The sequence below is a fragment of the Shewanella sp. 10N.286.52.E4 genome (assembly GCF_041468785.1).
Taxonomy (GTDB): domain Bacteria; phylum Pseudomonadota; class Gammaproteobacteria; order Enterobacterales; family Shewanellaceae; genus Shewanella; species Shewanella electrodiphila.
Window position 1 is genome coordinate 1 of the sequence record NZ_JBFRJJ010000027.1, and the last position, 57,671, is coordinate 57,671.

Annotated in this window: 55 protein-coding genes and 1 pseudogene (1 of these 56 running past the window's edge); 29 read left to right on the plus strand and 27 right to left on the minus strand. The window is 41.1% G+C overall.

The features are described from left to right. Window positions 1–439 precede the first annotated feature (439 nt). The 4 genes from AB4153_RS15800 (at window position 440) to AB4153_RS15815 (ending at window position 2,173) form a co-directional block, all read left to right on the plus strand. Window positions 440–1,006 carry a low molecular weight protein tyrosine phosphatase family protein gene (locus AB4153_RS15800; RefSeq protein ID WP_371998110.1) on the plus strand — a complete coding sequence of 189 codons (567 nt, stop codon included), beginning with the start codon at window positions 440–442 and terminating at the stop codon, window positions 1,004–1,006. 30 nt (window positions 1,007–1,036) lie between these two features. Next, window positions 1,037–1,279, plus strand: a complete 243-nt coding sequence (locus AB4153_RS15805; RefSeq protein ID WP_102526435.1) for a hypothetical protein — start codon at window positions 1,037–1,039, stop codon at window positions 1,277–1,279. Window positions 1,280–1,377: 98 nt separating this feature from the next. Then, window positions 1,378–1,770 carry a hypothetical protein gene (locus AB4153_RS15810; RefSeq protein ID WP_229372328.1) on the plus strand — a complete coding sequence of 131 codons (393 nt, stop codon included), beginning with the start codon at window positions 1,378–1,380 and terminating at the stop codon, window positions 1,768–1,770. A 121-nt stretch (window positions 1,771–1,891) separates the two neighbouring features. Next, window positions 1,892–2,173: a hypothetical protein gene (locus AB4153_RS15815; RefSeq protein WP_229372330.1), complete on the plus strand. Its 282-nt coding sequence runs from the start codon at window positions 1,892–1,894 to the stop codon at window positions 2,171–2,173. Between the two features lie 50 nt (window positions 2,174–2,223). On the opposite strand, the gene AB4153_RS15820 is transcribed toward AB4153_RS15815, so the two are convergent. From AB4153_RS15820 to AB4153_RS15835, 4 genes are all read right to left on the minus strand, one after another. After that, window positions 2,224–3,432 carry a glycosyltransferase family 4 protein gene (locus tag AB4153_RS15820; RefSeq protein ID WP_371998111.1) on the minus strand — a complete coding sequence of 403 codons (1,209 nt, stop codon included), beginning with the start codon at window positions 3,430–3,432 and terminating at the stop codon, window positions 2,224–2,226. Window positions 3,433–3,659: 227 nt separating this feature from the next. After that, entirely contained in the window at window positions 3,660–4,598 is a 939-nt protein-coding gene (locus tag AB4153_RS15825; protein ID WP_102526431.1) for an SPFH domain-containing protein, read from the minus strand. A 1-nt stretch (window position 4,599) separates the two neighbouring features. Further along, entirely contained in the window at window positions 4,600–5,535 is a 936-nt protein-coding gene (locus tag AB4153_RS15830) for a slipin family protein (RefSeq protein ID WP_102526430.1), read from the minus strand. Between the two features lie 67 nt (window positions 5,536–5,602). After that, complete coding sequence (locus tag AB4153_RS15835) at window positions 5,603–6,079, minus strand: NfeD family protein (protein ID WP_102526429.1); 477 nt, start codon at window positions 6,077–6,079, stop codon at window positions 5,603–5,605. Between the two features lie 418 nt (window positions 6,080–6,497). On the opposite strand from AB4153_RS15835, the pseudogene AB4153_RS15840 reads away from it, so the two are divergent. Then, window positions 6,498–6,698 (plus strand): annotated as a pseudogene (locus tag AB4153_RS15840) (hypothetical protein). Window positions 6,699–6,709: 11 nt separating this feature from the next. Here AB4153_RS15840 and udp read toward each other — a convergent pair. Then, window positions 6,710–7,468: a uridine phosphorylase gene (gene udp, locus AB4153_RS15845; RefSeq protein ID WP_229372336.1), complete on the minus strand. Its 759-nt coding sequence runs from the start codon at window positions 7,466–7,468 to the stop codon at window positions 6,710–6,712. 305 nt (window positions 7,469–7,773) lie between these two features. Here udp and AB4153_RS15850 point away from each other — a divergent pair, with 305 nt between their 5' ends. Further along, window positions 7,774–7,983, plus strand: coding sequence for a YdcH family protein (locus AB4153_RS15850; RefSeq protein WP_102526427.1), 210 nt, complete (start codon window positions 7,774–7,776; stop codon window positions 7,981–7,983). Between the two features lie 121 nt (window positions 7,984–8,104). On the opposite strand, the gene AB4153_RS15855 is transcribed toward AB4153_RS15850, so the two are convergent. Continuing rightward, entirely contained in the window at window positions 8,105–8,569 is a 465-nt protein-coding gene (locus AB4153_RS15855) for a hypothetical protein (protein ID WP_229372338.1), read from the minus strand. A 283-nt stretch (window positions 8,570–8,852) separates the two neighbouring features. Between AB4153_RS15855 and AB4153_RS15860 the strand changes: the two genes are divergently transcribed. The 3 genes from AB4153_RS15860 to AB4153_RS15870 all read left to right on the plus strand — a co-directional run bounded on the left by AB4153_RS15860 (window position 8,853) and on the right by AB4153_RS15870 (window position 10,589). After that, window positions 8,853–9,692 carry a mechanosensitive ion channel family protein gene (locus tag AB4153_RS15860; RefSeq protein WP_371998112.1) on the plus strand — a complete coding sequence of 280 codons (840 nt, stop codon included), beginning with the start codon at window positions 8,853–8,855 and terminating at the stop codon, window positions 9,690–9,692. A gap of 280 nt (window positions 9,693–9,972) precedes the next feature. Further along, entirely contained in the window at window positions 9,973–10,389 is a 417-nt protein-coding gene (locus AB4153_RS15865; protein ID WP_229372340.1) for a hypothetical protein, read from the plus strand. Then, entirely contained in the window at window positions 10,386–10,589 is a 204-nt protein-coding gene (locus AB4153_RS15870) for a helix-turn-helix transcriptional regulator (RefSeq protein WP_303517031.1), read from the plus strand. The genes AB4153_RS15865 and AB4153_RS15870 overlap by 4 nt, the downstream gene beginning before the upstream one ends. A gap of 34 nt (window positions 10,590–10,623) precedes the next feature. Here AB4153_RS15870 and AB4153_RS15875 read toward each other — a convergent pair whose 3' ends face one another. Continuing rightward, on the minus strand, window positions 10,624–11,079 hold the full coding sequence (locus tag AB4153_RS15875) for a GNAT family N-acetyltransferase (protein WP_371998113.1): 456 nt from the start codon (window positions 11,077–11,079) through the stop codon (window positions 10,624–10,626). Window positions 11,080–11,296: 217 nt separating this feature from the next. Here AB4153_RS15875 and AB4153_RS15880 point away from each other — a divergent pair, with 217 nt between their 5' ends. Then, window positions 11,297–12,010: a DUF3313 family protein gene (locus AB4153_RS15880; protein WP_371998114.1), complete on the plus strand. Its 714-nt coding sequence runs from the start codon at window positions 11,297–11,299 to the stop codon at window positions 12,008–12,010. A 61-nt stretch (window positions 12,011–12,071) separates the two neighbouring features. On the opposite strand, the gene AB4153_RS15885 is transcribed toward AB4153_RS15880, so the two are convergent. Continuing rightward, on the minus strand, window positions 12,072–12,950 hold the full coding sequence (locus AB4153_RS15885) for a radical SAM protein (RefSeq protein ID WP_371998115.1): 879 nt from the start codon (window positions 12,948–12,950) through the stop codon (window positions 12,072–12,074). Between the two features lie 160 nt (window positions 12,951–13,110). On the opposite strand from AB4153_RS15885, the gene AB4153_RS15890 reads away from it, so the two are divergent. After that, the gene (locus tag AB4153_RS15890; RefSeq protein WP_303517035.1) at window positions 13,111–13,371 is read left to right on the plus strand and encodes a hypothetical protein; all 261 of its coding nucleotides are present in this window, start codon (window positions 13,111–13,113) and stop codon (window positions 13,369–13,371) included. 155 nt (window positions 13,372–13,526) lie between these two features. Here the strand turns inward: AB4153_RS15890 and AB4153_RS15895 are convergent, their stop codons facing one another. Beyond that, complete coding sequence (locus tag AB4153_RS15895) at window positions 13,527–13,997, minus strand: GNAT family N-acetyltransferase (protein ID WP_371998116.1); 471 nt, start codon at window positions 13,995–13,997, stop codon at window positions 13,527–13,529. A gap of 140 nt (window positions 13,998–14,137) precedes the next feature. Then, the gene (locus AB4153_RS15900; RefSeq protein ID WP_371998117.1) at window positions 14,138–17,350 is read right to left on the minus strand and encodes a TonB-dependent receptor domain-containing protein; all 3,213 of its coding nucleotides are present in this window, start codon (window positions 17,348–17,350) and stop codon (window positions 14,138–14,140) included. A gap of 329 nt (window positions 17,351–17,679) precedes the next feature. On the opposite strand from AB4153_RS15900, the gene AB4153_RS15905 reads away from it, so the two are divergent. Then, window positions 17,680–18,474 (plus strand): S1/P1 nuclease, encoded by a 795-nt coding sequence (locus AB4153_RS15905; protein WP_102526417.1) that lies wholly within the window; start codon window positions 17,680–17,682, stop codon window positions 18,472–18,474. A 482-nt stretch (window positions 18,475–18,956) separates the two neighbouring features. Here the strand turns inward: AB4153_RS15905 and AB4153_RS15910 are convergent, their stop codons facing one another. The 5 genes from AB4153_RS15910 to zntR form a co-directional block, all read right to left on the minus strand. After that, window positions 18,957–20,939, minus strand: a complete 1,983-nt coding sequence (locus tag AB4153_RS15910; RefSeq protein WP_371998118.1) for a multiheme c-type cytochrome — start codon at window positions 20,937–20,939, stop codon at window positions 18,957–18,959. A 592-nt stretch (window positions 20,940–21,531) separates the two neighbouring features. Further along, window positions 21,532–23,412 carry a multiheme c-type cytochrome gene (locus tag AB4153_RS15915; RefSeq protein WP_371998119.1) on the minus strand — a complete coding sequence of 627 codons (1,881 nt, stop codon included), beginning with the start codon at window positions 23,410–23,412 and terminating at the stop codon, window positions 21,532–21,534. A gap of 565 nt (window positions 23,413–23,977) precedes the next feature. Beyond that, window positions 23,978–25,798: a multiheme c-type cytochrome gene (locus tag AB4153_RS15920; RefSeq protein ID WP_303517041.1), complete on the minus strand. Its 1,821-nt coding sequence runs from the start codon at window positions 25,796–25,798 to the stop codon at window positions 23,978–23,980. A 338-nt stretch (window positions 25,799–26,136) separates the two neighbouring features. Next, window positions 26,137–27,504, minus strand: coding sequence for an SO_0444 family Cu/Zn efflux transporter (locus AB4153_RS15925; protein WP_102526413.1), 1,368 nt, complete (start codon window positions 27,502–27,504; stop codon window positions 26,137–26,139). An 8-nt stretch (window positions 27,505–27,512) separates the two neighbouring features. Further along, complete coding sequence (gene zntR / locus AB4153_RS15930; RefSeq protein ID WP_248957007.1) at window positions 27,513–27,968, minus strand: Zn(2+)-responsive transcriptional regulator; 456 nt, start codon at window positions 27,966–27,968, stop codon at window positions 27,513–27,515. Window positions 27,969–28,296: 328 nt separating this feature from the next. On the opposite strand from zntR, the gene purH reads away from it, so the two are divergent. After that, window positions 28,297–29,886 (plus strand): bifunctional phosphoribosylaminoimidazolecarboxamide formyltransferase/IMP cyclohydrolase, encoded by a 1,590-nt coding sequence (gene purH, locus AB4153_RS15935; protein ID WP_303517042.1) that lies wholly within the window; start codon window positions 28,297–28,299, stop codon window positions 29,884–29,886. Window positions 29,887–30,155: 269 nt separating this feature from the next. Next, a complete protein-coding gene (gene purD, locus AB4153_RS15940; protein WP_371998120.1) occupies window positions 30,156–31,457 on the plus strand; it encodes a phosphoribosylamine--glycine ligase in 1,302 nt (433 codons plus the stop codon). 125 nt (window positions 31,458–31,582) lie between these two features. Here purD and AB4153_RS15945 read toward each other — a convergent pair whose 3' ends face one another. The 4 genes from AB4153_RS15945 to AB4153_RS15960 form a co-directional block, all read right to left on the minus strand. Beyond that, the gene (locus tag AB4153_RS15945) at window positions 31,583–32,347 is read right to left on the minus strand and encodes a DUF2971 domain-containing protein (protein WP_303517044.1); all 765 of its coding nucleotides are present in this window, start codon (window positions 32,345–32,347) and stop codon (window positions 31,583–31,585) included. Window positions 32,348–32,429: 82 nt separating this feature from the next. Beyond that, complete coding sequence (locus AB4153_RS15950) at window positions 32,430–32,582, minus strand: hypothetical protein (RefSeq protein ID WP_371998121.1); 153 nt, start codon at window positions 32,580–32,582, stop codon at window positions 32,430–32,432. Between the two features lie 597 nt (window positions 32,583–33,179). Next, window positions 33,180–33,731 carry a GNAT family N-acetyltransferase gene (locus AB4153_RS15955; protein ID WP_303517046.1) on the minus strand — a complete coding sequence of 184 codons (552 nt, stop codon included), beginning with the start codon at window positions 33,729–33,731 and terminating at the stop codon, window positions 33,180–33,182. 161 nt (window positions 33,732–33,892) lie between these two features. Beyond that, window positions 33,893–34,342 (minus strand): hypothetical protein, encoded by a 450-nt coding sequence (locus AB4153_RS15960; protein WP_102526408.1) that lies wholly within the window; start codon window positions 34,340–34,342, stop codon window positions 33,893–33,895. 458 nt (window positions 34,343–34,800) lie between these two features. On the opposite strand from AB4153_RS15960, the gene nhaC reads away from it, so the two are divergent. After that, a complete protein-coding gene (gene nhaC, locus AB4153_RS15965) occupies window positions 34,801–36,276 on the plus strand; it encodes a Na+/H+ antiporter NhaC (protein WP_371998122.1) in 1,476 nt (491 codons plus the stop codon). A gap of 55 nt (window positions 36,277–36,331) precedes the next feature. On the opposite strand, the gene AB4153_RS15970 is transcribed toward nhaC, so the two are convergent. Further along, on the minus strand, window positions 36,332–37,249 hold the full coding sequence (locus tag AB4153_RS15970; protein WP_198589509.1) for a LysR substrate-binding domain-containing protein: 918 nt from the start codon (window positions 37,247–37,249) through the stop codon (window positions 36,332–36,334). A 141-nt stretch (window positions 37,250–37,390) separates the two neighbouring features. On the opposite strand from AB4153_RS15970, the gene xapA reads away from it, so the two are divergent. From xapA to AB4153_RS15990, 4 genes are all read left to right on the plus strand, one after another. Further along, entirely contained in the window at window positions 37,391–38,221 is an 831-nt protein-coding gene (gene xapA / locus AB4153_RS15975; RefSeq protein WP_371998123.1) for a xanthosine phosphorylase, read from the plus strand. Between the two features lie 8 nt (window positions 38,222–38,229). After that, the gene (locus AB4153_RS15980) at window positions 38,230–39,492 is read left to right on the plus strand and encodes a NupC/NupG family nucleoside CNT transporter (protein WP_371998124.1); all 1,263 of its coding nucleotides are present in this window, start codon (window positions 38,230–38,232) and stop codon (window positions 39,490–39,492) included. Window positions 39,493–39,555: 63 nt separating this feature from the next. Then, entirely contained in the window at window positions 39,556–40,347 is a 792-nt protein-coding gene (deoC, locus tag AB4153_RS15985; RefSeq protein ID WP_371998125.1) for a deoxyribose-phosphate aldolase, read from the plus strand. A gap of 31 nt (window positions 40,348–40,378) precedes the next feature. Further along, complete coding sequence (locus AB4153_RS15990; protein ID WP_371998126.1) at window positions 40,379–41,266, plus strand: DMT family transporter; 888 nt, start codon at window positions 40,379–40,381, stop codon at window positions 41,264–41,266. Window positions 41,267–41,349: 83 nt separating this feature from the next. On the opposite strand, the gene AB4153_RS15995 is transcribed toward AB4153_RS15990, so the two are convergent. Next, the gene (locus AB4153_RS15995) at window positions 41,350–42,702 is read right to left on the minus strand and encodes an NAD(P)/FAD-dependent oxidoreductase (RefSeq protein WP_371998127.1); all 1,353 of its coding nucleotides are present in this window, start codon (window positions 42,700–42,702) and stop codon (window positions 41,350–41,352) included. A gap of 60 nt (window positions 42,703–42,762) precedes the next feature. Further along, window positions 42,763–43,341 carry a GNAT family N-acetyltransferase gene (locus tag AB4153_RS16000; RefSeq protein ID WP_102526401.1) on the minus strand — a complete coding sequence of 193 codons (579 nt, stop codon included), beginning with the start codon at window positions 43,339–43,341 and terminating at the stop codon, window positions 42,763–42,765. A 223-nt stretch (window positions 43,342–43,564) separates the two neighbouring features. Between AB4153_RS16000 and AB4153_RS16005 the strand changes: the two genes are divergently transcribed. The 4 genes from AB4153_RS16005 (at window position 43,565) to AB4153_RS16020 (ending at window position 47,426) form a co-directional block, all read left to right on the plus strand. Further along, on the plus strand, window positions 43,565–44,272 hold the full coding sequence (locus tag AB4153_RS16005) for a spondin domain-containing protein (RefSeq protein WP_102526448.1): 708 nt from the start codon (window positions 43,565–43,567) through the stop codon (window positions 44,270–44,272). 11 nt (window positions 44,273–44,283) lie between these two features. Continuing rightward, a complete protein-coding gene (locus AB4153_RS16010; RefSeq protein WP_102526400.1) occupies window positions 44,284–45,036 on the plus strand; it encodes a spondin domain-containing protein in 753 nt (250 codons plus the stop codon). A 118-nt stretch (window positions 45,037–45,154) separates the two neighbouring features. Then, complete coding sequence (locus AB4153_RS16015) at window positions 45,155–45,889, plus strand: response regulator transcription factor (protein ID WP_102526399.1); 735 nt, start codon at window positions 45,155–45,157, stop codon at window positions 45,887–45,889. 82 nt (window positions 45,890–45,971) lie between these two features. Continuing rightward, window positions 45,972–47,426: a sensor histidine kinase gene (locus tag AB4153_RS16020; RefSeq protein ID WP_371998128.1), complete on the plus strand. Its 1,455-nt coding sequence runs from the start codon at window positions 45,972–45,974 to the stop codon at window positions 47,424–47,426. Window positions 47,427–47,591: 165 nt separating this feature from the next. On the opposite strand, the gene AB4153_RS16025 is transcribed toward AB4153_RS16020, so the two are convergent. Further along, the gene (locus AB4153_RS16025; protein WP_102526397.1) at window positions 47,592–47,810 is read right to left on the minus strand and encodes a hypothetical protein; all 219 of its coding nucleotides are present in this window, start codon (window positions 47,808–47,810) and stop codon (window positions 47,592–47,594) included. A gap of 612 nt (window positions 47,811–48,422) precedes the next feature. Further along, window positions 48,423–49,487: a uroporphyrinogen decarboxylase gene (gene hemE / locus AB4153_RS16030; RefSeq protein WP_371998129.1), complete on the minus strand. Its 1,065-nt coding sequence runs from the start codon at window positions 49,485–49,487 to the stop codon at window positions 48,423–48,425. 469 nt (window positions 49,488–49,956) lie between these two features. Here hemE and rsd point away from each other — a divergent pair, with 469 nt between their 5' ends. Next, window positions 49,957–50,433, plus strand: coding sequence for a sigma D regulator (gene rsd, locus AB4153_RS16035; RefSeq protein WP_102526395.1), 477 nt, complete (start codon window positions 49,957–49,959; stop codon window positions 50,431–50,433). 108 nt (window positions 50,434–50,541) lie between these two features. Here the strand turns inward: rsd and AB4153_RS16040 are convergent, their stop codons facing one another. The 3 genes from AB4153_RS16040 to AB4153_RS16050 all read right to left on the minus strand — a co-directional run bounded on the left by AB4153_RS16040 (window position 50,542) and on the right by AB4153_RS16050 (window position 52,759). Further along, window positions 50,542–51,585, minus strand: coding sequence for an MJ1255/VC2487 family glycosyltransferase (locus tag AB4153_RS16040; protein WP_102526394.1), 1,044 nt, complete (start codon window positions 51,583–51,585; stop codon window positions 50,542–50,544). Window positions 51,586–51,690: 105 nt separating this feature from the next. Beyond that, a complete protein-coding gene (locus AB4153_RS16045; RefSeq protein ID WP_229371562.1) occupies window positions 51,691–52,215 on the minus strand; it encodes a phosphatase PAP2 family protein in 525 nt (174 codons plus the stop codon). Between the two features lie 286 nt (window positions 52,216–52,501). Further along, window positions 52,502–52,759, minus strand: coding sequence for a YgjV family protein (locus AB4153_RS16050; protein ID WP_102526446.1), 258 nt, complete (start codon window positions 52,757–52,759; stop codon window positions 52,502–52,504). A 382-nt stretch (window positions 52,760–53,141) separates the two neighbouring features. Here AB4153_RS16050 and rraA point away from each other — a divergent pair, with 382 nt between their 5' ends. The 5 genes from rraA to ubiB all read left to right on the plus strand — a co-directional run. Next, window positions 53,142–53,627, plus strand: coding sequence for a ribonuclease E activity regulator RraA (rraA, locus tag AB4153_RS16055; protein WP_102526393.1), 486 nt, complete (start codon window positions 53,142–53,144; stop codon window positions 53,625–53,627). Window positions 53,628–53,756: 129 nt separating this feature from the next. Continuing rightward, window positions 53,757–54,794, plus strand: coding sequence for a formimidoylglutamase (locus tag AB4153_RS16060; RefSeq protein WP_371998130.1), 1,038 nt, complete (start codon window positions 53,757–53,759; stop codon window positions 54,792–54,794). A gap of 602 nt (window positions 54,795–55,396) precedes the next feature. Continuing rightward, window positions 55,397–56,152 (plus strand): bifunctional demethylmenaquinone methyltransferase/2-methoxy-6-polyprenyl-1,4-benzoquinol methylase UbiE, encoded by a 756-nt coding sequence (gene ubiE / locus AB4153_RS16065; protein WP_102526391.1) that lies wholly within the window; start codon window positions 55,397–55,399, stop codon window positions 56,150–56,152. After that, complete coding sequence (locus tag AB4153_RS16070) at window positions 56,152–56,772, plus strand: SCP2 domain-containing protein (protein ID WP_371998131.1); 621 nt, start codon at window positions 56,152–56,154, stop codon at window positions 56,770–56,772. Before ubiE ends, AB4153_RS16070 begins: the two co-directional genes overlap by 1 nt. After that, window positions 56,769–57,671, plus strand: the 5' portion of a protein-coding gene (gene ubiB / locus AB4153_RS16075) for a ubiquinone biosynthesis regulatory protein kinase UbiB (protein WP_102526389.1). Its footprint extends 747 nt past the window's final position; 903 of the gene's 1,650 nt are visible here — the first part of the coding sequence; it begins with the start codon at window positions 56,769–56,771; its stop codon lies off the right edge, out of view. Before AB4153_RS16070 ends, ubiB begins: the two co-directional genes overlap by 4 nt.

A 57,671-nucleotide genomic window follows, 5' to 3' on the forward strand; every position in this document is an offset into this window, starting at 1 on the left:
GTAAATTAGCTCTGTAGCATGAGGAAAAACACTTCGCCGGAGCGGCAAGGGATGTCGAGAAGGGAAATGCTGTTGTTTCCCTTTCGTCGGGTGTGGGCGAAGCGCCACGACTTTGAGCTATTCCAAACATCGCTAGACAATGAAACAAGGTAGCTAACTCTAACTCTAACTCTAACTCTAACGCTATGATAATTATCAATTTAAAAAATAATCATTATTTTTCAGCCACCTTTATCAGGAAAGCTCGTTTAATTTTAAGCTGTAAAAAATAAATTAGTATTTATATCAAGCAGATAAAAATGTAGGATGATATTAATCAATAACTTAAGCCGCCGACTTCATAAGGCGAGCCGTTTAATAAGCTGTTAGGGGCTTTAAGCTCCGCACCAAATCTCACCGTATTATTGCGGCTGCTGAACCCGATAAATTGATGAGAATTATGGATAACGACAGAAATAAAGCTTGGAGACAGGCAAAGAAAGAATGTAAAAAACTCAAAGAAGATGGACATATTGAGAAGCAATTTACTCCAGAGAAAAACTGGAAGCTTATGTACATTCGCTCGAAAAAATTAAAACAAGCTAAACAATTAGGGATTGATTACCCTCCAATAACATTGAGACAAAAATTAGATGATGAAATGCCAATTGAGGACAGTAATGTGAAAAAAATCCTCTTTATATGTAGTCGTAATCAATGGCGTAGTCCTACTGGAGAGCAAGTTTGGAAGAACCACCCCGAACTAAACGTTAGATCAGCTGGTACGAGCCCTAAAGCTAAAAGAACAGTAAACGTCAAAGATATTCAATGGGCAGACGTGATTTTTGTTATGGAAGAAAAGCATAAAAACAGGCTTAAAGCTGAATTTACGAGGCTACTAAATTATAAAGAGATTCAAGTATTAGATATTCCTGATGATTATCAATATATGGATAGTGAGTTGGTAGAAATTATGCAACAAACAGTGGGCAGCTACCTAAGTATTAACCCGTTAATTGGGCATTAGCTGCAAAAATATAAATCTAAAGGATTAGTTATGAATTCATTGTCAGAAATTCGTTTTTGGGTATTCTTACTTATTCTGCCCTTTGTCATTATTGGTGCAGTTTATAACATTGGATATTTGGTTGGTTACAACATCATGTCACAAGGGGTCGGTTTGCCATTAAATTATGGCTCAATGGGTCTTATTGCTGCTGGTTTCTGTTCAATTCGACCTTTTATTGAAACCGTTGGCGAACTCAAAATTAAAATTTCTAGCAAATGTTCAGTAAACTAGAAACCAGCTAACAGGATATTAAGCCAGGACTAAAAGAGTTCATTTACTTGCTTACTGTGATACACCTAATTAGCAGACGATATGTGGCAAGGATAGCTATGAATTGGAATCGAATTATAAAATATTGCTTTATTCTTGTTATCGCTCAAACAGGATTAAGTACACTACTATCAGTACTTTGGGGAGTAGATTATTATTCACCTAAATCTTTAAATGAACTACTTATTTATCAAAAACTACCATCTGCGCTATTAAGTATTTTCATTTTAACCATCTATGCTAAACAACAGGTTAACCGAACAATCCTTCACTTAGCGTTATCCTTTTCAGCTTGTTCATTGCTAAGTTTAACGATGAATTTATTACTGCTAGGAGAGTTATTTATTCCTCCTATGTGGAGGATTAATTTCCCTATTGATGTAATCACTGTTTTAGCTGCATTTTATTTAGGTAAGTATTTTCGGGGCATCAATAAAGAAGCCGCACAGTAAAAAATTTAACCAATAGAACAGTTACCTACTCTTCTTTCGCCGCTTAATTTGACCAGCTAGTTATTGCTCTGTAGTGTAAATATTTCCTTTTAATTGAATGGATTCAATAATGAATAAATGGATGATCAATAAACAAATTTTTATGCTTGGCTTTTTACCTGTTTTAGGTTTGCTAGTAGCACTGCTTTTGAACGATATTGCAGGCCCTGCTTATACAGGTTCAGTTAATCAAAGTGCTTTGCAGTTATATTTTATCGGTTCGATTATCTGGTCGTTTTTGGCCTTTTTCATTGGGGTATTTATGTACTCAAAATGTAGTTACATGAATCACATAAAATTTATACTTGGCTTGTTTTCTGTAGGTTTAGGGGCTGCACTACCTTGGTTAATCGGCATATCATAGTAATTAATCGCCTTTAAAATCATTAGGGCGGCTTAACTTCTTTTCTATTACTAACTTTCCTTCTTGTCTTCTAAAAGCTGCTTAAACAGGTTTTTCCATGCTTGTTGTAGCACAAGCCATTGCTGGGTTTTCCACTGTCCAATGTAGTCTGTATTAGGCTCGACTGAGCCAGCTGCTGTGACTTGGCTCTCTGCAACGACTTGGCTTTCATCAATGAGTTGGCATTCTTCAGTAAATTGAGCATCCACCAAGGAAGTTGCTGCTGTTTGAGATAAAAAATGATTAATGGCATCTGCAATCGAATCAGCTGAAATAGGCTCTGCAATAGCTGTGATCGCAGATTGATGGCCATAGTCCATCGAATGAAGTGCTGCATGCTGGTTAATTTGATCGCCTAAGCCATCCACTTGGCTTGAAATAATCGGTTTATTCATTGCTAGTGATTCAATGAATATCAGCCCAAATGGCTCCCATCTTGACGGGATAATGACGGCATCACAGGCTTGTAAAAAACTGGGGACATCATCTATTTTACCGACAATTTCAACATTAGTTACCTTTGCTGCTAACGCATTAAGCTCATTAAGTTGTTCACCTTCACCGGCTAACAATAATCGACACGGTGACTTCACCTGCTGCATGGCTTTAATTAATAAATCAAAGCCTTTTTGAGGGTGAAATCGGCCATAGGCGGCTAATACCGGAGCCTCATTAGCGTTTAACTTATCTTGGCTTTTGCTAGGGGTTTTGCTAGGCCTTTTGTTAGGGTTATTACTGGCGATTTGACTAGCGATAACACTGACGGTAAAACGAGTTAAGTCCCGTCCCTGCCCTAATAAAGCGATTTTTTGCTGAGAAATAAGCTTATGTTCTAGCATCCATTGTTGCTGTGAAGGTGCGATGGCGATGACTTTATCCATCAGCCAATAATTCAATTTCAGCATTAAATAAAAACGCTTGGGAGATCTAATTTGTTCACTGACAAAAGCGGCGCTGTAATGATGCTCTTGCAGCACAAATGTGGTGTTTGGATGACGCCATTTAAACTGAATAATGTTGAGCAGGTTTCGCCAGTTTGATGCCCCATGAAGGCAGATAATGTCGGCATCGCTATTGATATTCACAGGCGTTGAAAAATCGATATATTGAATATCGAATGCAAAGTCATCTTGCAACGTGGAGCCACACAGGCTTTGCAGCGCAAAATTAACGCCGCCCATGTTAGGGTCATCGACACAATGCAAAATCTTAGGTTTCATCAAATTCCATCAGTGATAAGTTAAAACAGAACAAGGCAAGCAGCCAGTTAATTAAACATAACGTTATCTCATTGATTTCGCAAAGGCTTCATTTGATAGTAAAGGTTAATCGTAATACCCGCTTTAACGATCAAAAAAAGAGGCTAGCGTAGTGCTAGCCTCTTTTAGTTTTTTTATCTAGGTTAACTTAATACTCAGCGTTTTGAGTTAACCAAAGCAGCTGAAAGCTACTTCTTCTTTTCGTCTTCAAGACCCATGCTATTTAACCAGTAGTCGAAGTTAATCATACTGCCGGGTAAGACCACACGATTGTCTTTGTCGCTTAAGCCACCCAGTTGTTTAAAGTACTGCTCACCGAGTTGCAGGCGCAGCGCACTTTGACCACCGGGTTTTGAAATCACTACAGCCAACTTTTCAATCGACTCTGCTGTTGCTTTAGCCAGAGTTAAAATCTCTTCAGCTTTACCTTCAGCTTCGTTGACAATACGCTGCATTTCACCTTCTGAGCGGTTAATGGTTTCAGTCATGATACCTTCAGAACGGTTGATTTTACTTTGCTTATCACCTTCACTTCTTGCCAGTAATGCACGGCGCTCACGCTCGGCGTTCACTTGCATTTCCATGGCATTTTTAACGGTTTCTGGTGGAGTAATATTCTTGATTTCATAGCGATGAACTCGAATGCCCCACATAGCGCCCGCTTCATCGAGTACTTCAACCACTTTAGCCGAAATGACGTCACGTTCTTCAAAGGTGCGGTCTAAATCAAGCGTACCAATCACTGAACGTGTGGTGGTTTGTGCTAGCTGAATCGCTGCGTAACGGTAATCAGTAATACCATAGCTCGCTTTAACTGGATCAGTGACTGAAATATAAATCACCCCATCCACTTCAACATTCACTTCATCACTTGAGAAACATTCTTGTGGTGGCACATCAATGGTTTCTTCTTTCAAGTCATGTATATAAGCCACTTTATCGATAAACGGCACCAGTGCGTGAAAGCCTGCATCTAAGGTGCTGTGATACTTACCTAAACGCTCAACAATATAGGCCGATTTAGTCGGTACTAAGCGAATAGATTGAAATAGCTTTAACACGAAAATGAGAAATATCGCGCCCCAAATAATCATCACAACAAAATCGGTATCAATTCCATTTAACATATTAACGTGCTCCTTTTGTTGCTGCCGGTGCTTTAGCTACCGCGTGAGTCACTTGCTCCATGCCCTCAAAGAAGCCTTCAAGCTTGGCCATTTCAGCCGGGACAATCGACACTTGAGATTCAGACAAGATACTGCCGACTTGGCTGATGAACTGCTCTTTAAGCATCATATTCATTGCATCATTACCGCCTTCATTATCAAGGGCGGTACAAATCATATTCATGCCTTCAGATTTAGCTTGAGCAATAATCGTTATCTGCTGACCTGAGCCTACTGCTTCATTAATTCGTTTCTGTTTTTGCCCTTCTGACAAATTAATTGCCTCTTGGCGTTCACCTTGCGAAATATTAATCATTGCGTCTTTTTCAGCATTAGCTAAGGTAATCTCAGCACGTTTACGACGCTCGGCTTCCATTTGCTTTTCAAGCGTATGGATAACGTGAATTGAAGGGGTAATGTTTTTGATCTCGTAACGCAGTACTTTGATCCCCCAAGGATCGGATGCCTTGTCAATCTCACGAACGATAGATTCGTTTAAGCTGTCACGTTCTGAAAAGGTTTGCGACAAGGTCAATTTACCAATCTCTGAACGCATGGTGGTTTGTGCAAGGTTAACGGCAGCGCGGCGGTAATTCTCAATACCATAACTGGCTAACTTTCCGTCCATGACTTTTAAATACACTAAGCCATCAACTTCTAGCTGGGTGTTATCTTTTGAAATACAGCTTTGTGGCGGGACATCTAATACTTCTTCACGGGTATCGTGACGGTAAGCAACGCGATCCACAAATGGCACTAAGAAATGAAATCCAGGTTTTAGTACGGTTCTAAATTTTCCTAAACGTTCGATCACATTGACCTCACGCATAGGCACTATCAACATCAGTTTATAAAGAATAAACATGATAAATAAAAATGCGATGGTTAGTTCAAACATACTTCCCCTTCCTTTTGTAAATATGGTTTTTACTTAAATTCGATTAGTGTTAAAGCGCAATAACACTTTAATTCGGTGTTTCGGGTTCTGATTCAACGTAAGGCTCAACAATCAATCCGATATTCTCACGACATATAATACGCACTTTGCTGCCTGATTTGATCTCGGTGCCATCACCTAAAGCAGGCCATTCAGTGCCAGAGAACGTCACGCGTCCTTCATGTTCACCGGGGCCAATATCCGCTTTTACCGTGACAACTTGATTATATAAATCCATTTCTTCATCGGTATTATCCACATGAGCATCACCACCAATCATTTTTTGAGTGATATGGCGAAAACTCAGTAACAACACGATTGACGTAATAAACCATAAGGTAAAGCTTTGTGTTGCGCCGTCAACAATCCCTGCAAACAATGCAGCAGCGACGATAACACATGCAGCGCCGAGTAAGATTACGATGCCGCCCGGAACGATAATTTCCGCGACCATTAAGATAAGACCAACAATTAACCAAATGCTGGTTGGATTTGAAAACTCCATATACCCCCCTGTAAAAACGTTATCATAAAATCCTTTAAGCTATAAAACCCTGTTCGGCATCCTCTTTAGTTGGGATAGCGTGAATTGTATAGACTTGATAACTGTTGGAATGCCTAAGGCATAGTAGTAAAAATATTAATGAAAATAGTAGCAACAATGACGACAGATAATCGTTATCGATAATGCCTGCTAAATGCGACATATTATGTCAACAATACAGTAAAACGATGAAATTGCAATCACATTCCCTCGTTGAAGGGTTAGGTTTACATTAAAATTACTTCATCATTCGTAAAAAAAAGGCAACAAAAAAGGTGCCGAAGCACCTTTAATTACAATAAGTTAACTAGGGCCTGTTGAACTTTGCCGGTTAAGTTTTGTTCGAAATAAAAGCGTTTTAATTGAGGCGGATGGATTGATGCCTAGTCATCTAAGCAAGATTCATCCAACAAAGAGTAAAACGCTTTTAGTCGAACCCTTTGGGCAGCGTTTGTTGGCGATTTTTACTGCGTTATCGACTTTTTATGTAGAATAACTACACCACAAAGTCTCTGCCTTGTATAAATGGCCAACAATTCGCTGCAAAAACAACCTTGAAAGATCAACAGGCCCTAATTAGACTTAATAATATTAAGCCAATAACTTACGAGCAGCATCAACCACGATGGTAATTGCGCTGACTTCGGTTTTCTTCATCATCGCTTCATCAGGGATCTCTTGCTGAGTACGATTTACGATAACACCCGCTACACACGCTGCGCGCCAGCCTTGAGAAGCACACATAGTGAATAAGGTTGCTGATTCCATTTCATAGTTAAGCACGCCCATTGACTGCCACTCTTTCATAGAACCCACAAAGCGGCTTGTCACACGACCAGAAACGGTATCGTAACGCTCTTGACCTGGGTAGAAAGTATCTGAAGAAGCCGTAATACCAACATGAGGCTCTAAACCATAATCGCGACATGCTGCAACCATAGCTGTCGTACAGTTAAAATCAGCTGCTGCTGGGAATTCAAGCGGCGCAAAGTGCAAGCTTGCACCGTCTAAACGCACTGATGCTTGAGTCACAATCACATCACCCACATTGACTTCAGGTTGAATCGCACCCGTTGTACCCACTCGCAAGAAAGTCGTCACACCTAATTGTGCTAACTCTTCTACTGCAATTGAAGTCGATGGACCACCAATACCCGTTGAGCAAACCACAACAGCTTTGCCATCAATGTAAGCAAGATACGTTGTATATTCACGGTGACTTGCTAAGAAAGTCGCGTTGTCCATTAATTCAGCAATTCGCTTAACTCTTTCTGGATCGCCAGGCACAATTGCCAAAGTTGCGCCATCAAGCATTTGCTTGGTTAAACCTAAGTGAAATACGTCGGCCATGTTGAAAACCCCTTTCATTATTGAATATAAAATCCTAATTGTGTCGACTTTAACCCACTATCCACTCAGTTAAGGTTAACTCGATCACATAAATCTTGATATTTATAAAACGATTGCCGTGGCAAATTTACAAGCGCAAACATCGTTAGCTAATTTAGCGCACCATAAACCACCTAAAAAATAATAGCTAATTTTAGTTCATTTAGGGCAATTTTACCCAATCAAGCAATAGTTGATCTTAGTCACGTTACCTAGGCAAAAGAGGGAGTAATTTTAAGTTAACAGTAACGAAAAGGAGTTGTTCTATGTTTCCAGAGTACCGTGATTTAATCAGTAAATTAAAAACATCAAATGCACATTTTTCTAGGATTTTTGATGAGCACAATCAGTTAGATGAAAAAATTAAGCATCATGAAAAGCACTATAATAGTGACACCACACCTGAACTTAAAATCCTTAAGTCGAAGAAGCTACATTTAAAAGAAGAAATTTATACCATGCTTAAAAAACAGTAAGCGGTAATTTCGCTTATTTACTGTAAGCATTTACGAGTTAACCTTGTAACGCAAGCAACAAAAAAGGACGCATAGGCGTCCTTTAGTTTTAGGCTAGATTAAGTCGCCTTTTTGAGTTGAATTACTGCTTACTGATTGCTTCAACAATAGCGTCACTTGAGTCAAAGTTCTCAATGCTGACTACGGTAAATTTATCTAATACAATAACTGTTGCCATATCTTTTTCCGCAGGCCAAGAAGCTGTCACTTCACCTTCACGATCAAGCCCCATTGAAAAAGGTAAATCTTTCATTTTTGGGATTGCAACAAAACGAGCAATTAGTGAAGGCATGCCGCTGATATCAGCAATATAAGCCAAGTTTTCAGGCTTTTTCTCTGCTGGAATTGCCTCTAAGGCTTCTTGGATGAATTCGCCACCTTTCATACCACGGCTAAATAGTACAACTTGGGTTTGCTCGTTAATCACTAGCGGTTGTTCAAATTGATCTTCTAACGTCACAGGTTCAATTTTATCGTTCACAGCAAACACATTCGCTTGTGCCGTCGTCATAAAAAATAAACTTACTACAAATAAAATTGCTTTCATCTTGTTATTCCTGAAGTAGGGTTTAAAGCCTTAATCATAGAAAAAGTCTTCAAATAGAGGGTGCAATGCACTATACCTTAATGAGATTCCCTACCTATTAACTAGCCTGAAAAACTTGAGGTATCTCACGTATTAACGACATTAAAATTAATGAAATAGGATTAATGAATATTTTGTGAGTCTAATTATGTAAAAACGTTAAAAAACAACCCAAGACAACACTTAATTACAACACTATAATCAGTGATTATCTGTTTATTCATCTAATAAAAAGACCATCATTATGAATGAGACCCCAGCAGGCTTAGATCAAGAATTAGCTCAACTGCAAAATGTTTATGAGTTGCTGACAGAGTTTATTGTCCAATATAGCTTCCAAATCATTGGCGCTATTATCATTTTGCTCATTGGTATCTGGATAGCTAACAAGATGTCTGATGTGGTGACCAATCAATTTGAAAAACATAATATTGATGTCACTTTAGGTAACTTTGTTTCAAACCTTGTCAGAATTACCATCATCGTCATGGTATCGATTATTTGTTTAGGCAAACTCGGGATCAGTGTAACGCCAATGGTCGCCGCTATTGGTGCTGCCTCATTGGGCGCTGGTTTAGCGCTACAAGGCATGCTTGCCAATTACGCTGCAGGCGTGACGATTATTGTCACTAGACCTTTTGTTATTGGTAACACTATCGAGATCCAAGGCGTGTCAGGCGTCGTACAAAAAATTCAACTAGGACTCACGATTCTGACTAACGAAGAAGGCGAGTTAATTCATATTCCTAATAAGCACATTGTTGGTGAAATCTTACATAACTCTCAAGAATACAAATTGGTCGAAACCAAGTTCAACATTGATTATGAAACCGATCCCAAAATTGTGACTTCGTTAATTACTGATGCATTATTGTCTCAAGAGAAAGTGAATCAGTCTCGTCCGCCACAGGTTGGTATTAATGACTTTAATAGCATAGGAATGGAAATTGGTGTGCGCTATTGGGTACCAACTAAAAGTTATTATGAAGATAAATATCAAAGTAATTTAGCCATTTTTAGCGCATTAAAAACCGCTAGCATTACCATTCCTTGTCCGGTGAGAGAGATCCATCTACAACATTAATCTACCGTTAGTCGATCACTCCCTTACGCTTACTCAGCGAGTTATACTTATAACTCGCTGAGTGATTTATAGCTTATAGATTAGCAACTTAATAACTCCCCACCCTTTCAAAAAATGCCAAATAGTTCCCTCTAGCGCCTATAACTATGTCGTGCCAACTTGACAAAATGTCGCTAAAACTTGACATTTAGATTTTTGAAGCACATATTTAAGTCAAGTTTACTTTACATAAAGACAAGTTAAGTTTAATTTTAAATCAAAATGGATAACAGGGTGTTCTATGAATGATTCAATGGATAATGATTGGAAAAAGTGCAACAGCATCAACACAATACGATTAGCTAAATGGACTGCAGCATGGGTGATAACGCTCGCAATAACGACTTTTGGGCCTATCTTTTTGTGGCCTGAAAATGACATCATCACGGTGGCTACAATTGGAGGAAACTTCTTGGTGGGTATCGGTATGATCTGGGCCAATAAACAACACCTCGCTTCTCTCGATGAGCTACAACAAAAAATTCAGTTAAATGCCATGGGCTTGAGCCTTGGAGTCGGATTAATTGTGGGTATTAGTTACTCAACCCTAGCTACAACAGGGATAATCAACGCTCATGCAGAAATTTCTCATCTTGTCATCGTCATGAGTTTAACCTACATGGTCGGCATTATATTGGGTAATAGGAAATATCGATGAATAACAGATTAAAAGTGCTACGGGCAGAGCACAATTTAACTCAGGCGCAACTGGCTGACTTATTGAATGTATCCAGACAGACTGTTAATGCGATTGAAAAAGGTAAATTCGATCCGAGTCTGCCTTTAGCCTTTAAAGCAGCAAGATTATTTAAGCTCACAATTGAAGATATCTTCCAAGATGAAGAGGTCGTATCTTGAATAATAAAAGCAGCTAATAGTGCGTTTATTTCGCTTATAAACTCAGGGTCATAAACACACTATTAGCGTCTGCTTTATAATCTGCAAAGGGGCCGCATTCAATAAAACCATGGCGAGCATATAACGTTCTTGCAGGGATAAAGAAATCCATGGAACCCGTTTCTAAGTTAACTGTTTTAGCCCCGCTAGCTTTAGCCTCATTGAGCATAAAGGTCAATAAAGTAGCTGCAACACCACGGCGGCGAAATGCATTCGATACCCGCATAGATTTTATTTCGACATCGTCTACTGAATATCGATTAATCGCACCACAACCTGCTAGTTGGTTGTTTTCCCAAATAGTCCAAAAGTCGATATGAGGTTGGCGCAGCTTGGATAAATCTAATGCATGCACACTGTCGGCAGGTGAAGTCGCATACATATCTTGTAAATGCTCACTCAATAACTTTGCCACATCATCGCCTGTGAGGTCGTCAAGTCTAATATCCATATTTATCATTCCTTTTGCTACTCATTCTCTTTTTACCAAGCTTATTTGGCTATTACAACTACCACTTTAATGACGCTATGACCTTGTATCTCAACGATAAAATAGTTAACCATAATATCTTAGCTTAACAGAGACTAATGCATTGATTGACGCTGTGATTGACTCTTTTGATTAAGCTGCCATATTTACTAACAGTATTATTTAAGGGATTAATCATATGCGCAATCGTCAGTTTTACCCAGCTATTCTAGTGACCAGTATATTGTTCAGCCTTATTGGCTGCGCCTCTGGACCCGCGACACTGCAACAAGGCCCTGATGCTGAAACCACTAAAGATGGTTTAGTTAAAGTCGATAATTCAAAGCTCGCACTTTCATATGCAAGACCCAATGTTAATTGGCAGCAATACAGTAAACTGTATTTTAAACCGACGAAGGTCACCAACGATCACCCTGATGATTATCGCGCGCCGAAAATTGATAGGCAAAGTGACGGTTTAAACGCAACCTACGACCTACCTCAAGCGTCATTAGATAAAATGGCGCTACAATTTTCAAAGACCGTTGCCGATGTGTTTAATAACGAGCAGCCTTTTGAATTAGTCACGCAAGCTGGGCCAAATACATTAATCATTGAAACTGCAGTCACCGATATTCGCTTAACTGCTCCGATTGAAAAGTCTCGCAGAAGCTTTAACTCATCAGGTAAAACATACACCCAAAGTTCAGGCTCGATGGTGTTATTAGCCGTGCTTAAAGATGCTGAAAGTGGCGAAGTGTTAGCGAAAGCTGCCGATCGTGCGATGGGATTTGATCAATGGCGTCAAAACACTCAAGTATTTAATTGGGGAGATGTCAAAACGGTTTATCGTCGCTGGGCAAACGACTTCAAAAATGCCTTAATTGAAGCCAATGCTCAAACTGGAAACTAACATTTTACATTCATTAGTTTGAATCAAGCGCCTTAGGTAAATAGCTTAAGGCGCTTGTTGCTTATAAGCCTCGCTGCCATTCTTGGCGAAGTGGAATAGTCCCTGTAATTGCATCAGAAACTTGATTCAATAATTGTTGTTTATCCTTGCCAAGTACGCCTTTGAGCACTAAATAATTAGAAGCGTGATCGGATCTAAAAATGGTCTTGGTGAGCGTAAGTTCTGATAATAATGTCTGCATCTCATTCAACAGCCCAAGTTGATCAGGTAACTCAAATTTACCATCAAACACGCTATCCATTTTCTCAGTACCCAAGGGTAAGGTAACCACTAAAGTCGAAAGGTAATCAGGCTGGGTAGCATTCATTAATTTCGCTGAAGCTTTAGCATGTTGTTGCGATAATTGTTTACCGCCAAGTCCCATTAAAATCATCACCGACGACTTCATGCCCGCTTGCTTGATTTTTTCAAGCGCCAATAAGGAACTTGCGTAATCCTCACCTTTTTTAATCCTAGTGAGCACTTCGTCATCGCCACTTTCACAGCCTACATAAAGCAATGACAGCCCCATATCACGTAGTTCTGACAACTGTTCGACCGTTTTATTGGTCAAATTTCGTGGTAAGCAATAACTACTGATACGCGACACGGAAGGTAAGTGAGTATTAATTAATTGGCATATTTCTTTTAATCGCTTAAAAGGCAACGTCATCGCATCACCATCTGCCAAGAACACCCTAGAAATGGGATGACCAGACGCGGCAGCAGCTAATATATCCTGCTCAATCTGCTCAATTTTAGTTGCTCTAAACTTTTTTTGCTCTTGGGTGTACATGTCGCAAAAACTGCAGTGATTCCAGCTACAACCATTGGTTACTTGAAGGATCAGCGACTTCCATTCTGATGGAGGTCGAAACACGGGTTCAATATAATTAATCACACTTTTCCCTTTTTAGTGCTCTGTTTTAAATACGCCCTGTACGAATTACGAGCATAGCGATTGTTTTTTATTCTATTTTTTGATCCAAAACGTTTGAATTGCTCGTATTGGTTGTTTATAGTCGTTTTGTTAACTAAATAATTATTCAGGCTAATTGATTATGAATCAAGTCGCATATGCACTCAGTGAACGTAGAGGCGAAGCCCTCGATCAAGAGCACCATTGGGAACTCATGACAGCAGATCAAAAAATGGCGCTGTATGATCTCAACCGATTTGGTTACCGATTGCTTTTTGTGAGAATGATGCCAGAAGGCCCTCTGGCAGTCATTGCTCAACAAAAAGAGTTGGCGACAATTGATTTTGAAGGCGAACTTAACCTACGCCCAGAGATCAAGTTACGTGATGAGTCTCAATCATAGTCTCAATCATAGTCTCAATAATAGTCACAAAGACTGTCTTAGTCTCAATGACAGCATTAGTCACAATCATCCTCATGGTTAGTTAAGTACTTTATTGCCCGATAAAAAGAGTGCCTTGGCACTCTTTTTTTATGGTTTACTTTCTAATCAAATTGCTACAAGTTAAGCAGCATATCAATGTGCGGGATCCCATCTTCTAAATACATTTCAGAGTTAACAGTAAACCCCTGCTGCTGATAAAAGTCACTGAGATGCTGTTGCGCACCTATTTGGATACTGGTTTGTGGCCACTGAGTTTTGACCACATCGATTGATCGCTGCATTAATGCATGAGCAATCCCTTTGCCGCGACCTTGTTCAGCAATAATCACTCGACCAATACTGGCTTCAGGGTAACTCACTCCAGCGGGTAATATTCTTGTATAAGCAATAAGTTCACCCTGTGAATTGAGCCCTAAAAGATGTTTAACATCGGCTAACCTATCTTTGTTATCAAGCTCTGGATAAGGACAATTTTGCTCGACAACAAACACATCTACCCGCAGCTTTAATACCTCGTAAAGCTCATCAAGACTAAGCTGGTTAAAGTGCACAAGTTTCCATTGCATTGAATCTATAAAGGGCATATTGGTCCATTATCATTGGAGTGTATTTTGGCAGTCTATCATGAAAAAAATACCTGATTAACACGCTTATTTGTGCATTTATTTCAGCCAAAAAAATACCGAGCCAAAGCTCGGTATTTTATCGGTTAAATTAGCTCAATTTAGAACTTGTATTTAACGCCAACTTTTAACTGCCAAGTAGACTTGTTTACGTCATAGCTATTGTAATTGTCAGTCTCTAACCCATCTTGCCCGTAAGGCACTGAGTAAGAGTAAACACCCGTTTCTGGGTTATAATTATGGTCTACCAACTTCTTACTACCATAGCTTTGTGTTTCTACACGGCCCCAATCATCATTCATCAGGTTAAGTACGTTTTTCACGTCAAAGTATAAAATACCTTTATGCCCATCCATAAATCCTGGTAGTTCCTGAGTGAAACGGAAATCTAATTGATGTACCCATGGTTGGTTACTAGTACCCTTACCTGCAATACCACCTGCGTACTTACTCAGACCGATTTCATCAATCGCCTTCTTGAACTCTTCGTACGTTAAACCGTTATATTCTACTAACGGATCATCCGCGTCCGTTGGTATATAAGGTAGATAGTATGAAGAACCATAAAACGCACTTTGATCCCCGAAACCACCGTCTTTATAAGAGCCAAGCACCCAAGTTAACGGGTTACCTTCACGGGCTTCGTAGAACATATTGAAGCTAGATGCATAACCAGCAACAAACTCAGTTTCATAACCTAGGCTAACAGTGAAACGGTGTGGCGTTTCATAGTAACCAGGACCCATAGAGGTACCATTGCGATCAGATTGAACAGGTGTGTATTGGTAGTTAGAAGTGGCTGTTGAAGATGAGCCTTGGTTACCTTCATCTACTGAGTTATATGCATAACTAGCACGCATATTCAGGCCCATATCCCAACTCTTAGCTAAGGTAAAAGATAACGTTTTACTGGTGCCATCTTCTTCGGCATTGGTCAGCATCAAGTCATAACGGTCAGTGTTTCCACCAACACCATTGTTAGCTAATGGGTCCCATGTTTCATAAATGACACGACCACTATCATCTGTTTTCACTTCACGACGAGCAAGGTCAACCCAAGCTACATCATTTTCTTTTTGGATATATAAGAATTCACCACCGAAGAACCAGTCTTGACCTAGAGCACCGAAGTCCCAGGTGCTATCAAAGCCAATGCTTGCACGCCAATCAGAAGGTAAATCGAAATCAGGATCTAATGAGTTAGTGTTACCATCGCCGCCCACTAAACCATCTTGTGCGTCACTTGGTACATCACCAAAGTCCGGCGTGCCCCATGCGTTATCCCAGCCACCATCATATGTTAGTAAGCTATTACCATCATTTGAGAAACTGTTAGACATCCATACCGTTGGTGAACCACCGCTATAACGACCCACCCCACCGCGCAACTTCACGTCATCTGATAGGATATAAGTTAAACCGATACGTGGTAGCCAGATATCCTTGCCATCAAAAGTAGCATTGTTGGCAAAACCATAGCGTTCAACAAAGTTATCATTCAATGCAGGTGAGTCTGACATGCTGATAGTTTCGTAGCGTAAGCCAAAGGTCATTTCTAAGTCGTCATTAATATTCCAAGTATCCTCAGCAAACAACGCTAAAGTACTCATATTAAATTCTGCAGCTACGTCTGTTGGATTGCCTGACTTTGCATTTGAATAAAAGAAGTCATCAACAATGGCCTGCTCAAAGTCTTCAATTGATTTGAAACTCCAATTACCCGATACGTTTTGTGCGAACAAATTGAATACTTCAATTTTATTGTATTGCACACCAAAGCCTATTTCATGATCACCTAAGTAGTAATCACCAACAAAACGCATTTCTAAATTTTGGTTATTTAGCTCATTAGCTTGGCGTGATTTATCAGTACCAAAGGTAACTTTGTCGCCTGAACCAAAGCTTTTCCATGGTTCCTCAGCATTTGGGAACCAGTAAGTTTGTACTTCAACTTGGCCAATACCTAGGTCATCAATGGTGTTTGAGTTTGAAGTGGTATCTTTGTATGCCACTTTAATTTCAGTACTGAAATCTTCAGTCCAGTCGCTGTATAAATTAGCAGCGTACGTCTCTAAGATTTCTTCTTTGTTATACCAAGTGCTTGATAACTTAATGCTGCTTGAGTTGCTTGCTAAGTTGTTAGTTAAGTTACCTTTGGTATTTTGATAAGTAAAACTGGCACGGTGATCGTCGTTAATATTCCAGTCAATTTTAGCCAGAATTTTCTTATCTTCTTCTTGAGGGGTTTTATCGTAAGCACCAATATTTTCTAGACCGTAAATGCTTGCTGCAGCATCTCTCACACGCTGCAATTCGGCTTCTGTAATGTCAGAGTTGTTGCCAAAACCAGCTCCTTCAGGTCCCCATTCAGCAGATTTTGGCGCATCAAAGCTTTCATAAGAACCAAAGAAAAACAGTTTATCTTTGATGATTGGGAAGCCAATGGTGCCTCCAAAGGTTTTTTCTTCGAATTTTTGTTCTACCTTTTCACGAACACCATCTTCATCTGCGCGAGTAAGACCTTCACCAGCCATGCTGTCATTGGTCATTTCGTAAAAAACGGTACCAGAAACTTCGTTAGTACCAGACTTAGTTACCGCATTAATCTGCGCGCCAGTAAAGCCACCTAATCGTGCAGTATAAGGAGAAACATTTAACGCAACACTTTCTACTGCATCAATTGAGATAGGTGAACGCTGAGTTGGATAACCATTTGAGTTAAGGCCGAAATCATCATTTTGAGAAATACCATCGACAACGAAGGTGTTAAAGCGAGGGTTCATACCCGCTACGCTCATGGAAATACCATCGGTACCCACTACAGCCATTGGGTTTTGACGCAATACATCTTTAAGATCACGACTAATTCCTGGTGCGTTAGCAATTTCTTTTGCACCAAACTCGCTGTTAGCCCCAGCACTGCGGTAGTAACTAGCATTACCGACAACACCGATACGTTCCATATCAGCTGCAGATTGCAGAGTACGGTTAAAACGTAATGTTTCACCTACGTTTAGATATAAATCTTGCTCTATATCATCAGCAAATTTACCTGAATCAACTTTGATGATATATGGACCACCAACACGAAGACCACGAGCAAGGAATTGACCCTCAGCGCCTACTGACACTTCTGTTACAGTCCCTGTTGGTTCATGGATGATAGTAATTGTTGCATCTGTAACAGCATTTCCTTGAGGGCCAACAATCTGGCCTCGGATGTTTGATGCAGTATCGGCTGCCATGGCTGGTAGAGAAACACCCATAGCAAAGCAAGTCGCTAGTGCTAAGCGACTGATTTTATTGTTTAACATTTTCAGACCCCTGAAATATTTTTATATTTTAATTTGTTTGCTAGTTAATCTAGCTTTTAATATGAAGCTGTAGAGTAAAAACTTCAGGGCGGATTTTATAACCAATTTGTTTCAAAATCATGTCATTCTTGAACTATTTCTCAACAAAACCTAAACTATTCGCGCTCAATTTACTTTACAAATGCAACCAAAGCCATACAGACCAAGGTTTCTCGGCTTTTTCGTCACAAAAAATTAATAAATAAAAGATAATATACAAACCTTCTAAACCATCGATTTGGTCACATTACTAGGGTCAAAGTGGCTGAATCGCTAAAGGAATAATAATAATGAAACCTGCAGTACTTCTATTAAGCGCAACAATTACGTTAGCTAGCGCAATCAGCCAGCCCGTTCATGCTTTTGGTCAAATAGGTCATAGAATTATTGGCGAGCTCGCTCAAAATAATCTATCACCAACAGCACAAAGTAATATCAATGCATTAACAAAAGGTGAATCACTGGCACAAATGTCGACTTGGCCTGATGAAATCCGTTCAGATAAAAATTGGTACCACTCCTCACCTTGGCACTATGTGTCTATTGAAGATGATGAAACGTGGGAGACAGTAACAAGAAATCCTAAAGGCGACATTATTGAAAGCCTTGAGCGATATGAAAAAATCTTAATCGATCCAAAAACAACAAAAAAAGATAAATGGGAAGCACTGGCTTTTTATGTCCATTTTGTCGGCGACATTCATCAGCCATTGCATGTTGGCCATAGCCACGACCACGGCGGTAATAAAGTAAAACTGAAATGGTTTGGAGACGATACAAATCTGCACTCTGTGTGGGACAGTAAAATTATTGAGCATCAAAAATTAAGCTACACCGAATACACAGGGTTTATTGAACGTATCTCAGATAAAGACATCAAAAACTGGCAAGGAAAAAGCTATTATGACTGGGCAGATGAATCTAAAGCATTACGTGCAGGAACATACGAGCTAGAAAAGAATCGTGATGATCAACCCGATCTTCGATTCCAGTACATATTCAACCATACCCCAACAGTTGAATTAAGACTGCAACAAGCTGGCATTCGTTTAGCTGAAAAGCTTAACGTCATATTTGGTCAGTAAATTAAAGCGAAAAATCTGCATGATTATCAAAACTTTATGAATCATGAACATAAGCCCACTTGTTTAATGATAGGTGGGTTTAATTTTTAGGAAACAATTCGTTAATCAATACGCCGTATATTCGTCATTTTTTCATCATTTATTTCGCATAAAACTATCTTAAATACGTAGCAATAGAGACTTATTAGTTCTTTATTACATTAATAATCACGAATGAGATCACTAGTGCGAATTACAGTCAACTTTATTAAGCCGTCTCGACAGATGATCGTTATAAAGTAAGAATGAGCAAGGTGAAACTTGAGCAGGAATAACGAGAAGTGAGCCTAACCAGCAGAAAATAAGAGCCTGTAAATAATGTTGCCTTATTAGATATCAAATAAAAAAAGCCACTATTGTTACCAATAGTGGCTTCCTGTTATTACAGCGCTAACAAGGTGGAGCTGTAATACACTTTTAACGTCTAGATTAACCTAATGTGATTAACGTTCGAAGTTATGGTAAACATCAATACCAAACGACTTACCAGTGTCATGACACGTTGCACATGACTCAGCAGTTCCTTCAGTAAACCATTTATCGGTAGTTGGAACGTTAAATTCGCCACCATTTTGCTCCATATGGCTCAATGCTGAATCTGAATCATGACATGCAAAACAGTTTGCTGTAATTGGGCTAGTCATTACGCCATCAGTACCTTCGTTAAACGCTTTTGAAAGCATATATTGATTAGGCACATCAGCTAGGCTTACACCGTCAGCATGACAAGACACACAGTTGTCAGCATTCAAGCTTGCTGCAGAGTTAACTACATTCTCACCAGTCTCTTCATCAGTCTTAGCACCTGAAAGTGCATTACCGATACCCCAGTGCATGCTATGAACCATAGGTCCGAAACCAGGAGCTGATAAAGCGCCTTTACGATCTTGGCCGTTGTTATGACACGCAACACAATCTAAGCCGCCATCACGGTATCCACCATTTTTATGATAGTTAGTATCGTTGTTGTGACAAGTCGTACAGCTATCTTCAGTTACTGCATGGCGACGTCCCCAATCTTGCACTTTTTCAAAGTTAATTGGGTCAACGACTTCACTGTAACCAGTGAAAGATACACCGAACTCACCATCACTATCTTCCCAGTTAGTATCTGCGATAGTGATACGTGAACTTGCTGACAAGTTAGCATCTTCAAAGCCATCTGTTAGCTCGCCGTAACACACTGAACGAGAACCATCTTCGTTTTCAATATAACCTTCTGCGCCATGAGAAATCACACGAGCCACAATAGAATCATTATGGTAGTTGTTGATGTAAGCACCGCCATAAGTCACTTCATGGGCTTCATACATTTCACCAATATTTAATTGCACAGGTGTTTCACCTGAGTTATCAAATAATGCGATATCAACACAGTAACCTGAAGTCCATGCTACGTCTTTGTGGTCAATCCACTCATCCATAGTTGGATTAAAGTATGGGTTACTTGTTGTGGTGTAATGGTTAGCACGAATTTCTTCACGCTCAACTAAACCAATAGAAGATGATTCAGCATGGAAAGCACGCGCATCGAATCCGTCAGCAGGTACAATAACGCCTGACTCGCCATTACCATGACAGTCACTACAACCATTGCCAGCAATACTAGTATTAACTACAGGTTCTGCGTGACAGGTATAACAGTTAGTTGGGGTGAAATCTTTTTCAAATTTCTGATGGTTAATATGACCCAATTTCTGCATGCTATTTTTAGCATAACCACCAGTGTCTAAAGAGTTTCCTTCAGCGTCGATATCACGAGGTACGTTGTTATGACACACCATACAGCCGCCAACAAAATCAACTTCTCCTTCTGTATTTAAGGCAACATACTTACTGTGCTTAATATCTGATGTTGCATAATCTACGTGGCACGAGTAACAAGTTTCAGTTGTGCTGGTATGAGTATTTTCAGGCTTGTTGACAATAATGTAAGGTGAAGATGCAATGTTATCCCCGCCACCCACTTGTAAACGAATCAAGCCTTCTGTATCCGCTTGAACAGCTGCCATCGGCGCAACAAATTCGTAGCGACCATCATCTAACATGGTTAACGTTGCACCTTCTGTGGCACTATCACCACCCGCGCTAGCACTGCCACCAACAGAGCCATCACGTGCACGCTGAATTCCATGGTCAGTTTTTGCAGCTAAATATACAGCGGCATTTTCAAGACCATTAATTAACGTGCCATCTTCATCTGTAATTTCAAACTCAAGGGTAACTTGACCTTCTCCTACAAGATGTGAAATATATTCGACATTAGTCACTGTTGAAACTTCTGTCACTGGGGTACTTGGTTCTCCAGGTGCGCCTGGTTCGCCTGGCGCACCATCTTCTCCATCACTTCCGTCACTTCCACAGCCTGCTATCCCCATAGCGGCTGCAATAACGAACGCTAATTTACGTTTGGTTAAATGCTTCATCATCACTCCTAATTATTTTTGTTACTACTTTATAGGTATAAAGTTAATTTAATATAACCTTATGCAGATCAAAGAAGAGTGATGACTGTCACAACCGTCTGTATCATATGTTTTAAAACGAGGTGTTTATGTTAAAAAGTTGAGCCAGATCAATATCACTAGCCACTAATGCAACAACAAAGCTTTAACAGTATTATCTTTACATTACTTTACAATGACTTAAACAACAGCATTGAGAAAAAAATAATACTAACAGCTAAAAGATGAAGAAAAGTTTAAAAATCTTATCGTTGAATTATGACGTATATCTTGAGGTTATAAGAGAGCTTTTAGATTTTTCATACCACTTTAAGCCTGAGAGGATTAAAAGTGTAGATCAACTCATACCGTAAACACTAAGATATTGAAAAATAAAAATATACTCGAAAAAACTTGCTCAATTTATAGCCTGGAATGTTTTTTAGCCATAAAAAAACCACTATGGTAAATAGTGGTTTTTTTTCAATACTTATATAGATTTAGCAAAAACTAGTTAACAATCTTGCCGTCTATATCATCTCGCGACACTAATGCTTTGCATTAGCTAACGACATTAACGCTCGAAGTTATGGAACTTGTCGATACCGAATGACTTACCAGTATCATGACATGTTGCACAAGATTCAGCAGTACCGTGAGTGTACCAATCATCACCAGCAGGAACATTTAGCTCACCGCCATTTTGCTCCATGTGGCTTAACGCTGATGCACTGTCATGACAAGCATAACAGTTAGCTGTTACTGGACTAGTCATCACACCAGAAGTTCCGCCATTAAATGCTTTAGAAAGCATGTACTGGTTAGGAATTTCAGCTAGTGAGATACCTTCAGCGTGACAAGATACACAGTTATCAGCGTTTAAGCTGTCTGCTGAATTTGGTACGTTGTTACCATCTTCATCTTGCTTAGCACCAGAAAGTTCATTACCGATACCCCAGTGCATGCTGTGAACCATAGGTCCGAAGCCTGGTGCAGAGTTCTTAGCACTACGGTCTTGGCCATTGTTATGACAAGCAACACAATCTAAACCACCTTCAACGTAGCTACCATTTTTGTGGTAGTTAGTTTCGTTGTTATGACAAGTGGTACAGCTATCTGTTGTCACAGCGTGACGACGATCGTAATCACTCACTACATTTAAGTCTGCTAATTCAGCAACTGGAGAGTAGCTAGTGAAAGAAACGCCATCATAAGATGCATCTTCACCATGATTAAATGTAACACGTGAACTCGCCATGATTTGCGGCGTTTGTAGATCTAATGTTGAATGACAGAAAGTTTTAGAACCATCGCTGTTATAAGACTCTTCGTAGCTACGAGACTCACGTCCAACAATAGATTCATTGTGGTAACCATGTAAGTAAGTACTTGCATAAGTTAGCGTACCGTCAGCATATAGTGTTTCGATGCTTAGTTGCTCTTCACCTTTGAATAAACTTAGGTCAGTACAGTAAGCACCAGTGTCATTCATGTATACAGCAGAAAGTGTAGTTGAATGCTCAGCACGGATCACTTGACGCTCATCGATACCAATTTTTTCTGATTTAACATGGAATTCACGTGCATCAAAATCACTGTTTGCCATAATGAATTGTGCAGAAGCAGAATCCGTTGTGTGACAATCACTACAACCGTTACCCGCAATGCTAGTATTTATTACAGGCTCTGCGTGACAGGTATAACAGTTAGTCGGTGTGAAGTCTTTTTCAAACTTCTGGTGATTGATATGGCCAATCTTTTGCAAAGTGTTAGTAGCGTAACCACCGTCTTCTTCAGCACGAGACACGTTGTTATGACAAACCATACAACCAGCAACAAGATCTGCTTCACCATCTATATTAATAGCGGCATAGCTAGGATGTTTTAAGCTTGAATCGCCATAATCAACATGACAACTGTTACATGTTTCAGACGTTGTTGTGTGGATCATTTCAGGCTTATCAACCACAAGCGGTTGTGAACGAGCGATTTGAGTTGAGTCATCACCGCCAACACGTAACCAAACAATGCCCTCTGATGCAGCTGTTACTGCTGGCATTGCTGCTACTAACTCATAGCGACCTTCACCTAATCCAGTAAGCACGGTACCTTCTTTAGTGGTATCAGTGTAACCACCAATTGCGCCATCGCGATTTAATACCACGCCACGTTCAGTTTTTTCAGCAAATTTAGCTTCAGCTTTAACTAGGCCTTCAACTAACTCATCTTCTTCGTTAGTTACTTCAAATTCGTAACGAATTTGACCTTCTTCAATTGCATGAGAAATCATAGTGATATGAGTCACTTCAGACATCTCTGTAACAGGTGGAGTCGGTCCTGGACCTGGTTCACCTGGTGCGCCATCTTCGCCGTCTTTACCATCGCTACCACAGCCTGCAATCCCCATTGCTGCTGCAACAACGAAAGCTAATCTGCATTTCGTTAAGTTTTTCATCATCACTCCGAATGTATTTGATACTACTTTGTAGGTATAACCCGTTTTTAATATTAGACTTTTCTGTATTGTTAAATAGTGACTAGAATCACATGCGCCATGACAAGACGTATATTTTATCGCCTTTATGGTAGAACTTTGAACCAGATCTTAATCAACACATTCTTATATAATCAAAGACGAATTTAACAAATGCTTAAGCTGTTGTTTTTAAATGACTTTTAAAACCTTAAAAATGATTAATATTTTAAAAACCTTTATTTTCAAGCCTTTATATTAAAATTTAAGGTTCGCATTACGGTTAAACATACGAAGTATAGACAGGATTAATAATGAGTTAAGTTTATTTTAAGGTTGGAACACTAAAAACCATCAATTAATAGTGTAACCATATGTATCAAATGGTTTTTAATTATATTTGAATGCAATATATAATCTTGTGTCAATCATCCCAAATTCAGAATATAAAAAAGCCACTATGACTAGTGGCTTTTTTTATTCAAACATCAAACCTAAGAGTTAGTCTTGATTTAAGCTAACTCTACCAGCTTATATTAATAACTATTTAACGCTCAAAAACATGGAATTTTTCGATACCAAAAGATTTACCTTCAGCATGACAAGTGGCACAAGATTCTGATGTAGGTTGAGTATGCCAATCAGCAGTTACTGGTACGTTTAGCTCACCACCATTTTGTTCCATGTGGCTTTGTGCTTTCTCATCATTATGACAAGCAAAACAGTTTGCCATAACAGGAGAAGTCATCACACCAGCTTCACCACCATTGAATGCTTTAGACTTAATGTACGCATTTGGCACTTCGTATAAATCGATACCATCAGCATGACAAGCAACACAGTTTTCAGCATTTAGCTTAGTTGCTGAGTTCGGCTCACCAGTCACTGCATCGCTACCTTCACCCCAGTGCATGCTGTGAACCATTGGTCCAAAGCCTGGTGCTGAGCTTTTAGCATTACGATCTTGGCCATTGTTATGACATGCTATACAACCAATACCACCTTCATCAAAAGTGCCACCTTTATGGTAATCACCTTCAGAGTTATGACATGAAGTACAACTGTCAGCAGTAACGCTATGACGACGATCAAACTCATGAATGAACGCACCTTCAGCACTGACGATATCTGAATGAGCAGTCATGCTCACTAAGCCATCAAACGTAATACGTGCTGAAGCAAATAACTCAGAACCCACGAAGCTTTCATCTAAAGTGCCACATAAAGCCATGCTCTCACCAGATGTAGAAACGCTCATAGACGCAGCGCGACCAGTGATTGACGCTTCGTAGTACCCATGTAAGTAGCTAGATACAGAAACAGTACCAGCATCCACTAGTTCACCTAAGTTAAGTTGATTTTCTTCAACATCGTGAAGAGAAATATCGCTACACCACTCTCCTGACTCTTCGCCTTGAACAAAGTAAGGAGCTGATGCTGAAACAACATGCTCTTCCTTCAATTCTTTACGTTCAGTCATTACAGTGTGGAATTGACGCCAGTCATCACCAGTTTGGTTAAAGCTATTAAATGTTGCTTCAACTTCAGTGTTTGCAACACCTGCTGCATCATGACAATCAATACAAGTCTGTTGGTTATAAACAGTCGTGATTGGATCTACGTGACAAGTTGTACAGTTAGATACTTCAAAACCAGTTTCAAAACCTTGGTGATTGATATGACCAATTTTTTGCATATGGGTGTTTGAGCCATTGTCGTCACGAGTAACGTGACCGTGACAAGTCATACAACCAGCAACAAAATCAGTTTCACCTTCTAAATCAACCGCTACACGCGATGGATGTCTGAAACTTGAAGTTGAGTAATCAACGTGACAGGTATAACAAGCTTCTGTTGACGTTGTCATCGCTGCTTCTGGCTTATCAATTACGATGTAGTCAGATGTTGCGATGTCACCGCCGCCCACTTGAAAGCGAATAATACCTTCAGTGCCAGCAGTTACTGCTGCCATTGGTGCAATAAACTCATAATTGCCATTTTCAAGCTCAGTTAACGAAGCACCTTCGTCACTCGCTTTTGCTGCGCCGCCGACAGGATTTTCATCACTGCTGTTACTACGCTTAATACCATGCTCAGTTAACGCGGCAAGATATAACTCGGCATCTTCTAAGCCAATAATGCGAATATCATCTTCATTGGTAATGCCAAACTCAACCGTTACTTGTCCATCTTCAACCGCATGATGGATAACATCTACATTTGTAATTTCTGATGTTTCTGTTGTTGGTGGGGTTGGTCCTGGACCTGGTTCCCCTGGGTTGCCATCTTTACCATCACTACCACAACCTGCAATCCCCACTGCCGCTGCGATAACAAATGCTAATTTGCATTTCGTTAAATGTTTCATCATCACTCCGTTATTTTTAATACCAACTAAATAGGCACTTGCGCGCATATTAGGTATTCCATTTAGTGAAATGAGTGACGCTGATCACATGAGATCTGAAATTTAACAAATATGATATTGTTTAAATTAAAAACTTGAGCTGTGTCTTGTTTAGGTAAAGCTGATATTAACAAGTATGACCTGAATGCTAACTTGAGGGTTATAAATCAATAAACTAGGTGACAAAATGTATCATTAACTAAAAGATTTAACCCATGGCTTTTAAACACAAAAAAGACCCTTTCGGGCCTTTATTGGTGGGCATATTTTCAGTAATTAAAGTTCAACCTATACAAGCATTAAGAACAGCAATCTCTTCGCATACTCTTTTTAGGTAACTTATCGTAAATCACTTTTGCCATTAATAGTGCCAACACAATACCCGAGCCCATGGTGACATACGAAGGAAGCAGTTCATGCTCGTGACCAATTTGCGGCATCACCACAAAACCAAACTCTGCCACAAGATAGTTAACCAATACACCAAACGCTAATGCGACACCCAGTACGCCGCCTAGATAGCCAAACAAGGCGCGCTTACCTAACTCTTTAGTGACAACGCCTAAAGTCGCGATATTAGTAGCAGGACCTGCCATCATGAACACCAATACCGCACCAGGTGAAACACCAGCCAATAACAAACCAGCCGCAATCGGCGTGGATGCTGTAGCGCAGATGTACATAGGCACAGAAATCAATACCATCACTAACATAGCCAGTATGCCATCCCCCCACTTGGCAAGAAAATCACCAGGCACAAACGTCTGTACTAATGCTGCAAAGAATAACCCCACCAACAACCATAACGTGGTATCTCTGACTAAATCAGTGGCGGCATAAACCAACCCTGATTTCACTCTTGATAATATTGACTCATTTTTAAGCTCTGTCGCCATGTCTTTAGTGGATTCACAGCAGCTTTCAGACGATTCAGCAGCGAGATCCGGCTTACTTGAACAACAACTGGTCTCCTCTGCCATAAGGTTAGCTTTATCCGCTTTGCTTGCACAACAGCTAGCTTTGTCTGACTTAACCTCAGCTTTATCCACTTTACTAGAACAACAGCTGGTTTTTTCAGGCTGTACCGCCTTACTTGAGCAACAGCTTTTAGTCTCAGTTGTACTAGCCATCATAGGCGCTGTATCAGGTGTAAATTTAGGCGCTGCGCTGGCTTTATTTTTACTGCAGCAAGAAGAAGTCACTTCACCTTTATCGCCAAGCTCGCGGGCTAATTTTTCACCCTTATCTAACTTAGTTTCAACGATTTCAGGCTTATCATCTCGTCCGACTAATAGCCCAGCCACAACAGCACTGGTGATAGCAGCAATAGGGCGAATGATGGCCATAAATGGCCCTAATAAAACATAAGACACCGTTACTGAATCGACACCCGTTTCAGGCGTCGACACTAAAAATGATGTCGTTGCAGCTTTTGAAGCACCCGAGCGACGAAGTCCCACTGCCGCCGGAATAACCCCGCATGAACACAGCGGCAAAGGTGCGCCAATAACAGCAGCCTTAACAACAGTTTTTAAACCGTGACCACCCAGCTGTTTTTGCATCCACGCCATCGGCACAAACACTTTTAACAAGCCAGCCAACACTAGGCCTAATAACAGCCACGGCGCTGACTCTAAAAATAACTCAATAAAATTACTTAATAACATAATATGTCCTACCCCTGCTTTTCTGCATGAAGGTGATGTTCAACTTTTGGGCTTAACTCTTTATCGGTTGATTCTAGCGCCTCTAAAATAGAGCAGTGCTCAGCACTATCAGGTCCGCCGCAACACGCCTGTGATAATTTATTTAATGAACTGGCAAAAAATTCAAGCTCTGCGATCTTCGCCTGTACTTGTTCTAACTTGGTATCCACCAAGCCTTTCACATCGGCGCAGGCCCAATTAGCTTTGTCCAACTCAATCGATAACAGCTCTGCAATATCATTTAAACTAAAGCCGACCGCTTTCGCACGAATAATAAAACGTAATTTTTGCGCATCATCTTGGCTATATAGTCGATACCCTGCCTCTGAACGAGTTGAAGATGTCAATAAACCGTGCTTTTCATAAAATCGCAGCGTATCTGTTTTAACATCAAATAAAGTCGCGAGTTCGCCAATTCGATACATATATTTACCTGCCCAGTGAAAACTTAAATTCAAACCTTTACCAGCTTAATAAGCCAATTATAAACCTTGGAGTTAAATCCAAGGTCAAGGGTTTTATAGAACAAAGTTCACCCCCTTACTTTGTTCTTATTTCAATATTGTGAAATCGCGCATAAATTTCCCGAAATAACACTGATTACGTTAAAATACGCGCGTTTCATTACGGCCCACCTAAAAACAATAAGATGAAGGGCGTAGGAACTTTGGCAAAACAGATTTCACGCAACTGTGTTCGAGTAATTCTGTTTTGCCAAACTTCCTTAAAATAAATAGTGGACACTGTACCTACATGAATACTGTCAGACCTATTCGTCGCGCGCTGTTAAGCGTATCTGATAAAACTGGAATGCTTGAGTTTGCTAAAGCATTACATGAGCAAGGCGTAGAATTACTTTCTACTGGTGGCACCGCTAAATTACTTGCTGATAATAATATTCCAGTGACCGAAGTCTCTGACTACACGGGTCATCCTGAGATCATGGATGGTCGTGTTAAAACTCTGCATCCAAAAGTACACGGTGGCATTCTAGCCCGTCGTGGTATTGATGAAATCGTGATGGAACAAAACGCCATCAAACCAATCGATTTAGTTGCCGTTAACCTATACCCATTTGCTTCTACTGTAGCAAAAGAAGGTTGTACCCTTGCCGATGCTGTTGAAAACATCGATATCGGTGGCCCAACAATGGTGCGTTCTACCGCTAAAAACCATAAAGACACCACGATTGTTGTTAATGCTAGCGACTACGGCCGCGTCATTGCAGAAATGCAAGCAAACGAAGGTAGCACCACACTTGAAACCCGTTTTGATCTAGCGATTGCAGCGTTCGAGCACACTGCAGCTTATGACGGCATGATTGCTAACTACTTTGGCACTATGGTTCCTGCCCACAGTAAAGATGAGTGTCACGAAGATTCAAGCTTCCCACGTACATTCAACACTCAGCTAATCAAAAAACAAGATTTACGCTACGGTGAAAACAGCCATCAAAAAGCGGCTTTCTATGTTGATAGCAACATTGATGAAGCCTCAGTTGCAAGTGCAACACAATTGCAAGGTAAAGCGCTGTCATACAACAACATCGCCGATACTGATTCAGCACTAGAATGTGTTAAAGAATTTGACGGCCCAGCTTGTGTCATCGTAAAACATGCTAACCCTTGTGGTGTGGCATTAGGCAACACGATTCTTGAAGCTTACGATCGCGCATTCAAAACTGACCCAACGTCAGCATTTGGTGGCATCATCGCCTTTAACCAAGAGTTAGATGCTGATACCGCAAAAGCCATTGTTGACCGTCAATTTGTTGAAGTGATTATTGCGCCAACAATAAGCCAAGCAGCACGTGATATCGTGGCAGCAAAAGCTAACGTACGTTTATTAGAGTGCGGCCAGTGGAATACTAAAACCACGACTCAAGACTTCAAACGTGTTAACGGCGGCTTATTAGTTCAAGACCGCGACCAAGGCATGGTTGATGTGGCTGACGTTAAAGTGGTATCAAAAATACAACCAACAGCCGAGCAGCTAACTGACTTAATGTTCTGCTGGAAAGTGGCTAAATTCGTTAAATCTAACGCGATTGTTTACGCAAAAGATGGCATGACTATCGGTGTCGGCGCAGGCCAAATGAGCCGTGTTTACTCAGCTAAAGTGGCTGGCATTAAAGCGGCTGACGAAGGTTTAGTGGTTGAAGGTTCAGTGATGGCATCAGATGCATTCTTCCCATTCCGTGACGGTATCGATGCAGCAGCGGCTGCAGGTATTAGCTGTATCATCCAACCTGGTGGCTCAATCCGTGATGAAGAAATCATCGCAGCGGCAGACGAGCACGGCATTGCCATGGTATTTACTGGCATGCGTCACTTCCGTCACTAAATACGATTTAACATCGCTTGTTAATGCTAATAAGCGATGTACTAAGTTCAGCTTTAAGCATATTAGAGCAAGCCATTGTTTCAAGCTCAATGAAGACACGCGGAGTTTATAACTATAAATGAAGCAGAAATTGAGACCATGGAATTTTTAAGCATATTAGAGCAAGCCATTGTTTCAAGTTCAATGAAAACACGCGGAGCTTATAAGCATAAGTGAGCATGTTTGAAGCAGAAATTGAGACTATGGCGCAGCTATAAGAGGATTAAAAGATGCAAGTATTAGTTATTGGCGGCGGCGGACGCGAACATGCGTTAGCTTGGAAAGCAGCACAATCACCACAAGTTGACACTGTATTTGTCGCGCCAGGCAATGCGGGCACGTCTTTAGAGCCAAAACTAGAAAACGTCGACATTAACGTTGAAGCGATTTCAGAGTTAGTTAAGTTTGCTCAAGACAACAAAATTGAATTGACGATTGTGGGTCCAGAAGTGCCATTAGCACTGGGCGTAGTCGATGCTTTTAACGAAGCAAAATTACCGATTTTCGGCCCTACCCAAGGCGCTGCGCAGCTTGAGTCTTCAAAAGCCTTTACCAAAGACTTTTTAGCACGTCATAACATCCCAACAGCTGACTACTCAAACTTCACTGAAATTGAAGCAGCAAAAGCGTACTCAGCAGAGTTAACCTCAAAAACAGGTTTCCCTGTTGTGATTAAAGCTGACGGCTTAGCAGCAGGCAAAGGCGTGATTATCGCTGCTGACCAAGCTGAAGCTGATGCGGCAATCGAAGACATGCTAGCTGGCAACAAGTTCGGTGAAGCCGGTTCTCGCGTCGTTATCGAAGAATTTTTAAAAGGTGAAGAAGCCAGCTTTATCGTGATGGTAGACGGCAAAAACATCTTAGCAATGGCCACCAGCCAAGACCATAAAGCCCGTGATAACGGCGATTATGGCCCTAACACTGGCGGCATGGGTGCATACTCACCAGCCCCTGTTGTCACCCAAGCCGTTCACGATTGGACGATTGCAAATGTTATCCGCCCAACGGTTGATGGCATGGCAGCAGAAGGCAATGTATACACAGGCTTCTTATATGCAGGATTAATGATTTCTCCAGATGGCAGCGCAAAAGTACTTGAGTACAACTGCCGCTTTGGCGACCCAGAAACACAACCAATCATGATGCGTCTACAATCAGACTTAGTTGAGCTTTGTCTAGCAGCCACCCGTGGTGAGTTAGATACTGTGACTGCAGAATTTGATTCACGCGCAGCAGTCGGTGTTGTACTTGCAGCAGGCGGTTACCCAGATGCATACCGCAAAGCTGACGTGATTGACGGTTTATCTTTAGGCGACAACAACGCCAAAGTATTCCACGCTGGCACAGCAATGAAAGATGGTCACGTCGTCACATCGGGCGGCCGCGTATTGTGTGCTACTGCGTTAGGTAATACAGTTACCGAAGCACAAGCAAGCGCATACAAGTTAGTCGATGCCATCCACTGGGATGACGTCTACTTCCGCACTGATATTGCATACCGTGCAATTGCACGTGAGCAAGGGAAAGCATAAACTTTTGGTTTGAGGTTAGTAGTTGTTAACCCACTAACCTCAAATCAGCTAAGAGCAAATCCCTGTGATGGTAGCTAATACCCAAAATCACAGGGATTTTTGTTTAAATTAGTTTCTGAAAATAACTATTCAATTAGATCAAATTTAATTGAGAAAGTTTCTTGGCTTCTTTTTCCTTTCCATAACTTTGCATTTGGATGTTGTTCTCGAATTATCAAGCAAATAATATCTAAAACATCTTTACTTATCTCTGGTCCAAAATATATTCCGGTCAAAGCATTTAGTTCATATTTGCAACAAGTCCCGGCAACTGGATGGATACATCGCCACTCTTTCTCATATTCCCAAGATTCTGATTTTATGTATAAATGATCTATACACGTTCCATATTTCTGATGTACCAATAAATTAACTGCATTTATTTCTGGATAGGTATCTGGATATTCAACTTTTCTTACTTGCGAAAACATTTTCTGTGAAGTATCAAACTCTAAACAAAACCCTGTTTGCTTATCGGCATAATGAGACCACATTAAGTGATCATCATTACATTCAGAAAAACACGTAACACCAATATTTTTCATATTACGGTTTATGTAAGAACGCACACGATGATCCGAAAGATTCTTAATCAAGGTGTTAAAGTTATCATTATTAGAATTTTTTAATGCTCCAAGAGTTATATCTGGAGTCTCTGCATCTTTATATAGAAACTCTTGTAATACTTTTATTTCCGAACTTGTTGGCTCAGAAATTTTTGCTCTAATTGCGCAATCATAAGGATCATTAAAATTTAACGGGGAGCCGAAATACAGGGTTCGAGACTGTAAGTTTTTCAAGCTCTGTACGCTAAATGCTTCATATTTATATAGCTTCTTTGGTTTACTCATAGGTTCTTATTTGCCTAGTTTTTAAGTTATATACCTGAACGACTATTATCACTATATATCAAAAGCCTTTCGTAAAATAACCTCAATCTAACCAATTGCCTGCCGCAGGCTTTTGTGCAGATACAACTGCGAGACGCTGCAAGTACATCCATGTAAGCTCTGCCAAAACATCCATGTTTTGGAAGCTCGCTGCTGCATCTACACTGGGATTATTACTTCTTCGATTTAACTTCATTTGGGGTTTTAAAAGGATTTATACTTAAAAGTTTGAATTAATCATATGAATTGAGAGCATCAAGAAAATTGCGTGAGTCCAGACATGGATGTCTGGCTAGCTTTCGAGGGGAAGGGACGCCCCATCGAAAGCGTTAGTCATTTTCGAAGATGGTCGAAGTAGAATCAAAACGAAGCTAAAAGCTGGAGCCATCCTTGTAGAAATCTTTCGCTTTTCAGAAAATTTCGTAAAGGCGGCAGGGTGATCCAAGAGGGTATTGCTGTTGATACCCTTTTGGTCTGGAGTGGGCGAAGCGCCACGACCTTGATTTTGCTTTCAGCTACTGAGAACAAAACGAAATGCCTCATCGGAAGCGTTAGTCATTTTTGAAGATGAACGAAGCAGAATCAAAACGAGGCCAAAAGATAAACAATACTCCGTTGGAAATTTTGCTTTTTAAATTTCGCCGGAGCGCTGAGGGATTATCAAGGGGACAAGCGCTTTCCCCCTTGATTTTGGTGTGGTCGAAGCGCCACGATCTTGATGTAGATGTAGATGTAGATGTAGATGTAAATTTAAATAATAAAAAATCACTTCGGCATTTCTGCCGAAACCCAATTACCAGTATGACTGCTCATTCAGTGCATCCACACAAAAACTATCCCCTTCAATCGGCTCAATCTCGGTGCCAACTAATGACTGTGCTAACCATCCTTCAGGGTAAGTCAGGATAAGAGGTGCTTTGATGCAGTCTTCGCTGATAGGGTTAAAGCCAACCTTAACGTAGTAGTTAGGGTCACCGTAAGTAAATACTAACTCAACACCATTGTCTTTAAGCTGCTTTAAGCCAAAGTTAATTAGCCTTTGGCCAATCCCTTTTGCTTGAAAAGCAGTGCTCACCGCAACAGGAGATAAAATAAATGCATTGGCTTTATTCGCTAATGTTAAACGGCTAAAGAAGATAGCCCCTACAATCTTGTTTTCTATGGTTGCAACAAAGCCCAACAAGTCAGTCTCAGGTGTTGTCACAATCAATTCAGAAACTAAGTGACCAATCACCTTGCCTTCAGCCTCGCCCTCAGCATCCCCAAACGATTGAGTAAATAACTCAATAACATCGTCTGTTGCGTTAGTAGTGAAAGTCGATAACTTTATAGTGTCATCTGTCATATTTTGCAATTAAGCCTCTGAAACGGAATTTATTGATGTCATATAACATTATTATCGACGGTTATTTCACTACAAGCCAGTTTGCTAAAATCAAATTGCGACCCTAAAACAAAAAAGCCGAGCATGGGCTCGGCAAAGGGGTGATTCAAATGAAAAATGGGTTAATCACGGTTATCGGTATCTTCGTACTCAGTAATTTTGGCACCAAACTGATAGCCACCATTATTACGGTTGTATTCGCGAAATAAGCTTACTGAGAAATAGGTCGGTGCATCAGTATCAATCACACCTGAAACCACCTGTGCCAATGTTTCTACGTCATGCTCTGCAGAAAAATAGAAATGCTTGGTTTTCTGCAACGATAACTGCTTAGCTTGCTCTTTTGTGATAAGGATTTCACTAAACTGGGTCGCTACAATTCTCGTAAACTCAGTATGGTACGCATCACCTTCTTCTAGCAACAGCATAGATGTTTCAGCCACCACCATTTCACTCATAGCTTGCTCTAATTGAGCTTGTTCAGATGCTTCATTGGCATTTGCCGTCGCTGAAACACCCAATGCGCTAAATGATAGCGACATAAGCACTGCGCCAATTTGTTTTTTATTCATGTAATACCTATATATCGTGGCGGTTTATTGAGGTGCGAAAGCCTCTCAATAAAGGAAAATCTCAATAACCGCAGTCTACCCTTTACAGATCTAAGCAATTAATCGCTTTTGAAGGACTCAACCCTCATATAGCTTGTTTAAGGTCTAAACTTAACCGCTTAATGCCTTCGAACAAGCAGTTCAAATCACATCGACATTTTTCGGTAATATTTTAAATGGGTATTTATGCACGCTAAATAACTATTATGAATAGCTATGCTTAATAAATGTCTGAATTGTTAAAACCAGCTAAATCCAATCCAATTAACGCCTATAACAACGACCCACAAACATCGACTTGAGCTACTGCTTTATGGCAGGATGTCGCACCGTCACAATTTAATAACAATAGTAACCAAGGCTAAAAATAACTTATACCTAGCACGACCTATAATAAAAATAACATTAGGGATAGCTTTATGTCTGACTCTCAAATCAAGCAGCCGAGTTTGCTTGATGCACTCTTACCCGTCTTTGCATTAATCACTATGCTTGGCGCTGCGGTATACCTTTTTTCATCTGACAGCTCTTCAGGTGCTAACCAAATAGCGCTGATCCTTGCTGCGTGTATTGCCATCGTGATTGGTTATAAAAATGGTTACAGCTGGAACCAAATGGAGCGCGGAATAGTCAACAGTATTGGTATCGCCACAGGCGCATTGCTGATTCTATTTACTGTGGGATCGCTCATTGGTACTTGGATTTTGTCAGGTACTGTACCGACAATGATTTATTACGGTATGCAAATCCTCAACCCCAAATATTTCTACGCTGCAAGTTGTATCTTGTGCGCGATAGTCGCTATCAGTATCGGCAGTTCATGGACGGTGGCCGGTACAATAGGTATTGCACTGGTGGGCATTGCCTCGGCAATGGGCTTAGATATTAATATCACCGCTGGCGCTATTATTAGTGGTGCTTATTTTGGCGATAAAATGTCGCCATTATCTGATACCACCAACCTTGCGCCCGCTGTTGCAGGTTCTAATATTTTTAGTCATATCAAGCATATGACTTGGACAACCGTGCCAAGCATCATTATTGCGCTCATTGTGTTTACGATTATTGGCTTGTCTGCTGATGTGTCGAGTTTTGACTCGCAACTAGGCACAACGTTAGCTCTGCTTGAGCAAACCTACGACCCCGGCCTGCATTTACTGTTACCCCTGTTAGTCGTGCTGTTTTTAGCAAACAAGAAAATGCCCGCTTTCCCTACCGTCATTTTAGGTACCATTGCAGGGGCAATTTGCGCAGCCCTTTTCCAATTCGACAACATCATAGCGTATGTTAATGAGCCCGATTTATTGCCATTTGTGGCGATCATTAAAGGCATTTGGATTGCGATGTTCGATGGTTACGTGGCAGCCACGGGCGATGAGGTACTGGATAACTTACTCAGCCGTGGTGGTATGAGCAGCATGGTCACTACCGTTTGGTTAATTCTCTGTGCCATGGCGTTTGGTGGCGTCATGGAAGTAACAGGCTTACTTTCAAGATTACTAGAAAGCATTCTTAGCTTAGTCACAGGTACCAGTAGCTTAATCATCACTACATTAGGGGTTTGTATCGGCGCTAACGTGATTACTGCCGACCAGTATATCGCCATTGTACTGCCTGGAAGGATGCTGAAACTTGAATATCAAAAACGTCAACTTGCTGCTGTGAACCTCAGCCGCGCCCTTGAAGACTCGGCCACTGTTACCAGCCCATTAATTCCTTGGAATACTTGTGGCGCATTTATGGCAAGCACCTTAGGTGTAGCGACTATCGCTTACTTGCCCTATGCGATATTTAACTTGGTCTGCCCATTTATCAGTGCATCGTATGCTTACTTCAACATCAAAATTGAGCCGCTAGTTGAGACGGAAAACGCAGCTGAATTAAGTCCAAGTTAACCCGCATATACGATTTGAACCCATGCTTGGTTTTCATAAAAAACCATAGCATGTCTCAAATGGGGGCGTTAACCCGCAGCGCGTCGACGAACAACTTGGCCGAAGCGGATAAGCCAGTATTATCATAAATTGCGCATAAACTGGCTGGTATTTTTTCATAGAGCGAAATAAACTCAATGCCTTCCCACTGATGCGCGGTAAAACTTGATGGCACAACGGCAATCGAGTCACTGATGCCAACATAGGCCATCAAACTCGTGGGCTCAATGAACTCTTTGCCCACCTCAGGGATAAAACCTGCTTGACGGCATTCATTGATGATCAAATCGGCTGATGCGGAGTTTTTACGGCGCATAAAGGTAAATGTTTGTTCGCGTAAATCGGTCAGCGTTAATGTATTTTTTGTCGTTAACGGATGGCCTTCTGCTAACGCAACCACAAAGCGTTCATTGGTTAGCGCCCGTGTTCGTAATGGATGAATATCTAACGCATCTGCAAAGCGTACAATACCAATATCAATGTTCTTATTCAGTAAAGCTTGCTGCTGTTCTCGCGGCGACATCTCAATTAAATCAATATGGTAATCAGGGTAACTGTGATTAAAACCTTTGACCATTTCGCCAAACCCTGCCCAAAAAGAGGAACTGACAATTCCTAACTTAATTTGCTGAGTGTGCTTACGACTAGCATGCTGCACTTTAAGCATAGAATACTCAAATGAACGAAATAAATGTTCACACTCGGCCTGTAACACTTTTCCGGACTCTGTCAGGCTGACATTACGTGAATTGCGTTTCACTAACTCTACCCCTAAATGCGCTTCTAGCTCTTTAATTTGGGTACTCAATGGCGAGTTAGTAATGCTTAATTGTGAGGCTGCTTTGCCAAAATGCCCTGTTTGCGATAAGGCATAAAAATAGCGCAGCATCTTCATCGTCACTTTTTCACTTAACAGTTTTTGCTTGTTAACCATTGATCTCACCAGTTTTATTGACCACTAAAGTGCAAGCCTACAATCATCCTTAAATATAGCATAATCAACCGTTTTTTAACGATGTTTATCGGAAAAGTGCTTTGCTAGTATCGAGTGAGTTTACTAATCCTGAGGTACATTATGAGCATCGATCCCGTTGTTGTAGCAATCAATACAATTCAAGCACGTAAACCTAATTTTGAACCTAAAGCGGCCTTTATTTTAGGCTCTGGCTTAGGTGTTATTGCCGATGAATTACAAGATAAAGTTGTCATTCCATACGAAGATCTAGCAGGGTTTCCTGTTAGTACAGTACAGGGCCACTCTGGTGAGCTGGTGTTGGGCACATTAAATGGTGTAGACGTGGTGTGTATGAAAGGTCGTGGCCACTACTACGAACACCAAACCATGAAAGTGATGACGACACCGGTTAGAGTCTTTAAACGTCTAGGCTGTGAGTTTTTGTTGGTCACCAATGCAGCAGGTTCGCTGCGCCCAGAACGTATCGATGTCGGCTCGTTAGTGGTATTTAATGATCACATCAATACCATGCCTGAGTCACCTATGACCGGGGCAAATGATGAAGCCTATGGTCCACGCTTTTTCAGCCTTGCCAATGCATACGACAAAACCCTACTAAACAAGGCACTCACTGTCGCTAATACCCATGACATTACCCTGAATGAAGGCGTGTTTGTATCTTATACAGGGCCTAACTTTGAAACGCCTGCTGAAATTCGCATGATGCAAATCATCGGTGGTGATGTGGTTGGCATGTCAGTGGTTCCTGAAGTCATTTCTGCTGCACATTGTGGCTTACCTGTACTGGCTATTTGTGCCATTACCAATATGGCTGAAGGTTTAGGTGATGTGGAACTATCACATGAGCAAACGCTGAAATGCGCCAAGTTAGCTGAAGCTAACTTTATCGAACTGATTAACGAGTTCATGGCACACCACTTCAACGCGTAGGAGTTAGTATGTTTGCAGTCGGATTTTTAGGTATAGCTGCACTATTAGCCATTGGCTATTTGTGCTCGACCAATAGAAGCGCTATTTCACTTCGCATCGTTGGCTCGGCGTTCGCATTACAAATGGCCATCGGCGCGTTAGTGCTTTATGTCCCTTGGGGGCGCACGCTACTTGAAGGCATGTCTCACGGTGTTCATGCAGTGCTTGATAGCGGTAAATCAGGTATTCAATTCTTATTTGGCAACTTAGTTAACTTCTCCGTTGAGGGTATCGGCTTTGTCTTTGCTTTGAACGTGTTACCGTTAGTGGTGTTCTTCTCGGCATTAATTTCGGTGCTGTATTATTTAGGGATCATGCAGTTTGTTATCCGCATTGTCGGTGGCGCGATCGCTAAAGTTATCGGCACCAGCCAAGCAGAATCAATGTCAGCGGTATCAAATGCCTTTGTTGGTCAAAGCGAAGCACCTTTGGTCGTCAAACCGTATATGCCTAAAATGTCCGACTCAGAATTTTTTGCCATTATGTGTGGCGGTATGGCGTCAGTTTCTGGCACCGTTCTCGCAGGCTACGCCATGATGGGCGTTAATATGGAATACTTATTAGCGGCATCATTTATGGCAGTACCTGGCGGTATTTTATTTGCAAAAATTATTGTACCAGAGACCACAACCCCGACTTATACCATTAGCAAATCAATCACTTTTACAGAAAAACCTCCGGTTAATATTCTGGCCGCTGCAGGTGAAGGCGCCATGAGTGGTTTAAAACTGGCGGCGGCTATTGGTGCGATGTTAATTGCCATGATTGGTTTGGTCACGCTGGTGAATACCATCTTAGGCAGTGTGGGGGGAATATTTGGCTTAACACTAACCCTGGAGCTTATTCTAGGTTGGATTTTTGCGCCATTGGCATTTTTACTGGGTGTGCCTGTTGCAGATATTGGTATAGCGGGCTCAATGATCGGAAAAAAACTAATTGTTAATGAGTTTGTCGCCTACTCTGATTTATCACCTTACTTGCAAGACCCTAAACTCGTTGCCGAGGCTGGGTTACAAGTGCTGAATGAAAAATCACAAGTGATCATTAGTTTCGCCTTGTGTGGTTTTGCTAATATTGCCTCGATTGGTATTTTAATTGGTGGACTCGGTACCTTATGTCCTTCACGCAAAGACTTTATTGCCCAATACGGCGTACGCACCTTAATTGCTGCAAGTTGCAGTAACTTATTAAGTGCCGCCATTGCAGGCATCTTTTTCTCATTCTCGCTTTAACCATTTCGATTGATACCAATAACAACGTCAGTGTTTACTGGCGTTGTTGCTAAGGAACACCACATGGCCGCTATTTTAGAAACCACTGAAAAACAATTTGCACAACAGGCATTGACGCTAATTGACTTAACTTCACTTAACGACAATGAAACCGCAGCTGATATTGAAAAACTATGTCAAGACGCAAACACCCGCGTTGGCACAACAGCCGCCATTTGTATTTACCCAAGATTTATACCTTTGGCCAAAAAGTACCTGCAGGCGCAAGGGACACCACAAGTCAAAATTGCAACTGTGACCAACTTTCCTGATGGTAATGATGATATCGCTATTGCTGTAGCTGAAACCCAAGCTGCGGTTGCATACGGCGTTGATGAAGTCGATGTGGTGTTTCCTTATCGCGCCTTAGTCGCTGGCAATGAAACTGTTGGCTATGAGTTAGTGAAGCAATGCAAACAAGCTTGCGGCGATATTACCTTGAAGGTCATTATTGAATCAGGCGAACTTGCTGAGCCTACACTCATTGAGCAAGCATCACGCATCGCGATTGAGGCTGGCGCTGATTTTATTAAAACCTCAACCGGAAAAGTCGCAACCAACGCCACCTTAGCCGCGGCTGAAATAATGTTGACTGTGATTAAACTGATGAATGTTGCTGATCGAGTCGGCTTTAAACCTGCAGGTGGAGTGAGAACCACTGCAGATGCTATTGCATACTTAACCTTGGCGAGCAATTTATTAGGTAAAGAATGGGTAACGGCGCAGCATTTTCGCTTTGGCGCATCAGGACTATTAAATAGTTTATTAAGTAGCCTTGATATCAACCACGCGTCAGTATCAAATGCTGCATACTAAAACCCTCTCTTTTTAAAGGTAACATCGCGCAATGAATATATTACTGGCAATGATCCCTGCCTTCTTTTGGGGGACGACTTACGCCGTCACTCAATACACCCTAACGGATTGGCCACCATTATTGCTGGGAGCATTGCGCGCACTGCCTGCAGGACTGATCCTGTTAGCATTAAAACCGTCACTCCCCGCGGCAAAAGATTGGGGGATATTAACCAGCATTGGCTTGTTAAATATCGCCATTTTCTTCAGCTTAATCTTTGTTATGGCGCTAACTCTGCCTGCGGCTATTTCTGGTGTGGGCATGGTGTCAGTGCCCGTTTTTGCAATGCTATTTCACTGGTTATTTAGCCGCACTCGACCTAAAAAAGTCCAAGCAATAAGTGGTGCTATTTTAATCGTATTATCTTGGCTGCTATTTGACCCAAGGGCAATTGCGCTTGACCCAATTGGTTTAACAGCCATGCTCGGCGCCATAATGTGTATTATTGTCGGCAGCACCATTGTTAAGAGTATTGGCAAGCGTATTCATTGGTGGACAGTGCTAACTTGGCAGTTAATTATCGGTGGTGTCATCCTTGCTGTTGCCTCAATCATTCAAATGCTGCTTCAGCCTGAGCAATATCACGCCGTATTTGCAGGCGTATCTTCATTGAACTTTATCGGCTTAATGTGGATTATCATCCTCAACACAGCGCTCGGTTATGGCTTGTATGTGTGGCTATTGCAAAAGATGTCTGTGGTTGACTTCACTTTTGGCGGCATTGCGAATCCTATTGCCGGCATTGTCTCTGGGGTCGTCTTAATGTCTGAAAGCTTTAGTATTTATCAATACAGTTTAATGTTTGGCATGATACTGATGTCATTGATGCCGCAAATTGTGGCGATGATAAAACAGCGTTCACAGTCAAAGCGACACTGATCGTTTTACCTTTAACAAGCTGCTTTCAGTATTCAATATTCAATAATTTCAGCCACCTCATTAGGTGGCTGTTATGTATCAGATTACCCTAAACGATCTTTTAACCAACCATAATGATAATAACCCCACTGCCCTATTCGCCTTGCTTTGGTAAAGGGCATCGCAGGCAGTGGCGCGTTATAAAGCGGTAAATCAGGTAAAGATTCACCAGCAATACTTTGAGCTAGCCTAAAGGCGGCTTGAGCACTAAAAGATACTCCTGCGCCACAATAACCTAGACTATATCCAACACCATTTTTACTGTACACATGGGGCATGTCATCCATTGATGCCGCGATCCAACCTGTCCAGTTATAGGCAATTTTTTTGCGGCTTAAATACGGGAAACATTTATCCATAGCTAGCTTTAAGCGCTGACCATAAATAGGTTCAGCCGCATCTTTGCCCCATACCGCGCCTCTTCCGCCGAATAACAGTCGGTTATCAGGTAGCAGCCTAAAGTAATACTTTAATATTCTGGTATCCATGGTGACTTGGTTAGTATACAAACCCGCTTGGGCTAGCTCATCATCGGTCAATGGCTCGGTGACAATAATATTACTTAAAATGGGTAAAAACTTGTCATCCACTCGCTGATTAAACTGTTTTGGTGAATAGGCATTTCCCGCCATTATCACTTTGTTTGCCAACAGTTCACCATGCTCGGTAAGCAGTCGATGTTTACCATTTTCTTCAATCCAATCGACAACACAAGACTGCTCATTAATGCTAACACCTTGCTGCTGAACCAGTGATTTATAACCCAGTAACAATTTCAGCGGATTTACACCAAAGCCATCATTAAGCCTTAATGCCCCATAAGCTTGATGATGATTGAGATATTGAGTTTTAAACTTATCAGCACTAATAAATTGCGCCGTAAAATCACTGTCTTGCGCCATGTTTTGCTGAATAAAATCAGCGGCGGCTTTAAGGCTGTTAAGCGCTTTGGGGTTATGCGCCACTTTAAGATAGCCATGTTCTTGGGGTTCACAGGCTATCTGGTGTTGATTTATCAGCCGTTCTACTCGGCTTACCGCTTGACTGAACTCCTGATAAATACCTTGTGCTGTAGCAAGATCCCACCGCTTTGCCATAGCTGAGTAGCCTAAACGGCCTGAACCTTTAAGCACAAACCCCGCATTTCGTGCACTGGCACCAAACCCTACCTGATTAGCTTCAAGAACACGGCAATCAATATTAAACTCAGTTGCTAAGTAATACGCTGTTAGTAATCCTGTGTACCCACCGCCGATAATCGCCACATCTGTTTGTTGACTACTCTTAAGTGAAGGTAATAGCACTGGCAAACTTTGGGTCGATGCCCAATAACTATCTGCAAAAGGTTGCGATGCTGGCGTGCTGTTGATTAAAGGATCGTAATAACTTGAGGGCATACAAGGTACTCATTTATCGCTGTGCTGAAAATACATTAAAAATGATGTTTTGAAGCGAACTTAGCCAAATTCAATCACCATTTCACAAGCGGTGCAGTGACAGTCATCACCACATATCACGCACAAGTAATCGCTGTTGTCATGTCGCTGATTCCAGCGACTCGGGTGCAACTTAATCAGTTCACCTCCAGCATGTGTAAAGTAGCCTACTGCCGAGTTATTGGGGCTTTGCTGCCACAAATGACTCACACCAGCTTTAGCCCCTTGCTGCTTTACTGCTGCAATTGAAGCCTGCAATAGCCGAGAACCAATGCCTTTCCCTCGCTGACCTTCTGCCACAGTATTACATTTGAAGTAACACATATCTTCAACGGAAACTGGCCATTTATCTGGGGTGCACCATTGATCAATGGGCCACTTTCCCGCCGCATAAGTTAATCGAAAACCGACGATAGTTGATTGACTGTCAATCTGTGAAGTTTCATCACTTATCGCGATGAAATGCGCATTAATATGATTTTTTATGCCCATTTGATAAATTTTTTCAAGGGAGGCGAAATTTAAATAGCCTTCACCATGCACGAGATTACCTAATTCTATAACCTGTTGAAAATATTCAGGAGTTAAGTTTCTTATCATTATTATATTGACTCCAATTGTCATCATTATATCGCCAAGACTACACAATAAATTCGGCAAAATAAACGATGTTAATCTTTTGTGATAATTTGGCGATAACACAGTGAGATCCCTTTGCCAGAATCGTTAGCAATTAAACAAAAGGAGCTCTGTTATGAAATCATCAGTCTTAAAGGCGTCAGAAGTACAACCGTCAATTTCAGTATCAACATCATCTGCATCAATGAAAACTAAAGCGACTCTGCTTTCACTTGGCCTAGTGGCTGCTGGTCTATTCAGTGTTTCAGCCACAGCTGCAGAATTAGAAATTAGCGTGGTTAACTTAACCCATGGTAATCACTTCACCCCTATCTTAATTGCAGCTCATGATGCTGATAGCCACTTATTTGAAGTCGGCACCGAAGCAACACCAGCATTGCAAAAAATGGCCGAAGGTGGCGATGTTGGTGATTTAGACGCTGCTGTGATGGGCGCAGGTGGTTTTACCGCAGTTAACCCTGCGATGGGATTACTAGCACCAGGGGCTAATGTCAGCGAAGTGATGCTTGATTCCATGGAAATGACGCACCTTTCAATTGTTGCCATGGTGCTACCAACCAATGATGCCTTTATCGGTTTAGATGGTTGGGAAATCCCTACTGAAGCAGGTAGTTATACAGTTTACTTAAATGCCTATGACGCAGGCACTGAAGCCAATGATGAAATGGTTAATGGCGGCGGTATGGCAGGCGTTCCAGGTATTCCTGCAGCACCTGGTGGTGACGGAGGTATGAATGGTACTGGTGTTATGGATGGTTCTACTAATGCTAATGTTCACACTCATCCAGGTGTGCTTGGTGATACTGATGCAGCCGGTGGCGCAAGTGATTTAGATAGCCGCATTCATCGCTGGTTAAACCCTGTTGCGAAAGTAGTTGTTACTGTCAAATAAGGGGACTCGCGATGAGATATTTAATAAATAGTAAAACTAAACATACCCATAAATATAGCTTAACGGCAGTAGCATTAATTGCGGTGTTAGGACTAAGTGGTTGTTCTGATGATGACGATGAATCACCTACACCAGAACCTGTTACTCCGCCTGAACCGACTGTTGTAATGCAGACTTATACGGTTACCGTGACCAATTTAACGGCTAACCAACCTATGTCACCGATTGCCATTGCCTCGCACAGTAGTGATGTGATGTTGTGGCAAGCAGGTGAAGCTGCCAATGTTGCACTGGAAAAAATTGCTGAAGGCGGCGATGCTGCAGATGTTGCAGCAATTGAAGGCGTAACGTCTACGGTCAGTGGCGCAGGAATTTTAATGCCGGGTATGTCAGAAACTATCACTGTGACACTTGATGAAGCAGACATTGCCAATCTCACTGTCGCCACAATGTTAGTCAACACCAATGATGCGTTTACTGGCCTAAATAGTTATGACATTAGTATGTTGGCTGTTGATGAGTCAGTGTCGATGCGCGGTATGGTTTACGATGCAGGCACCGAAGCCAATTCAGAAGCACAAGGCACGATGCCTGGACCTGCTGATGGTGGCGAAGGATATAACTCAGAACGTGATGATGTAGATTTTGTTCATATTCATCCTGGTGTGATCACCATGTACGACGGATTGATGGACAGTGTATTAACGCCTTCACATCGTTTTGATAATCCGGCAATCTCCATTTCGATTAGTCGAACGGAATAGTGAAAACATCCATGATTAAGCTTAAACAAGTTTGTTAACAAATAAAAAACAAACAGGTTGAAATTTAATCTTCCCATCTCAGGTCTGGTTATTAGGGATCTGATTTGGGAAATTTTGGATGAACGATAACACTAAGCATAACGGCCACCAGATAAAGCAGCATATTTTACTGGTTGAAGACGAACAAGATTTAGCCAAGCTGATTATGTTGAATCTCACGGCATTAAACTACGAAGTGTTTCATGCCACGACCTTAAGCCAAGCCATGCAAATCATCGACACTAAATCACTCGATCTGATTTTAATGGATCGTATGCTCCCTGATGGTGATGGCATTATGCTTTGCCAGCAACTCAGAGAAGCTGGAAAATCATTGCCTGTGATGATGTTAACTGCCAAAGATTCAGAAGCCGATATTGTTTTAGGCTTAGAAGCTGGCGCAGACGATTATCTCGTCAAACCCTTTAGCGTATTAGAGCTTCGAGCAAGGGTTAAAGCCATGCTCAGGCGCAGTAAAGTACAACAAGTACAAACTGAGCAATTGGAGTTTAACGGGGTCACCATTAACTCAACAACCCGCGAAGTAGTGTCTAACAATAGTACGTTAGAGCTCACAGCGAGAGAGTTCGATTTATTACTGTTTCTTGCCCAGCATCCCCTGCAAGTGTTTAGCAGAATGCAGTTATTAGAAGCAGTATGGGGTTATAACTATGACGGCTATGAGCACACTGTTAATAGCCATATAAATCGCTTGCGCACTAAGCTTTCTCGAAGCCCTGGCCACCCGGAATTAGTCAAAACAGTATGGGGAGTCGGTTACAAATTTTCACCACCCGAAGCTGGAGCGCATTAGCGCTGTTGAATTAAACGCACTTCAAATTAACTCAGTATTCTGACTTCATTCACCCTAGTCGAACCAAGGTAGGTCCCGCATCATGAATCGATTATTTAACCGGCTGTTCCTATCTGCGACTGTGGTGGTATTACTGTTATTTGTCGCACTGTGGCAGTGGTTGCAACTGAATCACGAATTTAGTCGTAATCAAATTCAGCAATCATTACATCTGCAACTTGCCGAACATATGGCGCATATCAACCCGTTACTTTCACAAGGTATTACCTCAGATGCCGCGCTAAAGGAAGCATTTCATGACTTTATGCTGTTAGGGCCAAGCTTTGAAATTTATACCCTTGATCCCGAAGGCCGTGTCATCGCTTATGATGCCAAAGAAGAAAAAATCAAAAAAGATCGCGTCAACCTTAGCCAAATTAAGCAGTTTATTGCAGGTGGTGACTTACCGATTTTAGGCACAGATCCACGCTCAACTGAAACCCAGAAAATATTCTCCGTCAGTCCACTCGTGACAGAAAACGGCCTTCATAGTGGATACTTATACGTAATCATTGGCGGCGAGGATTATGACAGTTGGCAGGCATTAATTAATTCAGAAAACCAGCCTAAACTTTGGGGCGCAACAATCGGTTTTTGGGTGATTTTCGCGTTGATTCTATTTGTGCTGTTATTAGGTTTTTTCACTCGCCCGATTCAAAAGCTTGCCAGTGATTTAACTCGCCTTAAAGACGCTCCCTTAGAAGAAAATTTGGCTTTGCCGAATCGCTATAACGGCAGCTTAGAAATCAAAAAGCTCAGTGAGCACATTAATCACTTGCTGCAAGAGTTAAACCAGCAACATCAACAAGTGAAACGACAACAACAGGCCAAACATGACTTTTTACTTCACTTATCCCATGACTTAAAGACACCATTAACTTCGTTGATTGGTTATATTGATACTTGGTTACTGTCACCACCTGAAGAGCGTCAAGCAGAATACATTGAATATGCTGCCAATTCAGGGCAAAACTTACAGCAATTATTATCGCAGTTACTTGAGCTTGCCGCCCTTGAAAATGGCCAAATCAGTGCTCAAATAGCTAAAATTAATTTGCGTGAAGTCTTACTCGATTTAAATCAAACTTTTGCCCCTAGAGCAAAAAAACTAGGGATTAGATTAGATTTTAATGTCACGGATCAACTGCAGGTTTATACCGATCCTCAGCTGATGAGGCGGATTTTAAATAATCTCGTCGACAACGCACTGCGATACACACCTAAAGGCGGCACGATAACGGTTTACAGTGAAACACATCATGATCAAACGTGGTTAGCGGTTGAGGATACTGGCGCAGGCATGCACAAGCATGAAGTAGAGGCTTTGAAACAGTTATCTATGCAGCAGCTTAACTTTGAGCCAAATCAAGCGCTGCCACAACTCGGAGTTGGCTTAGCCATTGTCAGGCAGTTATTAGGCTTATTAAAGTGCAGAATTGATATAAAAAGTACCCCTGGAAAAGGAAGTCACTTTATGATTGAGCTAGCAACCCATTAACTCTTTCGTTGCTACTGCAATATTTTAAGAAAAAACAAAGGTTAAAAAACAAGAAAGCCACCTTAAAATGGTGGCTTTATATATTATCTATCGACAGCGTCGCTAAATAATCATTCTGAGAGTATTCCCGTTTACGAGCATCACTCTCAATGAATCAGGCTGTGACTAGCCATTTTCAATTGAAAGGTACAAAGCTTTAATTTTGTGGAAGAAAAGACTCACAAAACCAGCAGCTAAACAGCCCCACATTAGCAATACTGCAGCAACAGTTACGAATTGCCCCATGTAGTAACCAGCATTAGCAACATAGATGTAATGGGTACCAGGTAGCAGTGCAGCAAAAATAGCAAAGAATACTAACGCAACAATAATTTGAACTTTCATATTTATCTCTCTTTTGGCAAAGGCTACTAGATGTGGCTTCCATCCCACCATAAAACAAAGCTAGTCAGCTTATTAATATTATTCTCACAATGAGCATAAAATATCAAATTAGTTCCATGAAGAGTTTTGCAAAGATCACAAAATAGAATATTCCATTCTCACTTTGTGATAAAGCGCACCTAAATAGTTAAAACAATGATTTATATAGTCTAGGCATGTTGATCTTTCAAGGTTGTTTTTGCAGCAAATTGTTGTTCATTTAGACAAGACAGAGGCTTTGTGGTGTAGTTATTCTACATAAAAAGCCGATAACGCAGTAAAAATGAACAACAAACGCTGCCCGAAGGGTTCGGCTAAAAACGGATTCTGCATTGTTGAGCGAATTTTTTGCGAATAAAGAGTGCTTAGGTTACTAGGCGGCAATTCACTCGCCGCGCTTAATCCGTTTTTATCTCGAACAAAACTCAACCAGCAAAGTTCAACAAGCCCTAACAGTCCTTTGTTAATTTTCTATTTATTCTTGCCATAAAAAAAGACGAGCCATGCTCGTCTTTTATTTAATACCCAAATTATGCACCATCAATTATTTGCGGCGCTTTATTTATGGTATTTTTATTTATGGTACTTAGGCGATAATTGATTAACTGAGTTAATGAATGCGCCAGCATGCTCTGGATTAACATGTTGATGAATACCATGACCCAAGTTAAATACATGGCCAGTACCTTCACCGAAAGATGACAAGATTTGGTCAACTTCTTGATGAATACGCTCAGGAGATGCGTAAAGTACAGATGGGTCCATGTTGCCTTGAAGCGCAACTTTATGTCCAACACGACGACGTGCATCACCGATGTCAACAGTCCAGTCTAAACCTAGTGCATCACAACCTGTTTCAGCCATAGATTCTAACCACAGTCCGCCACCTTTAGTGAATAAGGTAACTGGTACTTGGCGACCGTCTGCATGGCGAGTTAAACCATCAACGATTTTTTGCATGTAACGTAGTGAGAATTCACGGTAAGCGTGGTGAGATAACGCACCGCCCCATGAATCAAAGATCATTAACGATTGCGCGCCATTAGCTACTTGTGCGTTTAGGTATAAGATAACTGAGTCAGCTAACTTGTCTAAAAGCATGTGTAATGTTGCTGGCTCTTCGTAAGCCATTTTCTTGATCTTTTCGAAAGTCTTGCTTGAACCACCTTCGACCATGTAAGTCGCTAGTGTCCAAGGTGAACCAGAGAAACCGATTAAAGGTACTTCACCTTTTAGTTCACGACGGATGGTGCTAACAGCACGCATTACGTAACCTAATTCATCTTCTGGATCTGGAATGCAAAGCTTTTTGATTGAATCGATGGTGTCAGTAGGACGTTCGAAACGTGGGCCTTCGCCTGTTTCAAAGTAAAGACCTAAGCCCATTGCATCTGGAACGGTAAGAATATCTGAGAATAGAATTGCAGCATCTAAGTCGTAACGACGAAGTGGTTGTAACGTCACTTCACATGCTAAATCTTGGTTCTTACAAAGAGACATAAAGTCACCCGCTTCTGCGCGAGTCGCTTTATATTCAGGTAGATAACGTCCAGCTTGACGCATCATCCACACAGGTGTTTTGTCAACAGGCTGTTTTAATAAGGCGCGTAAATAACGATCATTCTTTAATTCTGCCATTGGGCTTAATTCCTAAACATATAGTGATATCCGCTGGCGCGTAGTTTAGCACTTATGCGATTAATGTAACCAGCGATGCTAAATTAATGTGAACTAACACCCTAACTAGTATCGAAATTGCTAATGTAATCGTTAGCATGCTCACAATAATACCCATATTTAGGTATCAGGTAGCCTAATTGGATAAAAAAGTTGCACCTCTTGTTCGCCTTTGGTATAAAAAGTCTGCGCTAGCAAGAACAATCAAGAAGCACGATAAATCGAGCCCTTAAAAAAATCTATTTGCCCAGTGGTAGCTTGCTATCACTGGGCATTTTTCTTTTTATGCTATTTCCCCGTGATACAAATCACTATCAAATAAGACCTTATCTGGTCGATCCATTAGATCTTTTACAGAAAACAGTTGATCAATAGTCACTTTCTCTCATACATTAAGTGATATGGATTAGTTGCAACACTGGAATTCGTTATGCTGACAAAACTAGAAAAAGCCGAACAAAAATGGGGCGGCTCTAACAAGCTTGTCGATCAATGGCTACATCATCGCAGAACGTTGCTGATCCAATATTTCAAAATTGCCGGCCTTGCGCCATATACCATGCCCGCTAAAAGCCTGCCTAAAGCTGATGCTGTTAAGCAATTCTGTGCACAATTGGTGGATTATGTCTCAGAAGGCCACTTCGAAGTCTATGATCAGGTGGTAACTGAATGCGAGAAATTTGGCGAAAGCAGTAAAGAAAGAGCGCAAACATTATTACCACAAATCAGTGAAACCACTGATGCAGCCCTCGACTTTAATGATAAATACACTGAAGCCGATAATGATGATGTATTAATGGACCTAGATGCAGATCTCTCTAAATTAGCTCAAGCAATGGAAACCCGCTTTGCCTTCGAAGATGAACTACTTGAGCAACTTCACGAGCACCATTCAAAAGCAAGTTAACTCGCTTAACACTTATCCATTTAAGCCTTATTCACACATTAAAAAGCTCTCTTTGATTTTCATCAAAAGAGAGCTTCTCTAGCACGTATAACGATCCACTTACCTAGCTTATTTACGCCAATTATCTGGTAACTCTACCTGTGACCAAAGATCATTACACAACACTTGATGCTGATGCCAATCACCTTGCTTAAGCCACTTAACCAGTGCATCACCCACTTGTGGATATTTAATCGGCTTAGGTGAAGCTGACTTAAGCCAGCGATTTAAAATACCTGCATCTAATTTATCCATGCTTTGCGCTGCAGCTAATAACTCTAATGCTGCCACATTAGAGGACTGCTCAAACTGACCTTGCAATGGCTTAACCAGCAACTTCTTGCCAAGGGTCATCGCTTCACTCGCCAATTCAAAGCCTGCATTACCAATCACCCCACCACACTGAGACATATGCTGCTTAAATCCTTCACGATTAAAACCAAACCAATTTATGTGTTCGGGTAATCCCTGTAACGGTTTATCTGCGTGATAAACAAAAAATTGATACTCTGAGAATGGGCTTAAGAATTTGGCAATAGTGTCGGCATTTTCAAACGGAAGATACACCAATATTTGATGACTATGATCGCCAGAGTTAGGTTCTACTTCAACAAATGGCGGTAATATTGGAAACCCAAAATGGTGCCAATGACAACCAAGCTTAATATCTGTTGGCGCAAAGTTATTTAATAGTACCCGATCAAACCAGCTCATTCCCTGCTTTGGCACAGGATACTGCAGCGCAGCTTGATGACTAATACTGATGGAGGTAACCCCCTGTTTTTTAGCCGCCCATGCCGTAACAGGCTCAAAATCATTCAAGACTAAATCGTAATCAGACAAATCCATTTGCTGAACTTCAGATAAAATAGATGACGATAAATTACGTTTCACCGTTTTGGTCAAATTAACTCGACCTGACTCAGTAATAAACGACATCCCCTCTCTTACTTGATAGTCACCAAAGCACTCCATATCAAAATATTGATCTTTATTACGACCGCTAAATAAAAAGTCGACTTCGACATCTGTTTTACTCAATGATTTCGCCATGACACGCGCACGACTAATATGGCCATTTCCAGTCCCTTGAACACCATATAATATTTTCATAAAGTTCCTTGTGCTAACTCAAGCAATATTGCATCACACTTAGGGTGACGGTGAGTTGTTAATTAGACATCTTGTTATTTAAAGCAATATAAATACGCTAACGGATTAAATAAATTGTTCAGCCAAGGTGACTGCGCCTATACCCAGTCCCATACCAGCCAAAATATCTAACGGGTAATGCACACCTAATGCGATTCGAGATAAACCAATAAAACCAGCCCAAGCAAACGCGATTGGTGCCAATATAGGAAACGTTGTCATGACAACCGACGCCATAATAAAAGCTGCTGCAGTATGTCCTGACGGTAAACTGAATTTATCTGAAGGTTGAAAATCAGACTCGAAACCTGCAAATGCAGCGCAAGGACGAGTGCGACGAATAGAATTTTTTAATAACAAATAAAGTGGCAGTTCAATCACGTAACTTACAAGCATCAAATTAAAAAAATGACTGCCTTGAGGATGAAGAAACAATAAGCCTACCGCCATGTACACGTAGCAATGACCATCACCTGTTGCTGACACTTTTTTAGCAAAATCAGTGATTTTATGATCACGACAGAAAGTCAAAATATGACAAAACAACTGCTTGTCTAAGTTGGCGATGCTTAACGTCACGTCCTTTGCCATAATTATGCCCTTATTGATTAATTGTTATTCAACCATTGTAAGGACTGTAAATATTTCGAATGACGGAGACATGACAATCTATCGAAAGTTTTATGACAAAGTGTTAATTAGACTGCCTCGAGAAAGAATTAATTGAGAGTACTTAGGGAGGATTTAGCCAACGAGACTTAAGTTAAGGTGATTAAGTTAAGGTGATTAAGTTAAGGTGATTAAGTTAAGGTGATTAAAGTTACTTAAGGCAATAAAAGTAAGGTGCCTTGGGAAGACACCTCATTCGACAAAAAATTTAAGCTGATGCTTCTGCAAGATTGTCGGATTTACTGGTGCGATAGATTTTGATCAAATGAAAAATATTGATCCCAGCCACGAACGCGTTCATACCAGCCACTGGCCATGCTTCAATTTGTACACCGTAAATAACGAATAATGTACAACCAACAAAATTTAACCAGCGAAGCCAAATAATGTCTTTCATCATTAACGAAATCGCCACCATAACAGATGCGCCATAACCAATGATTTCAACAACGTCTAACCCTTCCATAAGAACCTCTAAGTAAGGCTCTCTGCCATCCATAAGCGTTACGGGGGGTCCGTGCCCCTAAAGCAAATAAAACAAACTGCATTTAATTAAGTGCTGATATTAACAAAAATTCATACAAGGTTGTAATAAAAATCCGTAATATGATGACTAAGATCAATATTTGTTTCACCCCAAGGCCATTATGTAAGTTACTTTCTTACAGACTAAGCTAAACTGGATCATTATGGCTGCTTATAACATCAGGTTATAAATCAACTTGTTGCTTTATCGCATTCTGGTGATGAATATCGCTGTTAATTTCAAAAAAAGCTCATATAATTCATTTAAGATTGCTTAACTACTGGCGAATTTATTCAAATCGCTAACCCCAAGGAGTGTCACTATGGAATACAACACCTCAGAACTGTGTGATATGTATTTAGATGTTGTTGATGTCGTCGAACCTATGTTCAGTAACTATGGCGGTACTAGCTCTTTTGGTGGTTCTATTAGCACCATTAAGTGCTTTGAAGATAACGGCCTGATTGCTGATGCTCTTCAGGCTGATGGCGAAGGCAAAGTATTATTAGTTGATGGTGGTGGCTCTATGCGCCGCGCATTGGTCGATGCTTCTATCGCAGAAATTGCAGTTGCTAATAAGTGGGAAGGCATTATTGTTTATGGCTCAGTAAGAGACGTAGACACATTAGAAGAAATGGACATTGGTATTCAAGCACTTGCTTCAATTCCAATTGGCGCCGACAGTAATGGTGTTGGTGAGGTCGAAATTCCAGTCAATTTTGGCGGTGTGACTTTCCTACCTTTCGATCATATTTATGCTGATAACACTGGGGTGATTTTATCGCCTGAAGCTTTAGATATTGAATAATCGATTCAATATTGCATAAATAAACTAAAGCCAGCTATGCTGGCTTTTTTATTGCCTGTAAAATAAACGCTAATGAATAAATTAGATATCACTGCTCACATAACAATAATAACGAGATAAGTAGGCCCTATGCTGCAAATGATGACTCAAGCCTGGTTAGATACATATCTATCAACGCGCGATGGCGAAACCAAGTTAGGCCAGCAGGTGCAATTGCTCAGTCAGATGAACACTCAACCTAGCGAGCTAAAACATGCCCTTGTACAAGCAAAAAATCAAGGCGTACAGTTTGTGATCTTGGGTATTAGTGAAGATGCAGGCCCCAGAGCAAACTTAGGCCGTGGCGGTTCAACCACCGCATTTAATGCCGCAATGAGCCAGCTACTGAATTTACAATCAAACCGCTACCTCAACGGCAGTGAATGTCTTATTTTAGGTAATATTGAACCTAAGCAACTCGATACTCACGCCAGTACAGAACAACTAAGACAGGCTACAGCTGAACTTGACCAACAAGTCATTGAAGTAATCAGTCACATTCTCGCAGCAGAGCTTGAGCCTATTGTGATTGGTGGCGGCCACAATAATGCTTATGGATTATTAATGGCGCTGAAGTCTCATTTCAATCAAGCCGCCGCAGCCGTAAACCTAGACCCCCATAGTGATTTCAGACCTCGAGAAGGACGACATAGTGGCAATGGCTTTAGCTACGCCACAGCCAATGGCGCCTTAGCTTATTACCACGTTCTAGGACTACATGAGCTTAAAAACAGCGAAACCACTCTAGAGCAGCTAAGTTTATTTGGCGGCGAGTGGCATAGCTTTCAGCAAATATGGGTCAGGCGAGAAGTGAGTTTGGAAGAGGCTTTAAAGGCAATTGCCAACAACTTAAACCAAACCCAGCTTCCTGTTGCGCTCGAACTGGATGTCGATGCTATTGCAAAAATGCCCAGCAGTGCATCAACGTTTGCTGGCGTGCCATTGTTAGATGCATGTCATTACATCCACTATATAGCCAAACACTGTCAAACGGCATATCTGCACATTGCAGAAGCCGCGCCCCAATGTCATGAGGCTGGTGAAATCGCAGGCAATAGAGATGTTGGTCAAAGTGTTAGCGAATTAATATATGCCTATATTCAAGCGAAGAAACCTGTCCAATATTAGGCGTGTTGGTCTTAGCTAGTTGAACGTTGCTCAAGATAAAAACGGATTAAGCGGCGGCGAGAGAATTGCCGCCTCGTAATCTAAGCACTCTTTATTCGCAACAAATTCGCTCAATAATGCAGAATCCGTTTTTAGCCGAATCTTTCAGGCAACGTTTGTTGTCCACTTTTTACAACGTTATCGGCTTTTTATATGAAATAACTGCATAACAGAGCATCAGCCTTGTCTAAATCAACAATAATTCGCTGCAAAAATAACCTTGAAAGATCAACACGCCTTAAACTCAATAACTAACAGTCATGTCAACAGGCTTGGCTATAGTTGAACCTTGTTATTAGATTAAACGTATCAATTACTGCTCATGTGTTATTTCACCATTTACAGGCTATTCAATATCGAACAGATTTATGGTCTAATGCAGGGCAATTTTAGTAGAACTGTTTTTACAGCGCTATTTACACAAAAGCATATATCGATTCTGTATCGCTGAATTCCACGCTGTTTCTAGTAAACTGGATCACACTCTCGCTGATTAAAGTTTCTGCAAAGCAAGCAATGGCATACACTCGCTGTTAATTACCGCATATTATAGGAATACACAGATGTCTGAGGGCGACCCAAAGAACACTCATTTTGGTTATAAGACCGTTGATTCAGAAAAGAAAGCTGACTTAGTCGCTGACGTATTTCACTCGGTTGCAGCTAAATACGACATTATGAATGATGTCATGTCATTTGGTGTTCATCGTTTCTGGAAACGCCACACTATTGCAACTGCGGGCGCACGTCCTGGCATGAAAGTGTTGGATCTGGCCGGTGGTACTGGTGACTTAACCGCTAAATTCTCACATTTAGTCGGCGACCGTGGCCAAGTTATTTTAGCGGACATTAACGACTCAATGTTAAAAGTTGGTCGGACTAAATTACGCGACAAAGGCATTGTAGGGAACGTAGATTATGTTCAAGCCAATGCTGAAGCCTTACCGTTCCCTGATAATTATTTTGACATTATCACTATCGCATTTGGCCTACGTAACGTGACAGACAAAGATGCAGCATTACGCTCAATGCGCCGCGTGTTAAAACCTGGCGGAAAGTTATTGGTGCTTGAGTTCTCAAAGCCACAACATGAAGTAATGCGCAAAGTTTACGATATGTATAGCTTTAAAGTATTGCCTAAAATGGGCGCACTAATCACTCAAGATGCTGACAGCTATGAGTACTTAGCTGAATCAATTCGTATGCACCCAGATCAAGAAACATTAAAGCAAATGATGATTGATGCAGGTCTTGAGCAAGTTGATTACACCAACATGACTGATGGTGTTGTTGCATTGCACCGTGGTTATAAGTTCTGATGCAGCCCAACCATTTTTCATTACTGACTTGCGCCGCTCTAGAAACTGCCATTGCTCAGTTACAAGCGCAAGATCAGGGTGAATATGCACGCCTTAAAAATTTACACGGCAAAGTGTTCTGCATTCAATTAAGTCAGCTTGAATGGCCTTTATATTTAGTCTTTGCTAAACAAGTTCAAGTACTCAGTATTTATGATGGGGATATCGATGTCAGCGTGACAGCCGATGCCACCACACTTTACCAAATATCTGAAGGCGAAAGCCTAACAGAGCTGATTAAACAAGATAAGCTGAAGCTTGATGGCGACGTTAATTTATTACAAAGTTTTAGCCATTATCTGCGTCATATTGAATTAGATTTTGCAGAGCCCTTGTCACGTTATATTGGGGATGCTCCGACGCATATGTTGGTTTCTGGCGCTAAACAACTTGCCAGTTCAGCAAAGCAGGTTTTTGAAAAGTCACGTTCTCACGTTGGCCAATTAACCACCGAAGAATATCGTCTTGCCCCCCATCAAATAGAATTCATTCATTTTCGTGATAATCTTGAAGAACTCGCTGATAGCACATCGGCACTGGTTACCCGAATAGATAAATTAAGAGAAAAAATTACCCCATGACAATTGCAAGTATCAGGCGCGGTTATCAAGTCATCAAAACTGTATTACATTACGGCTTAGACGAACTTTTACCCAGTAATAAAACACCCTGGTACTTCTCTCTTCTGCGACACAGCTTTTTCTGGCTCCGTAACCAACACAAAGATAAGCCATCAGCTCAGCGGCTAAAATTGGCGATGCAAGAGTTAGGGCCGGTTTATATCAAGCTCGGACAAATGCTATCTACACGTCGTGACTTACTCAATGATGAGTGGGCAGAAGAGCTAGCCATGCTTCAAGACAGAGTACCTCCATTCGATTCAGCTTTGGCCCGCGAAGCCATTGAAGCCGAACTAAAAGCGCCGATTGAAAGCTTATTTGATAATTTTGATGAAACGCCATTGGCTTCAGCGTCGATCTCGCAAGTGCATACCGCAAACCTCAAAGAAAATGGCGCTGAAGTGGTATTAAAAGTACTTCGCCCAAATGTTGAAGCGCAAGTACAGGCTGATTTACAGCTTATGTGCCAAGCGGCGAGCTTTTTAGAAAGGTTACTAGGCGAAGGCAACCGCTTACGCCCTGCAGAAGTGATTGAAGATTATCGCACCACGATTCTCGGGGAACTCAATTTAAACCTTGAAGCCCTTAATGCGATTAAGCTTCGCAATAACTTCTTAGATTCTGACGCACTGTACGTACCTTACGTGTATGAAGATTATTGCTACTCCCGCCTAATGGTAATGGAACGTGTGTACGGTATTCCTGTTTCCGATGTTGAAGCACTGAGAGCCCAGGGTACCAATTTAAAATTACTTGCTGAGCGCGGCGTTGAGCTGTTTTTCACCCAGGTATTTCGTGATAATTTTTTCCATGCTGATATGCACCCCGGCAATATTTTCATTAGCCGTGAGCACCCTGAT

Excerpts from the sequence above, each read along its gene's own strand:
- AB4153_RS15955 (WP_303517046.1), bottom strand. The coding sequence starts at position 33,731 with ATGACAGATGACACTATAAAGTTATCGACTTTCACTACTAACGCAACA.
- purD (WP_371998120.1), top strand. The coding sequence starts at position 30,156 with ATGCAAGTATTAGTTATTGGCGGCGGCGGACGCGAACATGCGTTAGCT.
- AB4153_RS16025 (WP_102526397.1), bottom strand. The coding sequence starts at position 47,810 with ATGAAAGTTCAAATTATTGTTGCGTTAGTATTCTTTGCTATTTTTGCT.
- AB4153_RS15830 (WP_102526430.1), bottom strand. The coding sequence starts at position 5,535 with ATGTTTGAACTAACCATCGCATTTTTATTTATCATGTTTATTCTTTAT.
- AB4153_RS16015 (WP_102526399.1), top strand. The coding sequence starts at position 45,155 with ATGAACGATAACACTAAGCATAACGGCCACCAGATAAAGCAGCATATT.
- AB4153_RS15995 (WP_371998127.1), bottom strand. The coding sequence starts at position 42,702 with ATGCCCTCAAGTTATTACGATCCTTTAATCAACAGCACGCCAGCATCG.
- AB4153_RS15950 (WP_371998121.1), bottom strand. The coding sequence starts at position 32,582 with ATGAAGTTAAATCGAAGAAGTAATAATCCCAGTGTAGATGCAGCAGCG.
- AB4153_RS16060 (WP_371998130.1), top strand. The coding sequence starts at position 53,757 with ATGCTGCAAATGATGACTCAAGCCTGGTTAGATACATATCTATCAACG.
- hemE (WP_371998129.1), bottom strand. The coding sequence starts at position 49,487 with ATGGCAGAATTAAAGAATGATCGTTATTTACGCGCCTTATTAAAACAG.
- AB4153_RS15825 (WP_102526431.1), bottom strand. The coding sequence starts at position 4,598 with ATGTTAAATGGAATTGATACCGATTTTGTTGTGATGATTATTTGGGGC.
- AB4153_RS15910 (WP_371998118.1), bottom strand. The coding sequence starts at position 20,939 with ATGAAGCATTTAACCAAACGTAAATTAGCGTTCGTTATTGCAGCCGCT.
- AB4153_RS16005 (WP_102526448.1), top strand. The coding sequence starts at position 43,565 with ATGAAAACTAAAGCGACTCTGCTTTCACTTGGCCTAGTGGCTGCTGGT.
- AB4153_RS16070 (WP_371998131.1), top strand. The coding sequence starts at position 56,152 with ATGCAGCCCAACCATTTTTCATTACTGACTTGCGCCGCTCTAGAAACT.
- AB4153_RS15810 (WP_229372328.1), top strand. The coding sequence starts at position 1,378 with ATGAATTGGAATCGAATTATAAAATATTGCTTTATTCTTGTTATCGCT.
- AB4153_RS15860 (WP_371998112.1), top strand. The coding sequence starts at position 8,853 with ATGAATGAGACCCCAGCAGGCTTAGATCAAGAATTAGCTCAACTGCAA.
- AB4153_RS15820 (WP_371998111.1), bottom strand. The coding sequence starts at position 3,432 with ATGAAACCTAAGATTTTGCATTGTGTCGATGACCCTAACATGGGCGGC.
- rraA (WP_102526393.1), top strand. The coding sequence starts at position 53,142 with ATGGAATACAACACCTCAGAACTGTGTGATATGTATTTAGATGTTGTT.
- deoC (WP_371998125.1), top strand. The coding sequence starts at position 39,556 with ATGGCCGCTATTTTAGAAACCACTGAAAAACAATTTGCACAACAGGCA.
- AB4153_RS16000 (WP_102526401.1), bottom strand. The coding sequence starts at position 43,341 with ATGATAAGAAACTTAACTCCTGAATATTTTCAACAGGTTATAGAATTA.
- AB4153_RS15875 (WP_371998113.1), bottom strand. The coding sequence starts at position 11,079 with ATGGATATTAGACTTGACGACCTCACAGGCGATGATGTGGCAAAGTTA.
- AB4153_RS15850 (WP_102526427.1), top strand. The coding sequence starts at position 7,774 with ATGTTTCCAGAGTACCGTGATTTAATCAGTAAATTAAAAACATCAAAT.
- AB4153_RS15815 (WP_229372330.1), top strand. The coding sequence starts at position 1,892 with ATGATCAATAAACAAATTTTTATGCTTGGCTTTTTACCTGTTTTAGGT.
- purH (WP_303517042.1), top strand. The coding sequence starts at position 28,297 with ATGAATACTGTCAGACCTATTCGTCGCGCGCTGTTAAGCGTATCTGAT.
- rsd (WP_102526395.1), top strand. The coding sequence starts at position 49,957 with ATGCTGACAAAACTAGAAAAAGCCGAACAAAAATGGGGCGGCTCTAAC.
- AB4153_RS15920 (WP_303517041.1), bottom strand. The coding sequence starts at position 25,798 with ATGAAACATTTAACGAAATGCAAATTAGCATTTGTTATCGCAGCGGCA.
- AB4153_RS15990 (WP_371998126.1), top strand. The coding sequence starts at position 40,379 with ATGAATATATTACTGGCAATGATCCCTGCCTTCTTTTGGGGGACGACT.
- AB4153_RS15870 (WP_303517031.1), top strand. The coding sequence starts at position 10,386 with ATGAATAACAGATTAAAAGTGCTACGGGCAGAGCACAATTTAACTCAG.
- AB4153_RS16040 (WP_102526394.1), bottom strand. The coding sequence starts at position 51,585 with ATGAAAATATTATATGGTGTTCAAGGGACTGGAAATGGCCATATTAGT.
- AB4153_RS15855 (WP_229372338.1), bottom strand. The coding sequence starts at position 8,569 with ATGAAAGCAATTTTATTTGTAGTAAGTTTATTTTTTATGACGACGGCA.
- nhaC (WP_371998122.1), top strand. The coding sequence starts at position 34,801 with ATGTCTGACTCTCAAATCAAGCAGCCGAGTTTGCTTGATGCACTCTTA.
- AB4153_RS15925 (WP_102526413.1), bottom strand. The coding sequence starts at position 27,504 with ATGTTATTAAGTAATTTTATTGAGTTATTTTTAGAGTCAGCGCCGTGG.
- AB4153_RS15980 (WP_371998124.1), top strand. The coding sequence starts at position 38,230 with ATGTTTGCAGTCGGATTTTTAGGTATAGCTGCACTATTAGCCATTGGC.
- AB4153_RS15880 (WP_371998114.1), top strand. The coding sequence starts at position 11,297 with ATGCGCAATCGTCAGTTTTACCCAGCTATTCTAGTGACCAGTATATTG.
- AB4153_RS16020 (WP_371998128.1), top strand. The coding sequence starts at position 45,972 with ATGAATCGATTATTTAACCGGCTGTTCCTATCTGCGACTGTGGTGGTA.
- AB4153_RS15835 (WP_102526429.1), bottom strand. The coding sequence starts at position 6,079 with ATGGAGTTTTCAAATCCAACCAGCATTTGGTTAATTGTTGGTCTTATC.
- zntR (WP_248957007.1), bottom strand. The coding sequence starts at position 27,968 with ATGTATCGAATTGGCGAACTCGCGACTTTATTTGATGTTAAAACAGAT.
- AB4153_RS16010 (WP_102526400.1), top strand. The coding sequence starts at position 44,284 with ATGAGATATTTAATAAATAGTAAAACTAAACATACCCATAAATATAGC.
- AB4153_RS15970 (WP_198589509.1), bottom strand. The coding sequence starts at position 37,249 with ATGGTTAACAAGCAAAAACTGTTAAGTGAAAAAGTGACGATGAAGATG.
- AB4153_RS15890 (WP_303517035.1), top strand. The coding sequence starts at position 13,111 with ATGAATCAAGTCGCATATGCACTCAGTGAACGTAGAGGCGAAGCCCTC.
- AB4153_RS15945 (WP_303517044.1), bottom strand. The coding sequence starts at position 32,347 with ATGAGTAAACCAAAGAAGCTATATAAATATGAAGCATTTAGCGTACAG.
- AB4153_RS15805 (WP_102526435.1), top strand. The coding sequence starts at position 1,037 with ATGAATTCATTGTCAGAAATTCGTTTTTGGGTATTCTTACTTATTCTG.
- AB4153_RS15895 (WP_371998116.1), bottom strand. The coding sequence starts at position 13,997 with ATGCCCTTTATAGATTCAATGCAATGGAAACTTGTGCACTTTAACCAG.
- xapA (WP_371998123.1), top strand. The coding sequence starts at position 37,391 with ATGAGCATCGATCCCGTTGTTGTAGCAATCAATACAATTCAAGCACGT.
- AB4153_RS15905 (WP_102526417.1), top strand. The coding sequence starts at position 17,680 with ATGAAACCTGCAGTACTTCTATTAAGCGCAACAATTACGTTAGCTAGC.
- AB4153_RS16045 (WP_229371562.1), bottom strand. The coding sequence starts at position 52,215 with ATGGCAAAGGACGTGACGTTAAGCATCGCCAACTTAGACAAGCAGTTG.
- AB4153_RS15800 (WP_371998110.1), top strand. The coding sequence starts at position 440 with ATGGATAACGACAGAAATAAAGCTTGGAGACAGGCAAAGAAAGAATGT.
- AB4153_RS15900 (WP_371998117.1), bottom strand. The coding sequence starts at position 17,350 with ATGTTAAACAATAAAATCAGTCGCTTAGCACTAGCGACTTGCTTTGCT.
- AB4153_RS15960 (WP_102526408.1), bottom strand. The coding sequence starts at position 34,342 with ATGAATAAAAAACAAATTGGCGCAGTGCTTATGTCGCTATCATTTAGC.
- AB4153_RS15865 (WP_229372340.1), top strand. The coding sequence starts at position 9,973 with ATGAATGATTCAATGGATAATGATTGGAAAAAGTGCAACAGCATCAAC.
- udp (WP_229372336.1), bottom strand. The coding sequence starts at position 7,468 with ATGGCCGACGTATTTCACTTAGGTTTAACCAAGCAAATGCTTGATGGC.
- ubiE (WP_102526391.1), top strand. The coding sequence starts at position 55,397 with ATGTCTGAGGGCGACCCAAAGAACACTCATTTTGGTTATAAGACCGTT.
- AB4153_RS16050 (WP_102526446.1), bottom strand. The coding sequence starts at position 52,759 with ATGGAAGGGTTAGACGTTGTTGAAATCATTGGTTATGGCGCATCTGTT.
- AB4153_RS15915 (WP_371998119.1), bottom strand. The coding sequence starts at position 23,412 with ATGAAAAACTTAACGAAATGCAGATTAGCTTTCGTTGTTGCAGCAGCA.